Origin of the sequence: Sphingomonas sp. (genome assembly GCF_050725575.1) — a bacterium.
Taxonomy (GTDB): domain Bacteria; phylum Pseudomonadota; class Alphaproteobacteria; order Sphingomonadales; family Sphingomonadaceae; genus Sphingomonas.
In genome coordinates this window covers 57,672-115,342 of the sequence record NZ_JBOHHW010000015.1, presented here as the reverse complement: position 1 = coordinate 115,342, position 57,671 = coordinate 57,672, and the positions used below count along the sequence as shown (strand labels likewise).

Below are 57,671 nucleotides of genomic sequence, written 5' to 3'. Positions count from 1 at the left end.
CGCTTGCCCTGGCAATCGCGCTACGGGTCGATGCCGCGCCCGCCGGGCCGGTGACGCTCGAGCTGCGTTGCGGGGCCGGCTGCACCGGCAAGCTCGATGCGACCAAATCGCTGACCGCGCTTGCCGGGCGCGGGTGGCAAAGCCTGACAATACCGCTCGGCTGCCTGGTCGGCGCCGATCTGTCCAAAGTGAGTGCGCCGTTCGCCCTCACCACCGCCAACACGATGCGGCTGACTTTGTCGTCAGTCGCGATCGTCGAGATAAAGGGAAAAGCCGTATGTCCATGATATTTCTCGCGCCGATCGCCCTTGTCGCGGCCGCCGCGACTCCGGCCGAACCCGCCATGCCGCAGCGCACGGCGATCCTCGCCGCCACGCAGCGTGTCGCCGACTGGCAGCTCGCGCATCTCGACACCTTCGATCACATGCCGGCGGCATCGAAGAGCGTGCAGAATCCGCGCGACTGGCAACAGGCGACCTTTTGGGCCGCGCTGACTGAACTTGCCGACCGCAGTCGCAAGCCCGATTATGCCAGGGCGCTGCTCGACCTCGGCCGGAAGGAGCAATGGCGGCTGGGCGACAAGCCCTTCCATGCCGATGATCAGCTGATTGCCCAGGCCTGGCTATGGGCGGCGAAACATGGTGCGGGCGATGGCGCGATCGTCCCGGCGCGCGCCTATTTCGAGAATGTGTTCGCCCATCGCCCGACCGGCGATCTGGCTTTCGTCCTTGGCCCTCCCGGTAGCGGCGATCCGCCCTGCACGCAGCGCTGGTGCTGGTGCGACGCGCTGTTCATGGCGCCGCCGACGCTACTGCGCATGGCGCGCGCGACCGGTGACCAGCGTTACGCGACCTTCGCGCATCAGGAATTCCGCGCCACCACCGACTATCTGTTCGACAAGAGCGAGCACCTCTTCTTCCGCGACAGCCGTTTCTTCGACCGCCGCGATGCGGCCGGGCGCAAGCTGTTCTGGAGCCGCGGCAACGGCTGGGTGATGGCGGGCCTTGTCCGCACCATCCAGATGCTCGACGCGAACGACCCCAAGCGCCCCTATTATGTGTCGCTGTTTCGCGAAATGGCGGCGCGGCTCGTCACGTTGCAAAAGGCCGATGGTTATTGGGCACCTTCGTTGCTCGATAATGGTCCTGACACGCCGCCGGAAACCAGCGGCACCGCCTTCTTCACTTATGCTTTTGCCTGGGGCGTCGACACCGGTGTGCTCGACCGCAAGACCTATCGCCCGGCGGCGATCAAGGGCTGGGCGGCACTGCAGCGCGCAGTGCAACCCGACGGCAAGCTCGGCTGGGTGCAGCAGGTCAGCGACCGACCCGACAAGGTCGCGAAGGAGGATACGCAATATTACGGCACCGGCGCTTTCCTGCTTGCCGGCACGGCAATGGCGGATCTCGCGCGCCATGGCGGTGGCCGGTGATGCGCCACGCGATGCTGGGTGCGCTTGCCCTGCCGATGCTCGTCGCGGCTGCCCCTGCGCCGGGAGCGGACCGCTGGGCCGATCGGCCGCATGGCCCGACCTATCTCACAGCGCCGCCGATGCACGACACAGTCGACAAGCGCCTGATGCCGCAGCTCGAAGCATTGCTTGCACAGTTGCTGAGGGAGAAGCGCGCCATGACCTTGGGCGGGGTCAAGGTCTTCGAAAGCGGCGACAAGTTCCTGCCCGGCAAGATCGCCATCGCCATGTCCTACCGGCTGCTCGACTTGCCCAAGGACGATCCGCGGCTGGCACAACGGTTGGCCGATTTTGCCGATATCGCTGACCTGACGATCGACGACACCAATGATACCTGGGGCATGTATTACTACATGTCCGCGCTGCATCAGCTGAAGGAAGCCGGGCTGCTCGACCGCGCGGTGCGCCCTGCGACGCTCGCCAAATTGCGGTTGAAGCTCGACTGGCATCGTTTCGTGCGGCCCAATTTGACGCTGATCGACCTGCCCAATAATTATTTCGGCGTCGCGTTCAGCGTGGCGCGGCTGCGTTTCCTGCTCGGCTGGGAGGATGCCAGCGGCAGCGACGCGTTGCTCGCCAAGACGCTCGACCATTATCGCCGCTATTCGGGCAAATATGGCTTTGCCGACGAGACCGAGGGCGAGGGACGGTTCGACCGTTACAGTGTGCTGCTGATCGGCGAGATCGCCCAGCGCCTGGTCGAAACCGGCATGACCCCGACGGCGGAGGTCAAGGGCTGGCTCAGGCGCTCGATCGACCTGATGCTGCCGCGTTTCAACCTGGAGGGCGAGGGCTTCGAATATGGTCGCAGCATCGGCCCATATGGCGAAACCGCATTCCTCGAAGTGCTCACCGCGGCCGCCCGGCTGAAAGTGCTGACGCCGCAGGAGGAGCGTATGGCCTATGCTTTCTCCAGCCGCATCGCCGCGCGCTATATGGACTTCTGGGTCGATGCCGGCACCGGATCGGTCGATATGTGGGATCAGGGACGGCGCACCGACGCCTATCGTGGGAAGCACCGCATTTTCGGTGAAAATCTCAGCCTGGCGCGCCAATATATCTACACCGACGCGATCTGGAACGGCCTTGGCTATCGCGGCAAGGCGCCGGCCGGCGCCGATTATGCCCGCTGGCTGAAGACGCTGCCGCGTGTCACCACGACCTGGTTCGCGCGCGGCGATCATGACCGTGCGCTGGTCACGATACGCGACGGGGAGCAGGTCATCGGCCTGCCGATCATCAACGGGTCGGAGGGGCAGCATATGCACAACCCCTATTTTCCGGTGCCGTTCTCGCCGGGCATGCTGCAGGGATCGGCTGACGCGAGCTACCCTCATCTCGTCCCGCGCATCACCCTTGCCGACGGCAGCGTGCTGATGCCGCTCGCTTACTTCAAGGGCGTGACGATCACCCGTCGCGGCGCGGTGACCGAGGTGAGCTGGCGCCAGGATGCGCTCGACCTGATGGGCGGGGCCAATGCCAAGGCCGATGGGCGTGTGACGATCGCGACGCGCTATGTGCTCGCGCCGGGCAAGATCACGCGCAGCGATACGATCACCTCAAAGCCTTCGGTGGGGATCGCGCGGATCGACCTGGAGTTCGCCAGCTTTTCGCGCGATGTGACGCAACAGGGGACATCGGCGATTCGATTCGGCACTGGTGAGGTGTCGGGATTCACGACGCAGGGGGTGGGCGATTGTACCGCGCAACCAATCTCTGCCGAGCCTTATCGGGCGCCGACAGGCCCGTTCAATACGCTCATTCGCTGCGGCAAGAGTCTGGATTCCAAAGATATATCAGCCCCAGACACCGTCAAAATCGCCTGGACATTGTCATACAACTCTCGAAATCGGGATTGACACGGCCCGTGACGCAGCTAGTTTCGCGCAGCAATGACACCGGTGACAATCGGGTCATGAGCGCGAAATGCGCTGACGAAACGGGGAGGATTACATGACCAACACCACCAAGCGCCGCCACATGATCCGGGCCATCCTGCTCACCTCGGCTGCCGGAATCGGCCTGTCGCCGCTCGCCGCGACAGCCGCGGAGCCCGTGCCTGCTCCCGTGGCGACGGCACAGGACCAGGCAATTCCTGCGGTCGACACTGCCGACATCGCCGAGCAGGAGCAGTCGAGCGAGGATATCGTTGTGACGGGCGCCCGCGCCACACAGCGTTCGTCGATCGAACTCAAGCGTGATTCCTCGGTCATCGTCGACGGTCTGGTCAGCGACGAGATAGGTGCGACCCCGGACAATTCGGTCGGCGACACGCTGGAACGTATCACCGGTGTCACCGCCGACCGCTTCAAGGGCAATGCCAATGAATTGTCGGTGCGCGGCTTTGGTCCGACCTTCACCCTGGCAACGTTCAACGGCCGCGAAGTCTCGACCGCCGGGCCCGACCGCTCGGTCGCGTTCCAGCAATTTCCGTCGGAACTGGTCAACGGCGTACTGGTCTACAAGACGCAGCAGGCCGATTTCCTGGAAGGGGGCGTCGGCGGCGTGATCGAACTGCGCTCGATGAAGCCGCTCGATTACGGCAAGCGCCGCATCCAGGCCGAATTCCGCGCGGATTATCAGCCCAAGGACAATGACGTCTATCAGCATGACGGCATCGGGTACCGCGCCAACATCTCCTATACCGATCAGTTCAAGACCGGCATTGGCGATATCGGCATCAGCATCGGTTACCAGCGTCAGGACACCACCACGCCGGAGGATTATTACAACGCCAACGCGACATTCCAGGCCTGCAATACAAGCGCGAACAATGCCGGGCTGGTCATCGCGCCCGCCGCCCAGCTCGTCACGGCGGGTAGCGGCGTTAACTGTGCGCTTGCGACTGGCCCGCGCACCGCGGCGCCGACCACAGGCGCCCCGGCGATTCCCGTCGGTGAGACGCGCGGCCAGACCTATTACGCCAATTCATCGCGCAGCTTCCGCACGCAAAAGACCGCCGAAGTCCGCGATGCGATCATCGGTGCGCTGCAATGGCGCCCCTCGCCCGATTTCGAAATTGCGCTGGACGGGCAATATTCCAAGCGCGACAGCCTGGAGGACCGCAACGTACTGTCGATCGCCGAGGGACTTCGCGGCATCCAGCCGCTGATCATCGGCAATGGCAACAACGGTTATTCGCCCGGTGCATTGATCAGCTATCGCGGCAATTCGAATATCGAGAACCAGCTCGAGACGCGCCAGCGCAACGAGGAATATCTCGGCGGGGGCCTGAGCCTGATCTGGACGCCCGATCGCTGGACGATCAGCGCCGACGGCTCCTATTCGCGCTCGCACCGCACCGAGACGCAAAAGGCGACGCGGATGCGCTCGACCAATCGGGTCGGCTATACGCTGACCTATACTGACGACAATGTCGTGCCTAATGTGGTGTTCGATAATTTCGACGTGACCAACCCCGCCAATTTCCTCGCACTGGGCAATACTGCCGTCTATGCGCGCAACCGTTTCGTCACTGACCGCAAGGACGAGATCTGGGCCGGCCGCTTCGACGTGACGCGCGAACTTGACGGGTTCCTGACCTCGGTCAAGGTCGGTGGCCGCTTCTCGAGCCACAACCGCACCAACGACAATGCGCGCAACACCGATCTCAACACCATTCCCGGCACGTCCGCCCAGGTCGCGGCGATCATCACCACCGCCAATCAGAATTGCCGCGTGCCGTTCACCACCACCTCATACATGGCGGGACAGGGCACCAACCTGACCAACTGGGCGACATTCGACAATGACTGTCTGTACCGTGCCTTTGCCGGCAGCGACGATGCCTTGCCCTATCCGACAGATGGCCGCGACCCGAGCGACATCGACGTTACCGAGCGGATCTACGCCGCCTATGCGATGGCGAATTTCCGTTCGGATCTGGGCAGCGTGCCGTTCAGCGGCAATGTTGGCCTGCGTTATGTCCGCACCGACATCACCTCGATCGGCTATCGACAATCCTATCTGATCAGGGTCGACACCGGGGCCGACAATTATGTCGTCGCGGTCGATCCGGCGGGAACATTGACCTCGAATACCGCCAAGGGCCGCTACAGCTATCTGCTGCCGAGCGCGAACATCGCCTTCGACCTGACCGACAAGTTGAAGTTCCGCCTTGCCGCGTATCGCGCGATCGCCCGGTCGGGCATCGAAAGCTTCGGCGCCGGCATTACGTTGACTCCAGGCACCGGCACCGGCGCCAACAACATCATCCTCAACGCGACCACCGGTAATCCGGATCTGAAGCCTTTCCGCGCGTGGAACGCCGATGCGTCGATTGAGCTCTATGCGTCGAAGGATACGATGCTCGCGGTCGCGGGCTATTACAAATGGGTCAAGGGCGCGGTGATCGGCCGGTCGGAACCGATCCCGACCGACGTCACCATCACCACCATCACCGATAATGGCGCGCCGCAGGTGCGAAACCTGACGATCAATCCGGTCGGCCCGGCCAATGACCTCGACACACGTCATCTCTATGGCGTGGAGGTGACGGCGAGCCACGCCTTCACCTGGCTTCCGTCGCCGCTTGACGGCTTCGGCGTCACCGGCTCGGCCAACCGCGCCTTTGCCGATTTCGAATTCCCCGATACGTCGACGCTCGCGCCGTTTCTCGATCCATCGAATCTGATCGGCCTGTCGAAATTCACCGCCAGCGGTTCGGTCTATTTCGAAAAATGGGGTGCGTCGCTGCGTGCGTCGTATCGCTACCGTTCATCCTATTACAAACCAAATGGCGGCACCAATCGCGAGGTACGCGGGGCGGACTATATCAACCTCTCGGCGCAATATGATCTGACCAAGAACATCCAGCTAAAGGCGCAGGCGCTCAACATCACCAGCACCAAGGATGTGTTCTACAAGGGCGGCTATGACAGCATCGCCGAGGTCAGCAATACCGGGCCGCAATATTTTCTCGGTGTCCGGGTGCGCCTGTGATCTGGACCGGCAAAGCGACTCTTCTCCCCGCTCTTGCCGTTTTCGCCGCTGCCGGAACCCCTTCGGCAGCGGCGAATTTTTCCTTGCGCGCGCCCGCCAAGCTATCGGCATGCCGCGCAGAGGACGGATATGCCGCAGCGTTCGGCGGACGGCGCACTTTCTATCTCAAGCCTGACCAGCTCGAAGCGATCAAGGCAGCGCGCGACAGCGATCCGGCGGTAGCGAAAGCCTATGCCGCATTGATCGAGCGCGCCGACGCGGCGCTCAAACGTAAGCCCGGATCGGTGATGGACAAGACCACCATCCCCTTGTCCGACGATCGCCACGATTATCTCAGCATCGCGCCTTATTGGTGGCCCGATCCGGCCAATCCCTCGGGTCCCTATTTGCGTCGCGATGGCGAGGTGAATCCGAAGCGCGACACAAAATCCTACGACCGCACCGCGATCGGCCGGATGAGCAGCGATGCCGAAATATTGTCGCTCGCCTATTATTACAGCGGCGACCGCAAATATGCTGACAAAGCCGCACAGGTCATCCGTACCTGGTTCCTCGACCCGGCGACGGCGATGAACCCCAATGCGACATTCGCCCAGGCCGTGCCGGGCCGGGAGAATGGCCGGGCCGAGGGTGTACTCGATACCAATGCGTTTCAGCCGGTGGTCGATGCGGTCGGGCTGATCGGTCCGTCGGGTGCGCTGAGCGCTGCGGAGAACAAGGCACTGGAAGCGTGGTTCGGCCGCTATATCGACTGGATGCTGACCAGCCCGACGGGGCGCGAGGAACAGGCGGCGAAGAATAATCACGGCATGTGGTTCGACGCGCAGCTCACCCAATATGCGCTGTTCGCCCGCCGCCCGGACATTGCGCGCAAGACCGTGACGGAATTCCCAAAGCGCCGCATCGCCGTGCAGTTCGATCCGTCGGGCTCGCTCCCTGCCGAACTGACCCGCACGCGCAGCTTCCATTATTCGATCTACGCGCTCGAGCCGGCCTATGACGTGGCCGAGATCGCCGGCTGCCTCGACCTCGATCTGTGGAATTATGCCGACGACAAGGGCCGGGGCCTGCGCAAGGCGACCGATTTCCTGAGCGCCTATCGCGGCGAGCAGGCGAGCTGGCGCTACAAGGAAATGAAGTGGCCGGCGGGCGAACTGGATGCGTTGCTGACCCGTGCCGATTGGGCCTGGGGGCCGGGGCGCTTTCCCCGATCCAGCGAAGGCACACTCGCGCTCTTCTATCGTATCGACGCGCGTTGATGGCGTTGCCCCGCCTCCTCCGATGGGCGTTGACGCTGCCAGCGCTCGGCCTGCTGACTGGCGCGGCGGTGCCCCGTGCGGCTGTTTCGACCTCGTCCTACGGCACGCTCGCCGATGGTCGCGCGGTGCAACGTTACACCCTGACCAATGGAGGCGGCATGACGGTCGAGATCATCGACTATGGCGCGGCGATCGCGCGGATCAGCGTGCCGGATCAGGCGGGCAGGATCGAGAATGTCGTCCTCACGCCCGGCGACCTAGCCGGGTTCGTCGCTGGTCGCCGCCGCTATGGCGCGATTGTCGGGCGCTATGCCGGGCGGTTGCGCGGCGCGGTGCCGGTCGCCGGCAAGACCTATCCGCTCGCGGTCAATGCCACCGGCGTCACGTTGCATGGCGGCGATCCCGGCTTCGACCGCGGGCTATGGCAGGGGCGGACCTTCACAACTCGCCAGACGGTGGGGGTCGAACTGGTTCTGCACAGCAAGGACGGCGAGCAAGGCTTTCCCGGCGCGCTTGTGGTGAAAGCGCGTTACAGTCTGGCGCGCAACGCCAATGTCTTGACCCTCGACATCGCCGCGACGTCGGATCGGCCGACCGTCGCGAACCTGACCAATCACAGCTATTTCAACCTGTCGGGCAATAGCGGCAGCGTGGCGTGCCACAGCCTTGCGGTCGATGCGCGGCGCTGGGTCGCCACCGACGCGCGTCGCCTCCCGACCGGTGCGCTGCTGCCGGTTACCGGCGGTCCGCTCGACTTTTCGAAAGCACGGCAACTCGGCCCCTTGCTGCAGTCGGCCGATCTGCTGATCGCTGACGGGCTCGACCATATGTTGGTGCTCGATCGTGGCGGGACGGCGCGGCTCAGCGATGCGGTATCGGGCCGCACGATGACTGTCGCGACCACCGAGCCCGGCATGCAGGTCTATACCGCCAATGTGCTCGACGGCAGCGACCGGGATGCCGCGGGCCGGCCGCTGGCGCGTCATGGCGGCATTGCGCTGGAGACGCAGCATTTCCCCGACAGCCCATGGATTGCCGCCTTCCCGCGCACGCGCGTGTCGCCGGGTCATCCGCTGCGCTGGCACACGCAATGGGCATTTGCGGCCGGCAAGCCGACCCCCTGTGATCCGGGAGCCGCCACATGATCGCCCGACGCGAATTGCTGATCGGTACGGCCTGTCTGGCGCTGACCGGTCGGGCGATTGCCGCGCCCGCGCCGCTCGACCTGGCGGCGATCGAACGTGCGCGGGTAATGCGGTCCGGATCGACCTTTCTCACGCGCGCGCCGCGCACGATCACCGCCATTTCCGCACCGCGCAGCCCGGGGACGCGTCACGATTATTATTCGGAAGGGGATTATTGGTGGCCCGATCCAGCCAACCCGAATGGCCCCTACATTCGTCGCGACGGCTTTTCCAACCCTGCCAAGTTCGACGGGCACCGTGATGCGCTGATCCGTTTCGGGGTGGAGATGCCGGCGCTGGCCGCCGCCTGGTCACTGTCGAAGGATGCGCGTTACGCACATCACGCGGTGGCGCATCTCATGGCCTGGTTCGTCGATCCGGCGACGCGCATGACGCCCAATCTCGCGCATGCACAGGCGATCATCGGCATCAATACCGGTCGCGCCATCGGCATTATCGATACGCTGCAGATCGTCGAAGTCGCGCGCGCTGCCGAGCTGCTCGGCCGCACCGATGCACCCGGCTATGCAGCGATCCGCGCGGGCGTCGAGGGCTGGTTCCGCGCCTACCTCTCCTGGCTGACCACATCGGCGGCTGGCAGGGAAGAGCGCGACCAGACCAACAATCACGGCACCTGCTGGTTGCTTCAGGCCGCGGCCTTCGCATCGCTGGTCGGCGACAGGGCGGTACTCGACGACGCGCGCGCTCGGCTGACCGGGACGATCATCCCGCACCAGATCGCCCCCGATGGCAGCCAGCCGCTCGAACTCGCCCGGACCAAGCCGTACAGCTATTCGCTGTTCAATCTCGACGTGCTGGCTGGCGCGTGCCGGCTGCTCGCGCGCGACAATGACCTGTGGCATTTCGCCACCGCCGATGGGCGCGGGATCGGCAAGGCGATCGCCTTCATGGCGCCGTTCATCCGCGACAAGCGGACCTGGCCCCATGCAAAAGATGTCGAATATTTCGACGATTTGCCGGTGCGCCAGCCGAGCCTGTTGTTCGGTGGCGAGGCGCTGGACCGTGCCGACTGGCTGACGCTGTGGCGCTCGCTCAATGCAGACCCGACAGTGGCCGAGGTGGTGCGCAACTTCCCGATCCGCCAGCCTTTATTGTGGCCGGTCGCGTGACCATTCTCTCCGCCTGTACAAAGGCCCAGGCCGCATCGTCGGTCGCTTGCCCGGCCTGTGATTCGCTCGCTGCGGCACAGACCGACACATTTGCCGGGCGGCAATTCGACCCCGGCGACAGTATATATCATGGAAGGACGGCATGACTCGCGACACTTTACCAGGCGATACGGCAACGCTTCACGACGGGCTGCAATCGACCGCTGCCCGTTTTGTCGCCGCACGCCGCGATGCGCAGCCGCTGGGCGATTATCCCGGTGTGCTGCCGCAATCGCTCGAGGATGCCTATGAGATCCAGCGCCTGGCCATCGGCCTGCGCGGCGGCACGGTCGGCGGGTGGAAGGTCGGGCGGATCAATCCGCCGGCCTCCGACCGGCTCGGCGCCAACCGTCTTGCCGGGCCGATCTTCGCTGACAGTATCGCGACGGACAATGGCGATACGGTGGCGATGTCCGTGATCGGTGGTGGCTTTGCCGCCGCCGAAGCGGAGTTCATTCTGCGTATCGGCGCCCGACCCGACCCGGCCAAGACCGAGTGGACGCTGGAGGAGGCACGGGCGCTGGTCGACCGCGTTGCGATCGGCATCGAGATCGCCAGCTCGCCGCTCCCGACCATCAACGAGCTTGGGCCGGCAGTGACGGTCTCCGATTTCGGCAATAATAACGGCTTGCTCGTTGGCGCCGAATTACCCGGCTGGCAACACGCCGATCTCGATGCGATCCCGGTCACGCTGTTGATCAACAGCATCGAGGTGGGCAGCGCGACGACCGCGACCATGCTTGACGGGCCATGGGGCGCGGTGCGCTTCATTGCCGGGCTGGCGGCGCGACGCGGTGTGCCGCTCGAACCCGGCCAGTGGATTTCGACCGGCGCGGTAACTGGCGTACACCCGGTCGAAGCGGGCGACCGGGTCGAGGCCCGCTTCGGCACGACATTGTCGATCGACTGTATCATCGCCGCACAGAACGGCGCGAACCATCCGGGAGAGAGCTAATGCCGACACGCGATACAGTCGTGGCCAGTGCCGCTGAACGGATGGGCCGCTATCGCTGGCTGATCTGCTCCCTGTTGTTCGCCGCGACGGCGATCAACTATGTCGACCGGCAGATGATCGGGGTGCTCAAATCGACCATCTCGGGTGATCTCGGCTGGTCGGAGACGACCTTTGCCGATGTGATCTTCTGGTTCCAGGCGGCGTACGCGATCGGCTATCTCAGTTTCGGGTGGATCGTCGACCGGCTCGGTGCGCGGGTCGGCTATTCGATCGCGTTCGTGATCTGGACGGCGGGCCATACGCTGTGCGGCTTCGTGTCCACCGCGGCGCAATTCTCGATTGCGCGCTTCATCCTCGGCGTCGGTGAATCCGGCAATTTCCCGTCGGGCATCAAGGCGGTGTCGGAATGGTTTCCGGCCAAGGAACGCGCCTTTGCCACCGGTGTGTTCAACGCCGGCGCCAATATCGGCGCGGTGCTGACGCCGCTGCTCGTGCCGGTCATCACCATCGCCTATGGCTGGCGCATGGCGTTCATCATCACCGGCGCCGCCAGCCTGATCTGGCTCGTCGCGTGGATCGCGCTGTATCGCCGGCCGCGCGAAAGCACCAAGGTCGGCGCGGCCGAGCTCGCTTATATTGAAAGCGATCCGGTCGATCCGGTCGAGCGCATCAGCTGGTTCAAGCTGTTACGCTATCGCCAGACCTGGGCGTTCGCGCTGGGCAAGTTCATGACTGACCCGATCTGGTGGCTCTTCCTGTTCTGGACGCCCGATTTCCTCGGCAAGGCGTACGGCCTCGATCTGCTGACCTTCGGTCCACCTTTGGTGGTGATCTACCTCATCTCCGATTTCGGCAGCGTCGCCGGTGGCTGGGCGTCGTCGAAGATGATGAAGCGCGGCCTGCCGGCCAATCGCGCGCGCAAGCTGACCATGCTCGCCTGCGCGTTCCTGGTGACGCCGATCTTCTTCGCGCAATATGTCGACCATCTCTGGGCCGCGGTCGCGATCCTCGGTCTCGCCACCGCCGCGCATCAGGCCTGGTCGGCCAATCTCTACACACTGCCGTCGGACATGTTCCCGCGCGCGGCAGTCGGATCGGTGGTCGGCATTGGCGGCACGGCGGGCGCGATCGGCGGCATGCTGATGGCGAAGTTCGTCGGCTATGTGCTGCAAACCACCGGCAGCTACACGCTTATCTTCGCGGTTGCCGGCAGCGTGTATCTGATCGCGCTGGCGCTGATCCATATCCTCGTGCCGCGCATGAAGCCGGTCGAGGTGATCGCGACGACGTGAAGTGCGTTCCCCGGCGGTTTGAGGGAATCGCCGGGGAATGTCACGGATGCCCCAGCGGCCTTCGCCGCGTGCTGTTTCATGCTGTTTATCAGCGGCAATTTTTTCACTGCTGTTAAGTTGGATTTCGGGCCGGATTTTCTGGCGTATTTTCAATACTTTGCTGGCAAATATGCTGTTATTAAATAACAGCATGGAAACAGCAGCATAACAGCACGCACCCGGTGCTGTTCCGCGCGGAACAGCACCGGCGATCACCCTATATTTCCAGTCATGTCAAAGAGCGGCGGCGGCCCGTGGATGGGCTTGTCCTGACACCCGGATGGCATGAACCGCTACAGGTTTGAATCATTCGAGATCCGCGCAGAGGCGATCGAGCCCGGGCAGGAGGCCAGTGCCGTGAAGGGCTGTTCCCCGGCGGGGGGCCTGTCGCCGGGGAACAGCCGGGGCTGCGGGATCCGGGTTTCGGACCCTAATGCGCCGCGCCCATCCCGATGCCGCCCTTTGGCTTGGGCGCGAGCCATACGATCGCCGCTGCGATCAGGAAGATCACGAAGGCGAGGGTGAAGACATGAGTGGCGCCGATCGTCGAGGCTTGCGCATCGACCAGCCGGTCGACCGCGCCGCGCGCCTGTTCGGTCGACATGCCGCGTGACTCCATCGTCGCCATGGTCTCGCTGACACCATTGAGCGAGGGCACCATGTCGGAGCGGCTGACCCGCGACGCACTGTCCCAAGCAGTGGTCGCCATGGCCGTACCGACCGCGCCGCAAAGGGTGCGCACGAAGCTCATGATACCCGCGGCCGACGTGGTCTCGCTCGGCTTCACCGCCGACAGCGCCAGCGCGGTCAGGCCGATGAAGAAGAACGGCATGCCGATCCCCTGCAGCAATTGCGGCATCGACAGCGTCCAGAAATCGGAATCCGTGCTCCATCCCGCCCGCAACAGCGACATCACCGCCAGCCAGGTGATCCCGGCACAGACCGTGATGCGGAGATCGACCTTGCCGATCAGCCGTGCGGCAATCGGCGACATCAGCACCGCGAACACACCGACGAACGCCGTCGCATAGCCGGCTTCGGTCGCAGTATAGCCGACCACCGATTGCAACCACAAAGGCGTCAGCACGACCGAGGCGAAGAAGGCGCCGAAGCCAAGCGCCACCGCGATCGTTCCGACGGTGAAGCCGCGATGCCGGAACACCTTGATGTCGACGATCGGGTTCTTTTCGCCCAGTTCCCAGATCACGAAAGCGGGGAAGCCGATCCCGGCGATGATCGCCATCGCGACGACAAAGGGCGAGGAGAACCAGTCATGCTCGCGCCCGGTGTCGAGCATCAGCTGGAACGCACCGACCCACACCACCAGCAGGACCAGGCCGACAATGTCGATGCCGACCTTGGCCTTCTTGGTTTCGAACGGTGTGATCAGCCGGGTGACGACGAAGATGCACAAAGCGACGACCGGCAGGTTGATGAAGAAGATCCACGGCCAGGACCAATTGTCGCTGATCGTTCCGCCCAGGATCGGGCCGGCGACCGGTGCGCACACCGTGGTCATCGCCCATAGCCCCATGGCCGCGCCCGCCATCTTCTTGGGAAACACGCGCAGCAACAGGCTCTGCGACAAGGGCATCAGCGGCCCGCCCGACAATCCCTGCAGGATGCGGAAGACAACCAGCATTTCCAGGCTGCGCGACAGGCCGCACATCATCGAGAAGAAGCCGAAGCCAAGCAGCGACATGATGAACCAGCGCACTGTGCCGAAGCGCGAAGCGAGCCAGCCAGTCAGCGGCACGCTGATCGCGTCGGCCACCGAATAGGAGGTGATCACCCAGGTCCCCTGGGTCGGTGAGATCGCCAGCCCACCCGCGATGTGCGGGACCGAGACATTGGCGATCGTCACGTCGAGGACGACGACGAAATTGGCGAGTGCGAGCGCGATGCCCGCCAGCAGCAGTTTCCCGCCGCTCAATGGGGTCGGCTCGACCTCACTCCCCGGATTTTCAGTGTCGGCCATCTCACTTGCCGCGCGTGTCGATGACGGCGTCCATCGTCAGGCCGACGCGCAGCGGATGAGCGTTCAGGTCCTTCGGATCGATCGTCACGCGCACCGGCAGGCGTTGCACCACCTTGACCCAGTTGCCGGTCGCGTTCTGCGCCGGGATCAGCGAGAAGGCGGCACCGGTGCCGCCGGCAAAGCCGGTGACCGTGCCGTGGAACACCACGTCGCCGCCATAATAGTCGGAGGTCAGTTCGACCGGCTGGCCGATCTTCACATGGCGCAGCTGGCTCTCCTTGAAATTGGCGTCGACATAAGCACTGGCGATCGGGACCAGAGTCATGATCGGTACGCCGGCAGCAATGCGCTGGCCGACCTGTACCTGGCGGTTGGTAACGATGCCGTCGACCGGCGCGCGGATCACGGTGCGCGCCAGATCGAGCCGCGCCTTGTCGAGCCGGGCGCGTGCGCTCGCCACATCGGGGTTGGTATCGATCGTGGTGCCGCGCACCAGCGCTTCGCTCGCCACGGCGTCGCCGCCGGCCGAATTCTGCGTGGCGATGGCGGAGGTGATCCCGGCCTTGGCCAGCTCGCGTGCGGCACGCGCGCTGTCATAGGCGGCGCGCGCGCTGCTCAGTTCCTCGCCCGATGCCGCCCCGCTGCTGATCAGCTGCTGGCGGCGGGCAAGCTCGATCCGGGTGCGTTCAAGCGTCGCATCGGCGTCGATCAGGCGCGCGCGCGCCTGGGCGATCTCCGCGTCGCGCGACTGGACCCTGGCGCGGGCGGAATCCGCCTGTGCCGCGGATTGCCCGAACCGCTGCTGCGCCAGACGCAGCGCGGCCTCGGCGGTGGCGACGTCGATCTTCGCATCGGCATCATCGAGGACGACCAATATGTCGCCCTTCTTCACGGCCTGAGTCCCGCCGACACGGACTTCGGTCACCGGGCCGGAGACGAGCGCCGTCACCTGCGCCGAATCCGCGCCGACATAGGCATTGTCGGTGTGGACGCGTCCGGCCTCGAAGATGAAATACCACAGGCCCCACAGGACCGCGATCACCACCACGACAATGGCGAGGATGGTCAGCAGCCTGCGGCGCTTGCCGGCGGTCGGCGGAGCGGCGGCGGTTTCGGTTTCGATTGCGACTGGCTGTGGTGTCGGGGCGTCGGCCATTATTTTATCTCCCCCATCATCTTGGGTGTCATGCGGTAGCCACCACCGACCGCGCGGATCAGTGCGATGTCGAGCGCGACACGACGTGCCTCGAGATCGACGACGGCGCGCCGGGTGGTGAGTTCGAAATCATCGGCGGTCAGGACGGGCAGCAGTGTCGACAGCCCGCCTTTGTAGCGCAGCGCCGCGATGCGGCTGGCGTCGGTGGCGGCGGTCAGCGCTTCGCGCTGCTGTGCGAGCCGCTGGCCGAGTGCGTTCTGGCTGGCCACCGCATCGGCGGCTTCGCGCAGCGCGGCGATCAGCACGCCATCATATTGCGCAACCGCGGTATCGTAATTGGCGCGCGCCTCGACATAGCGACCGCGGATGCGCCCGCCGTCGAAGATCGGCAGCGAGACAGCCGGTCCGGCATTGCCATAGCTGGATCCGCCCTTGAACAGCTGGCCGAGTCCAAGCGACTGCAGCCCGACCACCGCCGACAGGTTGATATTGGGATAGAAATCGGCCTTTGCGACCTTGATCCGCTTGGCCGCCGCCTCGGCGCGCAACCGCGCCGCAACGATGTCGGGGCGGCGCCCGATCAGGTCGATCCCGGCATTGTCGGGCAATCCGGCCGAGGTGGGGGAAAGCGTTGGTCGCGCGATCGTGAGCCCGCGATCGGGTCCGGCGCCGATCAGCGCCGCCAGCCGGTTGCGGGTCAGTGCGATCGCTTCGTCAAGTGCGGCGATGTCGGCGCGGGCGGCGGGGACGCGCGATTCCGCCTGGCGCTGGCTGCCCAGCGCATCGACGCCGACCGCAACGCGCTCGGCGGTCAGTTTCGCGGTCGCGCCGCGCACGCGCAGCGCCTCGACCGCGACATCGCGCTCGGCATGATATTGCGCCAGCTCGGCATAAGCAGCGGCAACATTGGTGGCGAGCATCAGCCGCGCCTGATCGGCATCGACTCGCGCCGCTTCGGCTTCGGAAGTCGCAGCGGCCAGCGCGGCGCGGTTCTTCCCCCACAAGTCGAGGTCGAACGAGGCGGTCGCGGTCAACCGGCCGGTATCCTGGATGCCGTCGGGCACGAACTGCGGCGGGATGCCGAGAGTCTTGCTCTGCTTGTTGCCGCCGGCTGTGCCGTCAACGCTCAGGCTGGGCAGCAATGCGGCGCCGGTCTGCCGCGCCAGCGCGTCGGCGGCGTTGATCCGCGCCACTGCGGCGGCCACGTCGGGCGAGGCTTTCAGCGCTTCGTCGATCAGCCCGTTGAGCTGGGGGTCGCCAAACGCCGTCCACCATGCCGCCTCCGGCCAGGCCTGAGTCGTGCTGGTGGTGGTCCGCAACGTTTGCGCCGAGTCGAGCGTCGCGGCACTGCGCGGTTCGGGCTTGGTGCCGAGATCGGGCACGGTCACGCAGCCGCCCAGCGGAGCGGCAAGGAGTGCGGCGGCGAGCGCGACGGGGCACGCCGAAAAGGAAACGGAGAATCGACGCATGGTCAGGCCTGATACTATCTGGTATCATTCGCCCCTGACCTTGTTCGTTTCGGCTGTCAATCAAAATGATACCAGATAGTATTACTGACCCCTCCAGCGTCGCGCTCACGCAATCGAGCGATGAGGATGTGCACGGCTCCGCCTTTGTCGTGGTCAATCCGGCTGTTGCCGCGAAGCAGCCGGATAGCCGCGCATTGCGGCGCCAGGCCTTTGTCGATGCGGCGCGCGACGCCTTCTTCGCCGATGGCTATGGCCAGACTGCCATGTCGACGATCGTCGCGGCGGTGGGTGGATCGAAGACCACGCTCTGGTCCTATTTTCCGTCCAAGCAGGACCTGTTCGCGGCGGTGGTCGACGATATCGCCGGTCAGTACAGCAGTGCGCTGACGGTGGAGCTCGACCCGGCCGGGCCGATCGAGCCGACGCTGCGCCGCTTTGCGACCGCGATGATGGCGACGATCCTGTCCGAGCCGATCGTGGCACTGCACCGCATCGTGATGGGGGAGGCGCAGCGATTCCCCGAGCTCGGCGTGCTGTTCTACGAACGCGGCCCGCAACGCGGCCGGGCGCGGCTCGCCGCCTATATCGGGGTGGCGATGGCGGATGGGCGATTGCGGTCAGGCGAACCGATGGTTGCGGCTCAGCAGTTTGCGTCGATGTGCAAGTCGGGCTGCTTCCAGGAAATGCTGCTCGGGATCGAGGGATTCCGCAACCCGAGGACCGTCGCGCAGGATATCGAGGCAGCGATCGACACCTTCATGCGGGCATGGGGAACGGCGCGATAGAGTGCCGACCGTCCGGCTGTTCATGACGGCCGCTTTGCGCGATATCGGCTCATTCCCGATCCATGACTGGAGTGAGCCTTTTGCCGCCGACACCATCCGATCGCATCGTCTGGCAGGATGTTGAGGGCGAACTGGTACTTTTCGACCTGCGCGACGAGACATATCACGGTCTGAATCCGATCGCCTCGGAGATATGGCGCCGTGTTGCCCGGGGCGAAGGCGTGGATACGATCATCGATACGCTCGCCGCGCGTCATGACGCACCGCGCCATACCGTGGCGACCGACGTCAATGCCTTTGTCGCCGAAGCCCTGGCGGGTGGCCTGCTCGAACCGGGCGATAAACTCTCTTGAGTGGCATCGCCGGTGTCATCCTGACCGACGGCCGAGACGTCACCACGGCGCTGCTCGACCGGATGGCGTCCGCATCGCCGCGCCGCGGGTTCGATGGGACTACGGCCTGGCATGTCGGACCGGCCGGCCTGATCCGCCATCACCACGCCACCACCCCTGAAGCGGTCGGCGAGCGCCAGCCCTTTACCGGGGCCTCGGGCGCGACGATCGCGTTCGACGGACGGCTCGACAATCGCGCGGACCTGCTGGCTCTGCTCGGCGAACGGGGGTGCGTGCTGGCGCAGTCGCCGGATTGTGAGATTGCGCTGGCATTATTCGAGGCACGGGGTGAACGCTTCCTGACGGACCTGGTCGGTGACTGGGCCTTGGCGATCTGGCAGCCCGGCCGGCGCCGCCTGTTCTGCGCGCGCTCACCAATGGGCTGGCGTCCGTTTCTGTGGACCTTCGGAAGCGGTTGTTTCGGCTTCTCGACCGAACCGCGCGCGCTGGTTGTTGGGCTTGGGCTAGAGCGGCGACTCAATGAAGCGGCGATCGGCGAGTTCATCGCCGCGCGCTTCGTAACGCACACCGAAACCTTTTGGAGCGGGGTCCACCGTCTCGAACAGGGCGGCGCACTGGCGCTGGAAAACGGCACGGTGCGGTTGTGGCACTGGCATGCCGCCGCGTTCGAGGATCTCTCCGCTTTATCGGACGACGATCATGTCGACCGCTTCAACGAATTGTTCGACCAGGCGCTGATCGCGGCGATGCGCAGCGTGACGCCGGTCGTGTCGCATCTCTCGGGCGGGCTCGATTCCTCTTCAGTCGTCGCCCGGGCGACGGAGCTGCACCGCGCCGGGCGGATCGATCGTCAGGTCGGCGCGGTCACGGCGCGCTTCCCGGGCGAAGTGCAGGACGAGACGGTGTGGAGCAGCGCGGTCGAGCGGCATCTCGGCATCACTGCGCGGGTGACGGCGGCCGAGCCTTATTCGCTTCCCGATGCCGCGAAATGGTGCGCCGATACATTGCAATTGCCCGTACGCCCCAATGTGTTCGACACCACCACGGCGGCCTTCCGCTTGTTGGAAGGTGAGGGCGGACGCGTGTTGCTGACCGGTGAGGGCGGCGACGATTGGATGGCAGGTGGATATGGGCATTTCCCCGATCTGCTGCGGGCCGGCCGGATCGGCGCCTTGATGCGCGAAGGCATGTCGCAATTCTCCGACCCGTCGGCTTTCGTGCGCCTGCGCCGCGCCGCGTTCCTTGGCCTGGCGCCGCTGGTCAGCCCGCGTCATCGTCGCCAGTTCCTGCTGCCGCATTTGCGCCTCGATAGTGGATTGCCGCCGTGGATCCGTTCCGATTGGGCCGCACGCGTGAGGCTTGATGAGCGTTGGCGCGACAGTGACTATCCGGTCGATCCGCCCCTTTATAGCCAGAAGCAGCGCTATGCGGTGTTCGCGCATGCGCGACGCCATATCGCTCACGACCCTATTCTGGCCTATGCCGAGCAGCATGGGGTCGAGATGCGTCATCCGATGCACGATCTGCGCCTGGCTCATTTCTTCATGGGCGCGTCAGGCCGGATGCTCAGGCGCAATGGTGAGAAAAAGCATATCCTGCGGGAAGCGATGCGCGGCAGCTTGCCCGAGCTGGTCCGTACGCGTCAGGACAAGGCGGTGTTCATCTCCAGCATCGTCGATGTCATTGCCGAGCGGTTGCGCGAGCGCCCGCCGGAAAAGCTGCTTCCGGTGCAACTCGGCTGGGTTGATGGCGCACGCCTTGCACACATGTTCGAGCCGGCGCAGGCATGGCGTGAGGCACGATCGACCGAACCGCTCACCCGCACGACGCTCGGGCCGATCTGGTTTGTCGTCGCCATGGACCTGTGGCTCGAAAACGCCGTCGGTATGTGATCTCCGATCACGGCTGTCAGGATCGATTGCGACGGGGGTCGCGCAGATAGGCGAGGACCAGGCGCTCATTGATCGCGTCGGACTGACGCCTCATCCGGGCCGACGGCACGGCTGCGTCGCTGCCGAGTTGGGTGAGCGTGCCGGTGACCGCGCCCGTATAGTCCGCCACCAATGCCTCATAGCTGAGCGTGCAGGGCGTGACGCCGATTGCCGCGAAGAAATTGCGCCAGTGCCCGTGGCAGAAATCCGCGTAGCGAATATAGCCGTCGATCCGGTCGAAGTCGTAATCGGCTTCACCCTTTGCGGGCTGTACGTCCCGGTCAGCGATCACTCGCCACAAATTCGTCTGGACCGCAGCGAGACCGGACACGGCCTGGCGTATCCGGTCGCGTCGCTCGAGGTGAACATAGCTGGGGTTGGGGAAGGCTTCCGACAGCAGCGCGGCGATTGCGCGGTAGGTTTCAGGCGCAACGGCGCCCGGTGGCGTCTCTTGTAACATGCCGAATCGTTCCGGATCGAGTTCGGCAGCCATATCCTCGATGTCACGCCAGAACAGCTTGACCGACAGGGTGCCGCCCGGATCGGTCCGGAGGCGGTGGACAGTGGCGATATGCTGTCCGATCCCGGCTGTGCCCCAGCGCCCGGCAAGGCCGGGGCGAAAGCCGCGATGGAAATATTCCAGCGGACAGCCGAGCCCGCCCGCGAAATACAGGGCCTCACCGAGCAATGTGCTGCCGGAGCGGGGGTGCGTGCAGATCAATATGGTGCGGAGTGGCGGCCCATCGCGCGCCGGATAATCATGATCCGCGTCAGTCAGGTCATAGGGATTGCGGGCCGCTTCGCTCATGGCTGCACCATGGTTGCCAGTGCCGACGCCACGTCAGGCAATGCGTCATAGCTGGCCGGATAAACCATGCGATAACAGGGCGTTTCGCGTACGATCGCACCGATCCGGGCGAATGTCCCGGTCGTCTCGCACCCCGACGCATCGGCGGGATTGAACCGGATTCGTTGCTGCATCGCCCGGGCAAGGCCTTCGCTACCCGACAATTGTTCGAACCTGGGGTGATCGACGTCGCTCGATCGGGCGAGAAATATAAGTGCCCTGAGTGGCACGGGCACGATGTCCTCCTCGCGTTGCGGCACGAAGCGGACCTTGCCTTCGTATCCAGGCATCGGCTGGCACAAGGAAGCGGGCAGCTTCAATCCCGCTCGGCTGTCGTTCCAGACGCAGACGCCGGTGGTCGCCGGCATCGCCTCGGCTACGGTGTCGTGTCGCAGGATCGCAATATCATCGCTCAGCACGTCCCAGCCCGCTGCCCCGAGCGATGCCGACAAGGTCGACTTGCCGGCACCCGATGCGCCCAGGAGAAGCAGGGAGCCACCATGGCTGGCGACCGCAGCGGCATGGATCGCCGTCGCGCCGCACAGGATCGCGACGCGTGGCAGGACGCGCCGCACAAAGACGTCGAGCCAAGCGGGATCTTTAAATCGCGTCACAAAGCAACGGATCGTCCGCCTGGCGATGTTGATGAGAAAGACTCCGTCAAAGGCGGACGCCATTAGCCAGTCCTCGCCACAGGTGCCGAGGACCAGGCCGTAACGGCCGTGCCAGCGATAGAGAATCTGATCCGGCAGGGGAGGCGCGGCATCCTCGATCGAGATCGACATCACAGAGCCGATAGACGCGAACTCTCCGCGACCATCGGCTCTGAGTTGATGCAATTCTATGCCGCTGGTGAGCCTCAGCCCGCCGAAGCTGTACCGGAATTCCAGGTCGCTATTTCAGCTATTGCTGCTGAGCGCGTCGCCGGGATTGATCGTGTTAGCCTCGGTTGTGGGCACGACGTCGAAGAAAACGATCTCGGGCTTGACCCAGGTATCGCGCGTGTCGCCCGACATCGGCGCTGCGCTGTTTTCGCTATGATTGGCGTCGATACGTTCCATGGTCATCACCCTTTTTGTCGTTGGCTTCGCCCCGAAGCCGTAAGCGCGGGGACGTTAACAAAAGCGCGCGATCAGGGCAACCGGAGGAAATTCCGTCCTGGAGCCTGGCGTCTTCCATGAAAACACCCGACCGTTGCCAGCCGGGTGCTATTCTCAGAACAGGTCTGTAACAGCTTATTTCTTCACGAGATTAGGTAACGAGAACGCCCCATCAGCCGTGGTATTGCCATCGAGTCGATTGTCGCCATAGCTTTTCACGATCGCTGAGTTCAGCAGAGTGATGCCTGTGCCGTTATTGGTGATCGTGGTGTTGCCGACCCGAGCGATTGTTGCGGCACCATTGATGATCAAACCGAAATTCGCATTCTGTGCAATATTCGAATCGACCAGCGTGAAATCCGCCGAGCCCGTGTTGACCGGTGTCTTGACCAGAATGCCGTTGGCATTGTTGACCAGCTGGGTATTGACGATCGATGCAACGATCTTTGACCCAACGACACCCGTGGTGTCGACGCGCACACCGACGTTGAGGTTGTTGACGATTTGCGAATTGTTGATCGTGACCCGCGCAGTCATGCCGGCGGCGGGCGCCACGTTGATACCACCCGTTGCGACATTCGTTGCGCTGCCGCTGTCGGATATCAGTGTATCCTGTACAAACAACTGCGCATTTCCGCTCGGCGCGAAATTGATCCCGTAACTATTGCGGAAGCCGCGGATCTTCATGTTGCGCACGATCAGCGATGCGCCATTGAGGAAAGTGATGCCGTTGACGCCTGCCGTCGTCGAGGTGTTGCCCAGGCCTTCCAGATCGATGCCGGCGAGCACGACGCTGACGTTGGTGCCGTTGATGATGAAGCCGTTGACACCTGGCGAGGTGATGCCGGCCTCCGGGTTGTTCTCGCAGATGATCGAGATCGATTTGGTGATCGTCACCGTGCCGAAGCCGCCCGGATCGAGGCAGTTGATTTCACCGCCCGCTGCGGTCTTGGAGATGGAGCCGGCAAAGGTCTTGCACGGCGCGGTGCGGCTGCAAGGATTGGCGTCATCGCCGACGCCGGACACCCAGGTCCGCGTTGCCTGCGCCGCTGCCGGTGCGGTGTAGATCAAGGAGCTCGCCAATAGCGCGAGCAAAGCGACCATAAGCCGCTTGCCAAATGTAAACATGATTCCCCCCCAAAGCTTGCCGGCAGAACCGGCAATCTTTCATTAATCATAAATCGGCCGCACGGCGACTCGTTTTTTGGGAAGGTGTTCGTCCAGTGTGCCATCCTGCGACTCATGTGCACGCACAATGGTTTAGGCCTGTAACATTTCATAATGCTCGACGCCGGGCGTCATCTCGATCAGGAAATCCGGGTCGAACGGATAATATTTCGCCACGTCGGGATCGCTCCCGGTAAAGCGTGTGATCGCAGTCATGTCGGTCCAGAAGGTGAGCATGGTGAAGTGGGTGAGGTCGCCGTCCTGACGATGGAGGCACCAGGCGCCCGCATTGCCCTCGACCGCGCGATACTCGGGCAGCGACACCGATCGCATCAGGTCGAGATAATCAGCCGCCTTTGCCGTTGGCACCGCGCCTTTCCAGATTCTCGCAATCATCACCCTTGCACTCCACTTGCTGATGATTGCTTGTCTGGCGACCGGCTGAAAAGGGCGAGCGTCCGAAGTGCCAAAGGGACGGCAGATCGCGCCAATTACTCGGCCGCCTGAAGCAATGCTCCATCATGCTGGAAGGCGGCGCGGAACTGGCTCGGCGTGGTGCCGACGACACGGCGGAAATGATGACGGAAGGTATCGGCGGCACCGAAGCCGGCGCGCTCGGCAATGCGCTCGACCGGCAGGTCACCTTCCGCGAGCATCGCCTTGGCCAGCCGGATACGCTCGAGCAGGATCCAGTCATAGGGCGTGTGCCCGGTCGCGGCGCGGAATTTACGGAAGAAGGTGCGCGGGCTCATCGCCGCCATCGCGGCGAGCGTCTCGATCCGGTGCTCGCCTGCGGGATCGCGTCGCAACTGTTCGATCACCGCTGAGAATGCCTTGTGATGCACCTCGGGCACAGGAGCTTCGGCATATTGTGCCTGGCCGCCTTCGCGATGCGGTGGCACGACCATTGCGCGGGCCGCCGCGTTGCAGGCGGCCGATCCGAAGTCGCGGCGCATGAGATGGAGCAGCATATCGATTCCGGCCGACGATCCGGCCGAGGTGAGGATGCTGCCCTCATCGATATAGAGCGCCATCGCATCGACCGAGACGCGTGGATGGTCGCGCGCGAGTTGTTCGGCATATCGCCAGTGCGTCGTCGCGCGCCGCTCGTCGATCAGTCCCGCCGCCGCCAGCACGAACGCGCCGGTGCAGATCGACACGATCCGTGCGCCGCGCCGATGCGCCATGGCCAGTGCCGCTGCGATCTGATCCGGTACCGGTCCCATACGCCATCCGGGCACGATGATGGTTTGCGCATCGTGAAACACTTGATCCGACGCCTCGACCGTAATCGGTACGCCCCGGTCGGTCTGGATCGACGATCCTTCGAGTGAGAAACTGGCCACTGCGTAAAGCGCCTGGCCATCGGCCGAGCGGCGATTGCTCAACACCTCCAGCGCGGTCGCATATTCGAACAGGCACAGCCCCTGATAGGCAAGGATCGCGACCGAATGGGGCGGACTGGGTTGATCGATATCTGGCATGACTTTTTTATGACGGGATATGATGCCGGCTTCAACGATTGGCGCGATGTTCGTCCTATTGGCGTTCGCGTCGCTTGCTCGTGCCGCGCGCCTCGATAAGGGTGAGCGCCATGCCTGATGTCGCACCAGACTTGTCCTTCGCCGGTGTCGGTCGCGGGTTTCGCGACCTGTTCGCCGCAGCGATCGCGGTTGCCGTATTCGGCATCGGCTTTGGTGCGGCGGCGGTCGGGGCAGGGCTCAGCCCGGCGGCAGCGGCGGCGATGAGCGGCTTCGTCTTTGCCGGGGCGGCGCAATATGCTGTGCTCGATCTGTGGCATTACCCATTGCCCTGGCTCGCGATCCTGATGACCACGCTGGCGATCAATGGCCGTCATGTCGTGCTCGGCGCGACGCTCGGCGATTATCTCGGCGCCGCGCCACCGGTGCGGCGTTATGCCGTGCTTGCGGTGCTCAGCGATGCGAACTGGGCGTCGACTCGCCAGGCAATCGCCCGTGGCGAGCGCGACCTCGGCCATCTGCTGGGCGGGGGCTTGTTCCTCTGGCTGACCTGGGTCGCGGGCACGCTGGTCGGCGCTTTTGCCGGCGAGGCGATCGGCGATCCGCGGCATTTCGGCGTCGATGCCTTGATGCCGGCCTTTTTCGTCTGCGTCTTGATTGGCGCCGCAAAGGGACCGCGCGACGTGCCGCCGTGGATCGTCGCGGGTGGTGCGGCGGCGGGACTCTCGCTTGTCATGCCGACGCATTGGGCGGTCATTTCGGGCGCACTTGGCGGCGCGCTGTTCGGCTATGGCCTCGATGCCCGGCGCTGAGACGACCGCGCTCGCGATCGGCATGATGGCGCTCGCCACCTATGCCACGCGCATCCTCGGTGCCTGGCTGGTCGCGACCAACCGCGTGCCCGATTCCCTGCGCCGGCTGCTCGACCATCTCGCGACCTGCACGCTTGCCGCGTTCGTGGTGCCGGTGATCCTGGCCGGCGATATAGCACTGGCGGCGGGCGTTGCCGGGGCGATGGTCGCGATGCTGATCTGGCGCTCGCCGCTTCTGTCGATGGGGGTGGCGGTGGTGGGCACTGCGTTGATCAGGCTGATCTGACGCGCCTTCAACATCATGACGCCGATGGCTGGACCGGGCAGTCGCCATCGCGCTTGCCGCTGACGCTGCCGATACCGAGGATGATCTTGGCGCGCCGTTCGAAGGTCAGCGCTTGCCACCGTCCGCTATTGCCGATTGCGGTGCGGCTGCGCAGGAAGGTCAGGCTGAGCAACTCATATTGCTCGGCATCGATCACGCCGGCATCGATGCAGCTCCAGCGCTGCACATTCCATTGATGATCGCGGCTCACGCCATCCTGGTCGATCGTCTCGGCCAGCGCCTTGTACCAGGCGATGATCGCGCGCAGCCGCGGCCAGCGTTCCGCCTCCGACATCGCAGCCAATTTCGCACGCAGCCGTGCGACATCCTCGTCGCCGGGCAGGAAACCCTGCTGCACCCGCGTGTCGATCGCCCAGCGCACCTTGCGCAGGGTCATCGGCCCGGCGGGAAAGACGCGTAACAGGTCAAGCCGCACCGCGTCGAGCAGCGCGATATAGGTGTCGGTCTGGATCTGCAGCATCGCATCGCTTTCGAAGATCGCGGTCAGTTCCGCCGCAATCACCGGGTTCAGCTGCCCGCTCGCATCTTCGGCTGCAAGGATCGCGGCGCGGCATTTGTCGCGCACGGGTATCGCGCGGCAGTCCTTTGAAAAGAGCAATTTGCCATAGGTCGGCGCGAGCGCCTTCAGCGTGCGCTTGAACTCTCCGCCAGAACCGAACCCGTCGCGCCAGCGCTGCAGCACGGGTTGCAGGCTGCCGGTGCCGAAATTCCATTGCGCCATACCGACCGAGATCAGCTGGCTGTCGAAGTTGCCCGCCGGCATGGCCCAGCAGCCCATCGTTTCCGGGATCGCGGTCTCCGCCATGCGCGCGAAGATGCCCGCCCGGTCGAGCCCGATCTCGGCCATGCGCGCGGCAGCGGCGGGATCGATGCGGATGAACTGTGGCACACCGATAGCGCTCGGCACATCGCCGACCATGCGGCACGGCGACGGGGCAGGGGAAGGAACCGAGTCCTGCGCCCTTGCATGCGGCGCGGCGAGCAGCAGCACGGCCGCGCCGAGCATGGCGATCACCCGGCCGGGGCGGAATGCGTTGAGGTCCATCGCGCCAGCTTAGCTCGCTGGCGGAGCGGAGCAATCTGCCGCTCAGCGCAAGGCCGAGCGGGGGGCTGGGGCGAGGCGCAGGATTTGCGGTGCGCGTTCCTCGAAATCGTCGACCGCAGGCCCCGCGGCAGCTTGCCAGACCTTGTCCGCATGCAGCGCTGCCATCGCGTTGTCATAAGCGGCAGTATCCGCCACGCGGGTGAACCAGACGAACAGCTTTTCGCTCTGTCGCACCGGCAATTGCGGGAAATTGTTCGGCTCGCGTTCGGGTACATAGGCCGACAGGACAGGGAGCCCGACCGCGGTGAGTGTTGGGCGCATCCGTTCGTTGAAGAAGCTGGTGAAGCCCTCGCCGGCGTCCTTCCACAGATAATGGATCGTCGCGATCACCAGGCCTGCCGGACCATCGGCGATTGCCGGGCGCGCTTGCGGACCAAAGCCGAGCCCGTTGGTGGCGGGATGCAGCAACAGGACATTGTCATTATCGTCGAGCAAGGCATTGGCTTCACTGCGATGCGCCTTCCAGACCGGGCCGAAATAGAAAGCGTTGAGCGCAGTAGCACGCGCCGCCATGCTCTCGAACTCGCGGATCCAGGTGAAGCGGTCGGGATCGTCGAGATCGCGGAACTGCCCGATGAGGCGCATGCCGAGCATCTCCTGACTGTCGACGAACTCGCGCTCGAATAAGGCGATCATCGCGTCGCGGCCGCCCTTAAGGATCTTGTACTGGCGCAGCTCGATCACTTTCTGAGTCGCCGGCGCGTCGACGGCAAGGGCGCCGCTGCTCAGTGCCGCAAATCCGGTCACGGTCATGCCGATCAGTCTCCTGCGCGATAGATGGATAGATGTCGGATTCATGGCCGGCGAAACTCCATGATCCAGTTGACCTCCCAGTTTGCGCCGCTGTCGGCCGAGAAAGCCTGAGTCCATTCCGCGCGCGCCTGGTCGATGGGTTCATAGGTGGTGCGCACCCGGATCGGCTTTCCGGTGAACAGGTCATCGCCGAAGAAAGTCCCTTTGCGCCCCTCGAACCCGCCGATCACCGGTGGATCGATCGCGGTCGTGCGCCGGTCGATCCACCAGATCGACCAGAGGCCGGTCTGTGCATCGAACAGCCGGAGCGAATGCGCGCGATACGCGCCGTTGGGATCGTCGAGCGCGTTGAGGTCGATATTGCCCTGGCCGCTCAGCACCGGATCGACCTGGAGCGTGCCGGGAAAGTCGAACCAGTCCCGCGCGCCCACCAGCCGGGCACTGAGCTTGCGGTGCGTGACTTGCCACGCGCCGTGAAGGAAGTCGAAGCCCTGTGCTGCGTCAGTCATCGTCCAATTCGTTTCACGACTCGCCCTTTTTTTGATTTTGCACTGCCATAACAGACCGGTTGTCCGGTTTTGTCAACGATGCTAATCACGGACGGGATCAGGAGGCATGAATGGCGCGCGCGGAACGGGCGAAGTATCGGAAGAATGACCCGGCAGGGATGCGCAAGCGTGTGATCGATGCCGCGGCCTGTGCGTTCCAGGCACAGGGCTATGGCGCGACCAGCATGCATGATGTGGTGCGTGCGGCGGCGGTGACCGGCGGTGCGCTTTATCACCACTTCCCGACCAAGAAGGATCTCGCGCTGGCAGTGGTCGCCGAGCGCGTGTCGGGCGAGATCGCCGATACCTGGATCGCGGCGGTCGATGGCGCGCCGTCCGGGGCGGAAGGGATCGTCAGCGTGTTCGAGGAAACCGCCGACGCGCTTGACCGGCAAGGTTCGGTCTCAGGTTGTCCGCTCGGCAATCTGGCGCTTGAATTGTCGCTCGCCGATGACGGACTGCGTCGTGCGGTGGAGGGCGAGTATCGCGCCTGGCGGGAGGCGATTGCTGCGCGGCTCGACCGAGACGAGCGTGCGGGACGGGCTGATTTCGTTGCCTTTGATGCGGCAGGGCTGGCCGATACGGTGGTGGCGATGTTCACCGGCGCCATGTCGATCGCCAAGGCGCGGCAGGACGCGACCGCACTGCGCGCTTGCGCCCGCCGCCTGCGCGCGATGATGGGATTGCCGGCGGCGGGCGGGAAACGGCCTAACACGATTTCGAACTGAGCCGATCCGCTCGTCCGCCGCTGTATGCGTTTCTCCATGCCTGCCGTGATAGCGGCGCCGGAATGGCGATTGAATCGCGCCGGGTGACGGTGCCGTGGGGAGATATGTTACACCCATTGTTGCATATCTTTAGCGCACGGCGAGCTGGGCGAAGATAAAATATCTCTTATTATCAAGCGGTTAAGTTGGAACTGGCGTCATCGGAATTCTACAGCGGTTTCGGGCTCGCGGCCAACCGGGAGGTGAGCGCGCGGCCGAACAGCAACACCAGCAGCGCGCCGATTATCGAGATGCCAGCATTGAGCAACCAGAACGTCCCCGGCGTCATTGTCTCGTACAGCGTACCGACCCAGCCCATGATGATGTTGCCGATGAACAGCGACAGATAGGCGCAGCCCATCATTGTCGCATTCACGCTGGATGGTGCGGCGCGCGACATCAGCGCGAGATAGGGCGGCCAGTAATAGAGGAACGCGACCCCGACCAGGGCGAAGGCGGCAAAGGGGATCAGTGCGCTCACCGTGCCAGCACCGGCGAGCATCGCTGCAGTCGCCATGGTGCCGGCCGCGAACGCAGCGAGTACGGCGCCGATGCCGATCTTGGTCAAGTCGCTCGATTCCTGCCCGCGCCGGGCCTCGCGCGCCCAGAGCCAGACCAGAGGCGCCGCCGCGATGACGCTGAAAAAGGCATCGACCGACGTGAACCAGGGCGCGGGAAGATGACCGAGCGGCGTGGCGAGATCGGCATGGCGATCGATCCACACCAAGCCGATATTGAAGAACTGGAAATAGGTGATGGTCTGGAACACCGTGATCCCCATCACGACCACCAGCAGCAGCACTGTGCGCCACTCTGCGCCCGTCAACGGCGCCGCAGCCTCGCGGTCGGGTCGGCGCGGGCGCTGGTCGGGCAGATAGCGCTGCCCCGCCAGATAGGTGATGGTGGCGAGCAGCATCAACATGCCGGCCGTGCCGAACCCGACGTGCCAGCCATAGGCCTGTGCCAGCCCGCCGCACACCAGCGGCCCGAGCACCGCACCGATATTGATCGACATGCTGAAAATGGTGAAGGCGCGGGTCCGTCGCGATTCATCGTCGGCTGGATAGAGATGCCCGATCTGCGCCGAGATATTGCCCTTGAGACATCCGGATCCGAGGATGAGCAGCAGCAAGGCGAGCAGGAAACTCTGGTCGAACACCATGGCGAAATGCCCGGCGCTCATCAGCAGCGCGCCGATCACCACGGTCCGCTTTGCACCGAGCAGCCGGTCGGCGACCCATCCGCCCAGGATCGGCGTGAAATAGACCAGGCCCGAATAGAAGCCGAAGGTCTGCGACGCGAGCGCCTGTGGCGACAGCGGGCCGAGTATGGTTTCGAGCGCACCGCGATACGCCGAGAGCCCCGCGACATGCTCGACATGGCCGGGCTGGAACAGTTGCTGCGCCATATAGAGCACGACCAAAGCGGTCATGCCGTAATAGGAAAACCGCTCCCACGCCTCAGTGAAGGCGAGATAGGCTAGCCCTCTCGGGTGGCCGAGGAAGGAGCGGTCCGTTGTGATGGGTGAGGTCGATTCCGGCAGGGGGGCCGCACTCGTCGCCATGATCGTCACATCCCGTCCGAACGCGCAAAGCAGCGCCGCCTTGCCGTGATGCGCTAGGGTTCAAACCTGATCATCGCAATGGCCGGGATCGTCCAAAGCCTTGTCGCCATCGCATCAGAAACGATAGCCGAGCGTGCCGATGACGTTGCGGCGATAGCCCGCGCCGCAGGCCGAGCGGACCGAACAGGAAGCGTAATATTGATTGTCGAACAAATTGGTCGCGTTGATCGCGAGCGACCAGCGGCCACGATCGATCGCGACCAGCGCATCGGCGACAGTGAAGCCGGGTGTCGTCAGCCGCTCGACCGCGCCGGTGGTGACGATGTCGTTGAAGATCACGGCCTCGGTCGATGGTCCGACATAGCGCACGCCCGCGCCGATCCTGGCCAGCATGTCGCCGCCCAGCGCGAAGCTCTTCTCGCCCCAGGCCGATGCCTCGTCGCGCGGGACCGCCGAAATCGGCAGGCCGACCGCGAGCGGATCGGCGCTGCGGCCAAGCTTGGCCGCGACATGGCTGTACGAGGCGGTCACGGTGAAGTTGCGCGCGACGGTACGCGAGGCTTCGATCTCGAACCCGCGCGATTTCACTTCGCCCTGCTGGATCTGGTTGTTGCCGTTGAGCGGATCGGTTTCGAGCCGGTTGGTGCCGAGAATGTCGAACGCGGACAGTGCGACGAGCGTGCCGGCATCCGGCTGCCACTTCACCCCGGCCTCATATTGCCGGCCACGCTGCGGTAGGAAGCGCTTGCCGTAATCGTTGAGGCCGATCGTCGGCTGGAAGGATTCCGAATAGCTGACATAGGGTGAGATCGTCTCGCCGAGCTTGACGATCAGCCCGGCGCGGAAGCTGGTTGCTTTGTCGACCTGCCGGCCGTCATCGGCGGACGAGGTCGCGCGGTCATGCCGCACGCCGAGCGCCAGGATGATGCGATCAGCATAGTTGATCTGATCCTGCGCGTAGAAGCCGAGCTGGGTATCGACCGCATAGGGCTGCTGAAGGAAGCTGCCGCCGGGTATATTGCCATAGACCGGGGCATAGATATCGATCGGCGCTGTGTACTGAGGATCCGGCTCCAGACCGCCGGCTTCGACATCGAGAAAGGCGCTTTTCAGCGTCGCGCGCTGGTAATCGATGCCGAACAACAGCTTGTGGGTGAATGCACCGGTGGTGAAGTCCGCGCGCAGGTTATTGTCTGTGGTGAACATCGTCAGCCGCGCCTTCGCGTCGGAGCGAACGCGAGGATAGAACCGGTGGTCGGGATCGAGGAACGGATCGACCGCGCCGGTGTAGAAATCGCCCTGGATATTGGCGTTGTAGGTATCGGAATGATTGTAGCGCACCGCGCTGGTGAAGGTCAGCGCATCGGTGAACCGGTGCGTGCCGAGCAGTGAGATGCTGTATTGTTCGGTGTTGTATGCGTTGAGCCCGGGCTCGCCGAGATAGGTGCCGAAGCGCAATTTGCGGCCCGGCGGTGCGAGCAATGTCGCGCCGAGCGGCAGGAAGGTCGAGATCGAGGCGGCGCGGTCGCGCTGGTACAGCCCCTCCAGCACAATGTCGGTGCGGTCGTCGGGCCGGTAGCGCAGCGAGGGGGCGATGAAGATTCGGTCATCCTTGCCGAAATCATTCTGATTGTCGGCGTCGCGCACCACGCCGACCAGCCGCGCGGCGACCGTGCCGGCGCTGTCGAGCGGGCCGGTCAGGTCGAGTTGGACCTGTTTGCGGTCGAAGCTGCCATATTGCACCGCGATCTCACCACCGGTCTTGAACTGTGGCCGCTTGGTGATGCTGTTGACGATTCCGCCGGCGGCGCCCTGGCCGTACAGCACTGAGGAGGGGCCGCGCAGCACCTCGATCCGGTCGAGATTATAGGCCTCGACCCGCGATGTATAGAAGGTGGTCGGCTGGCGCATCCCGTCGATATAGGATTGCGCGTCGAAGCCGCCGCGCCCGGTGACATAGTCGAAGCGATAATCCGCGCCATTCGGCTCGGTGCGCACGCCGGGCGTATAGCGCAGCGCTTCCTGAACGCCGGTCGCGCCACGCGCGGCGATCTGATCGGCGGTTATGACGCTGATCGCCTGGGGCACGTCGACGATCGCGGTATCGGTCTTGGTCGCGGTGGTCGCGCGCGTGGCGGTAACGAAGATGTCGTCGCTGTCCGCGCTGCTGTCTTCGGCTGGCCGGTCGATCGACTGTGCCGACGACTGCGCCGAAACGGGCATTGCGGCCAGCAACATGGTCACCGCGAACGGGAGTCCGATCAATCTTGTCATGTGTCTTTTCCGCTGAATCCCGAGCCGCCGAGCGGCGCTATCTGATACAATACGATTATCAATAGCAGCTTGCGGCCGGTTGATTCGTGGTTGCGATCAATTCTCATTAGCGATACAGGCCCGCCCGACCAAGGGGATCGCAATGACATTGAATAAGGCTCTGAGGCTGTCCGGCATCGCGCTGGTCGCATTGGCAAGCAGTACGGCATGGGCGGCAGATGGGGCAGCGGACGGAGCGAACGACGCCGACCAGCGCGATGACATCATCGTTACGGGTGAGCGCGCCAAGCTTGAGTCGGGTGCCGGCACCAAGACCGCCACGCCGTTGATCGAGACGCCCCAGCCGATCACCATCCTGACCGAAGAGACGTTTCGGGCACAGGGCGCGATCAACATCAGCGACACGGTGCGCTACGCCGCCGGGATCACGGCGAATCCCTATGGCCGCGATACGCGCGTCGACAGCTTCGTCATTCGCGGCATCGATGCGTTGCAGTTCCGCGATGGCATGCGCGACATTTTCGGCTCCTATGTCAGCACTACGTCCGACCCGTATAATTTCTCGCGGGTCGAGGTGGTGCGTGGCCCGGCCTCGGTGCTGTTCGGCCAAGGGTCGATCGGTGGCATCGTCAACCTTGTGTCGAAGACGCCCGACTTTGTGAATCGGGGTGAGGTCGCGGCGGTTTATGGCAGCGACAATCGCAAGGAACTGCTGGCCGACGTCAATGCGCCGATCGCTGATGGGCTGGCCGCGCGGCTGGTTGCGCGGGTGCGCGACGCCGACACGTTCATCGACCATGTGCGCGACGATCGCGTGATGATCGCGCCGTCGCTGCGCTGGCAGCCGGGCGCCGGCACCGATATCACGCTGCTGGGTCTTTATCAGGACGATCATGGCGGCTCGACGCCGCAGTTCTTGCCGATCATCGGCACCTTGTTCGACAATCCTGGCAATCCGCGCCTGCCGCGCACCCTGTTCGTCGGCAAGCCCGGGCATGACCGCTATGACGGCCGGCTGCTGCAGGGCACGGCGATGGTCAAGCAGCGCATCACCGACCAGATCGAGCTGAACCTGAAAGCGCGCTACATCGACAGCGATGTGAGCTATTTCACGCATTACACCAACAGCTACACCAACCCGACCGACCCCTATATCGCGGGCAGCAATGGCCGGTTGATCCAGCTCTATAGTGACGACAAGCTGGCGACTCTGAATGTCTTCACCACCGACAACAATCTCCAGATCAAGTTCAACACCGGCGCGGGGATCAGCCATTTGCTGCTCGCGGGCGTGGACTATAGCTGGAATCGCTTTACCGAGCGCTACGGCTCCGGCGACCAGATCGTCGATCTCTATAATATCGATCGGGCGGCACTGGCCGTTCCGGTGATCTCCTCCACCGCATCGCGGCAATCGCAGAAGCAGCTTGGCATCTATGTCCAGGACCAGATCCGCTTTGCCGATCGCGTGTCGGTGGTGCTGGGCGCGCGGCGCGATCATGTGACGAGCCCCGGCTCGCCCTCCGCCAACGCCACGACATTCCGCGCCGGTATCATCGGTGAGATCGGTGCGGGCATCTCGCCCTTTTTCAGTTACACCGAAAGCTTCCAGCCGATCGCGGGCTTCAACGCCGATCGTGCGGCGTTCAAGCCGCAAACCGGCACGCAATATGAGATGGGGGCAAAATGGCAGCCGGATGCCGCCACGCTGGTCACCTTCACCGTCTTCCACATTCGCGAACGCAATCGACCGATCGACGATCCCGACAGGCCACTGAGCCAGATCCAGTCGGGCGAACTCACCACCAAGGGGTTCGAGATCGAGGCAACGCGTACCCTGCCGGGCAATTACGAGCTGTCGGTCAATTATGGCTATAACAAGCTCGAGACGCGGGACTCCCCCTATTTCGACTATCAACCGCGTCACAATGCGTCGATCTGGGGCATGAAGACGCTGCCGCTGAGTGAGGACGTGTCACTGCGGCTGGGGGCGGGTGTTCGTTACACCGGCAATCGCAAGTCGGTCGGCCCGGCCTGGACGATCGTGACCGGCGACAACACGCTGGTCGATGCGCTGGCCGAACTCGAGTGGCAGAAATGGCGCCTGTCGGTGAACGCCACGAACCTGTTCAACCAGTCCTATTTCGCGTCCTGCCTGTCGCGCGGCGATTGCTTCATCGGCGCGCCGCGCAACGTGATGGGTACGCTGGCCTATCGCTTCTGACGAGGTGAGCGGCGTGGCTGCCTAGCTGTCGCCGCTCACCAATGTCCTGACCATCTCCGCCGTGGCGTCGTCGGCGGGGAAGAAGGTCTCCAGCGTCAGTTCCGACAGGGTCACATCCTGCGCGGTGCCGAACACGGTGGTGGTGCTGAGGAAACTCAGCACCCGCTCACCAATCAGCAGTTTCATCGGCACCGCGATGCCGCCCAGATCCTGCGGTTTCGCATCGGCCATAGGCGGCGCGGGATAGCTTTCCAGTTCGGTGACCAGATCGTCCAGCTCGGTATCGCTTGCCGCCTGGGCCTGGCGCTTCAGGCGCGAGATCAGGTGATGGCGCCATTCCGAGAGATTGACGATCTGCGCCGCCAGCCCGTCGGGATGCAGCGCGAGCCGCATGATATTGGGCACGCCCGCCAGCAGCGCGGGCGAGACGCTCGCGAGCAGCGGGGCGACGCCGCGGTTCGCAGCGATCAGGTTCCAGCACCGGTCGACCACCAGCGCGGGCCAGGGCTCATGCCCGGCAAGGATCAGATCGACCGCGCGCCGCGCGCCGGCCATTTCCGGATCGTCGAGCGAGCGCTCGCCGAACAGGGGCGCGAATCCGGCGGCGGTGAGCAGCAGGTTGCGCTCGCGCATCGGCATGTCGAGCTGTTCGGACAGGCGCAGCACCATCTCGCGGCTCGGCCGGGCGCGGCCGGTTTCGAGGAAGCTCAGATGGCGCGCCGAAATCTCCGTATCCAATGCGAGGTCGAGCTGGCTCATGCGCCGTTTCTGGCGCCATTCACGCAACTGATCCCCGACATTCCGCGCCGCAACTGCCATGATCATTCTCCTCTGAGCCGACCCTTAGGCGCGGCAACCAATTTCGAGCCATTACCTGTCAGGTAATCGACGCTACTACCTCCGTCAGCGAAAAGGTCGGTGTCAACCACGGAGGACATCATGACCGACACGACCACGACCATCCGCCGCATTCTCGGCCTCGACGCGCTGACCTGCCTGCTGGCCGGCGCCGTGATGAGCCTTGGCGCCGGCCTGCTTGCCGGACCGACCGGCCTTCACCCGACCTTGCTGCTGGTCGCCGGATGCAGCCTGTTCCCGGTGGCCGCATTGTTCGCCTGGATGGCGAAGACCCCGCTGCTCAATGCGCCGCTGGTGCTGCTCGCGGTGATCGGCAACATCGCCTGGGTCGTAGCGAGCATCGCAACGCTGATGCTGACTGAGCCGACCGCGTTCGGCACCGCCTTCGTGCTTGCCCAAGCACTGGTGGTGGGGGCGCTCGCCTGGTTTGAGTTCAAGGTGCGGCCCGGGACGCGCGTAGCCATTGCCGCCTGAGCCATGGCCAATTGCAGAGATGGCGGCTCCGGGTGGGGCCGCCATTTCCTTATTTTGCGTTGGGGATCAGCCAGCCGCGATAATGAATCACCGGGCCGATCAACGGCAGCGCGATCGGGACGTCGAAATGGAAGCGTCCTTCCTCCGCCCATTCCCGCGCGACCGTTCGCGGTGCGAGCTTCAGGGGTAGCGGAATGCGCAGCATCGACCAACCGCGCATCATCATGGTCAGGCCATGCTCGTCCCCGGGCAGATCGAAATGGAAGCGCAGCGGCCCGAAACGTTCGACGATCCGGCCCGCTTCTTCGCCAAGATTGCTGTGAAAGGCTTGCGTCGAAAAGGTCCGCGTCCAGCGTTCCACGCCCTGCTCCTCGTGAAACCCGACATGGAGTTCATGTTCGCCTGCCTGGGGAAATCCCATCAGCGTGCCGATCAATCGGGCGAAGGGATGCGCGCCGCGTTCGACCGTCGCGCGGCCGTGCGCGCCGCCGTCGCGCAGCACCTCATGCATGCGGCGCACCTCATCGGGCAGCCGCGCAAAGGCGTCACCCATGACGCGCCGATAGAGCGGTGCCGGTTGTGCGATCTGCCGCGTCTCATGGCGGATCGCGAGGCCGGCAAAGACCGGCGCGAAATCCTCCAGCGTCAGCATCGGCCCGGCGTCGCGCGCGCCGGGCGCGAGTTCCTTCGCCACGATCCGCTCGGCGAGCAAAGCTGCGGCGAGCGTCGGGATTTCAGGGCCATCGCCGGCGCCGGCGATCAGCGTCCAGCGCCGCTCGACCCGTTTGCCGCCGGCCAGGCCGAACAGCCGCACCACCATCCCCGAGCGATCGGATCCCCAGCCCGCCATGCGCCGCTGCAACGGCAACAGCCACGGCGCCAGTGCCGACAGCGACCCGATCCAGCGCCAGCGTACCAGCCAGCTTGCCAGCCACAGCGTCGCATTCTGCACCGCCAACTCAGTCCCGGCGCGGAAACTGACCGCCGGCTTGCCCGGCAGCCGGTCGGGCAGCAGCTCGAGATCGGGCACATCGGCCAGCGCGACCAGCCGTCGGCCGAGGGTCGTGCCGTCGTCGAGCACGAAGCGTTCATGGCCCATCTCCTGCCAGCCAAAGGCCCGCGCCCGGCGCTTGCCGCGCCACAGCGTCAGCGGCTTGCCGGCATAGCTCAGGATCGCCGCGGCGACCGACGCGCCCGCCGCCGCGCGGTTGGACGCGCTGATCGCCATTTCGACCGACATGATCTGCTCCATGCCTGCCGCGAGAGCGCGCACCACTGCGCCGGACAAGGCGGGCACGCTGGAGGCGCCCGATATGGCGACGATGCCGGCCTGGCGCGCTGCCGCATCGAGCGTCCCGATTCCGGCGACAAAGGCGCGGCCGTCGGCCAGGTCGAGATAATCGATCCCGGCGGCGATGCATGCCTCGACCACATGATAGCCGCTGGTCTGGAACGGGCCGGCGGCATCGATCAGCAGGTCGGGGCGCTGTTCCGCCAGCACCGCGGCGAGATCGCCGTCGCGGTCCGCCACGACCGGGTGGCAGTTGGGCACGCCGTCGCAAAAGGCTGCGGCCTTGTCGCGATGCCGCCCCGCGACAAGGATCCGGTGCCCGCGCGCGGCCAGCCGTCGTGCCAGTCGCGCGCCGAACCCGCCATAGCCGCCGAGGATCAGGATATTGCTCACAGCACGCGGTCCCGGTCGGCGGGAGAGGGCAGCCAGCAGGTCTCGCGCTGGCCGAACCAGCGGTAGCGGTTGCGCGCAACCAGGCGGTAGATCGGGTCGCGGATGAAGTGCGGCACGAGGCGGAGCATGGCGGCGGCGCGCCAGGGCCAGCCGCAGCCCGTCCAGATCGCAATCACCGCATCGGAATTCACCCGCAGCCGGTCGCCATCGACGATGATCAGCGTTTCGGGCTGCGTCGGATCAATGCCATGCGCGCGGTACAGCGCCGCTCCGACCGGCCCCTGCATTGATGCGAGCCGGAAATGGTGCCGGTGGTCATGGCGCAGCACGAACCGGGCGTTGGCCGCGCACAGTACGCACAGCGCATCGAACACGATGATCGGACCGTCCCGGGTGAGTATCGCGAGGTCGGCGGGCTGCATCAGGACGTTAAGCCCGTGCGTGTCGTGGCTGTCCAGCCATGTTGCAGGAACGACCAGCGGGGGGGACGGCGGGAGATATGGGACACCAGTTGTGTCGTATTTCCCAAGTGCGGGCGCGAGGCGGGCGGTTGATTGTACTGAATCTGACGATTATTGTTTATATTCAATGAGTTGCTGATATTTCGCGTGATTTCTGGTATAAGCAAAAATGCGTAAAATCCCGTTCAGCTATAAATGAGATGGATAGCTGGGCGGCCTGACGTACCAAATCCCCTGTTGCCGGCGTGGGATTCCGGCATCGGTGGCGTCAGATCGGGCCTGCCATTGTTCGTCCCGAGGCCTGAGCGAGGCTCATCGCGGCGCCGGATGGGATGGGCAGCGCCCGCTATCATCCCCGCTTTCGCGGGGATGACGGTAGCGGCTCAACCAGATGCTACTTCGCTTTAGGCCAAGGCGTCGCGCCTCGACGCACAGGCCTACCCCTTGGCAAGCTGCTCATAGGCCACGCGCTGCAGCGCCACCGCTTCGCTCGGCGAGATGCCCAGTTCGTCTGCCGCGCGCTCCTTGTCGCCGAGCGTGCGCGGATCGACGCCGGTGATCTTTCCGAACACCATCAGCGCCTCGAGATAATAGCCATAAATGCTGCCGTGATACTGGTCATAGGTCCACAGATCGACCTGGCCGAAGGGCTTGCCGTCATAGGGGTTGGGGTCGGCCACGCCGTCGCCCATCGCGCGGGTCCAGGCCTCGCCGACCGGGATCACGCCGTCGATATCGCGCGACGAGCGTTTCGCCAGGTCCGAGGCCGCACGCAGATCGGCAGTCATCACGGTGACCGGCTTGCCCAGCCACGGGCTCTTTTTCTTGTAGACCATGTCGGCGCGCGCCCAGGTCGCGATCAGCTCGACATCGACCGCCGGATTGGCCGCGGTGAACATCGCGGCGAGCAGCCCGGCATTGGCGACATGCACGCGCGGATCGCCCGGCGCGTCGCGGTCGAGCACGCTATGTCCCTGCAGGATCACCACGTCCCAGGCGCGGTTGAGCAGCGCGCGCTTGGTCTGGTAATGCCGGTCAAGGCCCTGGCCGCCCATCGTTTCCAGGCTGACAGTGTAATTCAGCCCGGCCTGTTCAGTGAAGGTCTTGAACAGCGCCGGCATCCCGCCGACGCGTTCGTTGTTGAGGTCGGTCACCGCATCGCCGCGGTAATAATGCACCGCCGAGTGACCGCCATAGGTGAAGCTGTTGCCGACGAACAGGATCGTGCGCGGCTTTTCCTGCGCGGCGGCGGGCGCGATGCTCGCCCCCAGCAGCGCACATGCCAGACCCGTCTTCAGCAACAGCTTGATCATGTGTCGTCCCTTTAGAATTTCTTGCCGATGGTGACATAAAGCTGGCGGCCATAGGGACTGTAAAGCGATCCGAGATAGCCGTCAGCCGTGATCGGTGGCTGCTTGTCGAACAGGTTGCGTGCGCCAAGCCGGATGCGCGTGCCGTCCAGCGCGCCGCCCTTGAAGCGATATTGCGCATAAAGGTTGAAGGTCGTCTGACCCTCGACGATGTACGGGTTTCCTTCGGTATCGAGGAAATTGGTGTCGTAGACCGAGCTGGTCAGATTGGCGAAGCCGCCGATCTGGATCTGGTCGAGCGTCCAGGTCAGCGACCCGGTCACCCGCCATTTCGGCTTGCCGCGCACCTGGATCAGGTCGCTTGCATCGGTCAGCGGCGTCGCCGCATTGATGTCGCCCGCCGCCCGCGCGTCGAACAGGGCCTGCACCGACGGTGGCGTGTCGCGCGAATATTTGGTCAGCCGCGCGGCGTTGATCGACAGGTCGAAATCGCCGATCCCGGTCTTCTTGACGTTATAGAGCAGTGCGAGATCGATGCCCTGCACCGTCTGCGGTTGCAAATTGACGAACTGATCACGGATCTGCGTCACCGCGCCCGCCGCTGCCAGGCCGGTGCCATTGAAGAAGGCAATGTCGTCGGCGTTCGGCGCTGCGCGGATCACGTTGGGGTTGCTCGATCCCTTCATGCGCAGCAGATAATCGAGCACCAGTGCGTTTTGCGGGCCGAACTGGCCGACGATACCGACCTGGCTGATCGACCAGAAATCGGCGGTCAGCGTCAGCCTGCCGAAACGGCTCGGCCACAGCTTTGGCTGCAGCACGGTTCCCACGCCCCAGTTGGTGCTGTTCTCCGGCTTCAGGTCGGGATTGCCGCTGACGAAGATCGAATAGCTGATACCGCGCGAGCAGGCGCCGAAGTTCGGGATCGGAGTCCGCGGCGGGGGAAGGTGCAGGTCGGCTTCGCAGCGGTAGAAATCGGTGTTCGACCCAAGCCGCGAATATTGCACCGTCTTGGTCTGTTCAAGGTTCGGCGCACGGAAACCCTTGGACCATGAGCCACGCAGCCGGATCCCGTCGATCAGGTCCCAGGCGGCCGCGATCTTCGGCTTCGCGACCGATCCGAAGTCGCTGTAATGCTCGTAACGCCCGGCGAGCTGCACATCGAGGCGGCGGACCAGCGGGATGTTCATGTCCGGGCCGATCACCGGCACGGCCAGCTCGGCAAAGCTGGAGAGCACGGTACGGGCGCCTTGCGTGGTCGGCGTCGGGCTGACCGCGGCGACATTGCTGAGTGAGGTTTCACCGGTCACGGCATCGACGAAGGGGATGTTGCCGTTGAGGTTGGGATCGCGCTCGTCGCGCTGCGTTTCATGCCGCGCCTCGACGCCGAAGGCGAAACCGAGATCGCCGCCGGGCAAGCGGAGCAGATCGGGCCGCGACAGTTTGAAATCGGCCAGGCTGAGCGTGGTGGTCGATTGCCGGCGCAGCTTGAACTTGATCGCGTCGATCGCCGCCTGTGACGAGGGGTTGCAGTCGCCGGTGGTCGGCGTCTTCGAGCAACCGCCGTTGAACGGATTGTACGCGTCGGGCGTGGACAGCGCGAGGCTGCGCTGCAGCGCGGTCATGTCGATCGCGTCCGAGCGGTCGGTCGCCTGCGCCTTGGAATACAGCACGGCTGTGTCGAAATCGAAGCTGCCGATCCGGCCCTTCAGCCCGCCGAGGAAGCGTGCCTGCCAGTTCTTCACATCGACATATTGCGGGCCGGTATCGACGAAGCGATAGGTCGACAGGCGCACCGGCAAGCCGCCGACCGGCACGTTGGTTAGGCCGGGGATGCGGTTCGGATTGGCCGCGCCGTTGGCGAAGGTCACCGGACCGAACGGATTCCAGTAATTGCTCGCCGGGACGACGATCGCGTTAAGGTTGATCGTCGGCGGCTGGATCGCGTGCGTCTCGGCCTGATAATAGCCGATCTCGGTATAGGCGGTGACAGTGTCGCTGATGTCGATATGCGCGCTCAGGAAGCTGTTATAGCGCTGGATGCTTGGCGAGACAGTGGTGCCGATCGCGCCGTCGAACCGCTCGCCGCGCAGCGCCCCGGTGGTCGCACGCGTGCCCGAACCATAACAGGTATCGGCATTGATCGTGACGAGGCAGCCGGGGTTGGTGATCGATTGAGTATGAAAGGCGCCGGCTGCGCTGGTGAGTGCGCGCGTGCCCATGCGGATGACGCCCGGCCCGCCGACGACGGCGAGATTGGCCCAGGGCGACTGCGTCGCGCGCCCGTCCGAGCCGAGATTGGTGGAGAATTTCGGGTCGTCCGCGAAATAGGAGCGCAGGTCGGCGGTCGCGGTATAAGGCTGGTCCTCGGCGAGCTGTGCGGTGCGCTTGGTGTAATCGACGAACAGCGAGATATTGCCGCGCCCCTCGGCGAAATTGGTGCCGCCGAACGCGGTCACCTCATATTCCTTGCGGTGCGTGCCCTCGGCATATTGATAGCGGCCATCGACCGTCAGGCCCTGAAAATCGGTCTTGGTCACGGTGTTGACCACACCGGCAACCGCGTCCGCGCCGTAGATGGCGGCGGCGCCGTCGCGCAGGATTTCGAGCCGCTCGATTCCCGCGACGGGAAGCGAATTGGAATTATAGCCAAGCACGGGGACATTGCCCTCACCGGCCTGGCTCGACGGATGCTGCACCAGGCGGCGACCGTTGAGCAGCACCAATGTGTTGCCGGTGCCGAGGTTGCGCAAATTGATCGAATTGACGTCGCCGCGCGCCGCGTTGCTGGTCTGCGGGTTGTTCGACGGGTTGAAGCTGACTTCGCCCATTTGCGGGATCGAGCGGATCAGATCGTCGCCCGACAGCGCGCCGGTCGCCTCGATCTCTTTCGCGCCGACCACCGTCACCGGCAGCGCCGCGGTCGAGCTGACGCCGCGGATCTGCGTGCCGACGACGACGATGTCGCCCTCCGGCTGCGGCGTTCCCGCATCGTCTGGCGTATCCGATGCGATTCCCGGTACCGCGTTGTCGACCGGCTGTGGCGGCGCTTCCTGTGCGAAAGCCGCGCCCGATATTGCCAGCGCAATCACCCCTGTTCCCGCGCACAGCGCGGCACGAAGCCCCATCGTCATGTCTATCCTCCCTGTTCGATTATTGTTTTGTTGTCGTTGGTGACGAGATCACCCCCCTGGCGATTGGCGAGCACCGCACTCAGCTGGTCGCGGTCGAGCGCGTTTTCCCAGCGCGCGACGACGATCGTCGCGACGGCATTACCCATGAAATTGGTCAGGCTGCGGCATTCCGACATGAAGCGGTCGACGCCGAGGATCAGCGCCATGCCCGCGACCGGCACCGACGGCACGATCGACAGCGTCGCGGCAAGCGTGATGAAGCCGGCGCCGGTGACACCGGCCGCGCCCTTGGATGACAGCATCGCGACACCGAGCAGCGCGAGTTCCTGTCCCAGGGTCAGGTCGACATTGCACGCCTGGGCGATGAACAGGGCGGCGAGCGTCATATAGATGTTGGTGCCGTCGAGGTTGAATGAATAGCCGGTCGGCACGACCAGCCCGACGATCTTGCGGTCGCAGCCGGCGCGCTCGAGCTTTTCCATCAGGCTGGGCAAGGCGGCTTCGGACGAGGAGGTGCCGAGCACGAGCAGCAGCTCGGCCTTGAGATAGGCGATCAGGCGGAAAATCGAGAAGCCATGCAGCCGGGCGACCGCGCCGAGAATGACCAGCACGAAGAACAAGGACGTCAGGTAGAAAGTGGCGACGAGCGCGCCGAGATTGACCAGGCTGCCCGCGCCATATTTGCCGATGGTGAAGGCGATCGCACCGAACGCGCCGATCGGCGCGACGCGCATCAGGATCGCGACCAGCTTGAACACCACGGTGGCGGTGCGCTCGACCAGGTCGAGGATCGGTTCCCCGGGCTTGCCAACCAGCAACAGCGAAATGCCGAACAGGATCGCGACGAACAGGGTTTGCAGGATCGAGCCTTCGGTCAGTGCCGAGACCATGGTGGTCGGCACGATCGCCATCAGGAATCCGACAAAGCTCGTCTCTGCCGCCTGGTGGCTGTAATCATCGACCGCGGCGCTGTGCAGCGTCGAGGGATCGATGTTCATCCCCGCGCCCGGCTGGACGACATTGGCGACGACCAGGCCAACGATCAGCGCCAGGGTCGAGAAGAACAGGAAATAGCCGAACGCCTTGCCGGCGATACGGCCGACGGTCGACAATTCGCGCATGCTCGCGATGCCGCTGACCACGGTCAGGAAGATCACCGGCGCGATGATCATTTTCACCAGCTTGATGAAGAAGTCGCCGAGCGGCTTCAACGCTTCGCCGGTCGCGGGCCAGAAATGGCCAATCACGATTCCCGCCGCGATCGCCACGAGCACCTGGACGTACAGATGCGCGTAGATCGGCTTGCGGCGTTCGCTGCCGGGCAGAATTGTGGTGGGTGCTACTTTCATGGATCCCCTCTTGCGGCGCGGCTGGTGCGCCGGGTCTCTTGTAGCTGGACCCTCGGCGGCTATCCTAATCGGGGAGTCGGGCCATGCCAGTGACCTGACGATGGCACTCAAGAGATTGATAAATATGAATTATATTTACTTTATGAGTCAATCGAGTGCTGAAATCTGTGCGATAATTCGCACAGTATTTTTCGTCATGTGTGATATATCGCCCAAGTGACTCGTTTCCGCGCCCGCCTGATCCTCGCTCTGGTGCTGTTGCTCGCCGGGATCGCCGCGCTGGTGCTGGTCAGCGGGCGCTGGGCGCTGGGCGAGGCGCATCGCACCGCCGATGGCGCGGCGCATCTGGCGGCAAGCGCGCAGGCCGGGCTGCTCGCCAGCGAATTGCAGAAATTCCGCCTGCTGCCGGTGGTGTTGATCGATTATCCCGATGTCGTGGCGGTGCTCGATGGCGGCGATGCGGCGGCGCAGGCGCGGCTGAACGGCACGCTCGAATTGCTTGCCGGGCGCACCGACGCCCAGGCGATCTATGTCATCGATGCGCGCGGCCGCACGCTGGCGGCGAGCAATGCGCGCCTGCCGACCAGCTTTGTCGGACAGAATTACACCTTCCGCCCCTATTTCCGGGATGCGATGCGCACCGGCGGATCGGAACTGTTCGCGCTCGGTACGGTCAGCGGCCGGCCCGGCCTGTATCTCGCGCGCCGTGTCGATCGCGGCGGACGCGCGCTCGGCACGGTGGTGGTGAAGGTCGAGTTCGACCGGCTCGAACAGGCCTGGGCGCGCGCCGGCGGCATCAGCTTCGTCACCGATGCGCACGGCGTGATTCTGATCACCAGTCGTGCCGACTGGCGCTTCCGCACCACGCATCGGCTTGATGCCGCGACGCTTGCCGATGCGCGCCGCACCCTGCAATTCGGTGCGAAGCCGCCGGTCGCGGCGCCGGTGACGCTGGCGGGATCGTCGGCCACCGTGCCGCTTGGCGCCGGTTTCGCCAATTACCGTGTCGCGACTGAACCCGCCGCGCTGACCGGCGCGCATCTCGTCCGCCTTGAACCGCTTGAGCCAGCGCTTGCCGCCGCGACCACGCGCGCCCGGCTCTGGGGTGCGGCGATCCTGTTGCTGCTCGGGCTTGCCGCCGGCTTCTTCATTCGCGCCGCCGATACGCGCCGGCTGCAGAATGAGGCGCGCGCCGCGCTGGAAAAGGAAGTCGCGCACCGCACCGTCGAACTGCGCGACGCCAATGCCCGGTTGACGGTCGAATCGCATGAGCGGATCGAAGCCGATCGCCGTTTCCGCGCTGCGCGCGAGGAGCTTGCCCAGGCCAACCGGCTTGGCTCGCTCGGCCAGATCACCGCCGGGGTCGCGCATGAGATCAACCAGCCGGTCGCCGCGATCCGTACCTTTGCCGAAAATGCCATGCGCTTCCTCGAGCGTGGCGCGCCCGATACCGCGCGCGGCAATCTCGACCAGATCGTCGGCCTGACCGCGCGGATCGGCACGATCACCGCCGAACTCCGCTCCTTCGCGCGCCGCCGCACGCCAGCGACCGGCGCGGTGCCGACCGGGTCGGTGATCGACGGCGCGCTGCTGCTGATCGGCGAGCGGGCGCGCGGCGTGATCCAGGTCGACCTGCCGCCCGCGCTGCGCGACGTCGCGGTGGTCGGCGACCGGGTGCGGCTCGAACAGGTGCTGATCAACCTGCTGCAGAATGCGCTCGACGCGGTCGAGGGCAGGGCAGGCGCCGGGGTGTGGATCCGCGTCACCGGCGACGAGATGATCCAGGTCGCGGTCGCCGATACCGGCGGTGGCGTCGATCCGGCGGTGGCCGATGCGCTGTTCACGCCCTTCACCTCGGGCAAGCCCGAGGGGCTTGGGCTCGGCCTCGCGATCGCGCGCGATATCGCGCGCGAGTTCGGCGGCGATGTCGCGCTCGCGCCGTCGCCGGCCGGCGCCATGTTCCTGTTCACCGTGAGGCGCGCCTGATGTTCGATACCGGCAATTCGGTCATCTTCGTCGAGGATGACGATCAGCTTCGCCAAGCGACCGTACAGGCGCTCGAGCTTGCCGGGTTCGACGTACGGCCTTTCTCGAGCGCGCTTGATGCGCTCGACGCGATCACGGAGGATTTCGCCGGGGTGGTCGTGTCCGACATCCGCATGCCGAAGATGGATGGGCTGCAGCTGCTCGGCCATGTCCGTGCGCTCGATGCCGACATGCCGGTGATCCTGGTCACCGGGCATGGCGATGTGACCATGGCGGTGTCGGCGCTGCATGACGGTGCGTTCGATTTCCTGATCAAGCCGTTCGCCGCCGATCACCTGACCGCCAGCGTCACGCGCGCGCTCGAACGCCGTCAGCTGGTGATCGACAATCGCCGCCTGCGCGCGGCCGCGGCGGACAGTGACGGCGACAGCCCGCTGATCGGCGACAGCGCGCCGATGGTCAGCCTGCGCGCGACGATCCGCCAGCTCGCCCAGGCCGATGTCGATGTGCTGGTCGAGGGCGAGACGGGCACCGGCAAGGAGCTGGTCGCGGTGATGCTCCACCGCCTCGGGCCGCGGCGCGGCCGTCCGTTCGTCGCGGTCGATTGCGCCGCGCTGCCCGAGGCGCTCGCCGAGACCGAATTGTTCGGCCATGCCGCCGACAGCGTCGCGCACACCCGACTGTCACGCACCGGCCGGATCGCCGCGTCGAGCGGCGGCACCTTGCTGCTCGACGAGATCGACAGCATGTCGCTCGCCGTCCAGGCCAAGCTGCTGCGCGTGCTGGAGGAACGCGAGGTGTTGCCACTTGGCGCCGATCGTCCGCAGAGCGTCGACCTGCGCGTGGTGGCGACGAGCAAACGCAGCCTGGCCGAAGCGGTCGCCGACGGCGCCTTTCGCGCCGACCTGTTCTACCGCCTCAACGTGCTGCGGCTGCGCGTGCCGCCCTTACGCGAACGCGCCGGCGATGTGCTCGCGCTGTTCGCGACCTTTGTCGAGGAGTATCGCCAGCGTCTCGATGCCGCGGAAATCGTGCTCGACGATGCGCTGCGGCGCAAATTGCAGGGGCATGACTGGCCCGGCAATGTCCGCGAACTGCGCAATTTCGCGCTTGAAACCGTGCTTGGCCTGAAGGCCGGTGACGAGGCCTTGCCGGCTCAGCCTGGTGCCGATCTGCCGACCCGTGTCACCCAGTTCGAGGCGAAGGCGATCGAGGATGCGCTGCGCGCCAGTAGCGGCAGCGTCGTCCGGGCGCTGACCGTGCTCGGGATTCCGCGCAAGACTTTCTACGACAAGATCACCCGCCATGGGATCGATCTCGGGGCGTTCCGAAAGGGGTAGTCTTCGCGCTCCTCCCCGGCACTGGGAGGAACCGCTTCAGGCCCCCGCGCCCCCATCCATCACTTCGGTGGCGCCGATCCATAACGACCGCGACCCGCGCGCATCGCGCTCGACGTGCAGGCGCAGTCCCCAGCCGCGCACTGTCTCGATCGGATTGCTCGCCCCCAGCGCGACGAACTTGCGCCTGATGCGGTAGACCAGCACCTCGCATGTGTCGGCGCTCCCGCCATGGTCGACCATCACCTGGCGGATGTCCTCCCACCGGGTGCGCTCGCGCTTGATCAGCTGCGCGACGATCACCGCCTCCATCGGCGACAGCGGCACGCGCCGCGCATTCCAGCAAATCTCGATCGGATCAAATGTCGCGGTCAGTGCCCCGCGCTTGATCAACGGGCGGCGTTCTTCGCCGACTGAAGGGGATGACGACATAAACGCCTCCTCACTCGCTGGCTGGAAAATGGCCGAGAGGCGGGTCCGTGACCGCTGATTCCGTATCGTCTGGCCCTCTGGTCATTCGAATCGCTCCCGTACTGACTACGCTTGTAATCACTTCGACTACGCATGTAGTCAACAGGCTGAACGCGTGATGAATGTGACCGCGCCGACGGATTGAGCGCGTCGCTTCTGGCAGATGCGATGCCGTACATGTCAGGGATGATAATCGGGTGCGCAGGCGTCTCATCGACGATGCCGCGAACGGCATCGAGCGGCCTGCGAATGGTATAAAACGTCCCAACGGCACGCCGGGGCCGATCAATGTCCCATCGCCGCGCTTACCCCCTGGCCGACCGCTCGCTACGATGGTGCATGGCTATGACGATCGACACCCTTGCCACCGAAACCGAAAGTGCGCGGCTGGTGCGCCGGACCACGACCTGGTTCATCCTGCTCTTCTGGATTGCCCAGGTCACCATGCTGACCATCCTGCGCCACCTCAATCTGGGTGAAGAGGAGAAGCTTGCCTTCCTGCTGCCCCGGCTGTGCGTGACCCTGATCGGTATCGGCATTTCCTTTGTCATCGCCGATCGGTTGCGCCGGCTGGCGGGGCGGCCGATGCGAGTCAAACTCGGGGTTGCCGCACTGCTCGCGCTGATTGGATGCCTGATCCATGGCGGCGTCAATATCGCGATGTTCAGGCTGCTGATCGAAGGATCCTATACCGACGATTTCGACATCGGCATGTTCCTTGGTGCTCTGCTGCAATGGTTCTGGGCCTATGCCGCGCTGTGCGCCCTGCTGCTCGCGGTTACCTCCAGCCTTGAGCTGAGCGACCGCGAACGCCGCATCGCGCAGCTGCAGCGCGTCGCGCATACCGCGCAGCTGCGCGCGCTGCGCTATCAGCTCAATCCGCATTTCATGTTCAACACGCTCAATTCGATCGCGTCGCTGATCGCCCGGCGCGACGCCGAGACGGCCGAGTTGATGGTCGAAAATCTCGCCGATTTCCTCCGCGCCGGGCTGTCGCTCGATCCGCAGGAGGACATCCCGCTGGCGCGCGAGATCGAACTCCAGTCGCTGTATCTCGCGATCGAGATCCTGCGCTTCCCCGACCGGCTCAAGGTCGAGATCGACGTGCCGCCCGACACGCAAGGCGCGCTGGTCCCCGGCCTTATCACCCAGCCTTTGGTCGAGAATGCCGTACGCCACGCGGTCGCGCTGAGCGTCGAGCCGGTCAGGCTGAGCATCGCGGCGCGGCGCATCGGCAACCGGCTGCGCATCACCGTCCATAACAGCGCGGCACAGGGTGGCGGCGCAGCGGCCCGCAGCGGCACCGGCGTCGGGCTGGCCAATGTCACCGACCGGCTGCGTGCGCAGTTCGACGATGATTATGCTATCAGCAGCGGACGGGATGAGGATGGGGGATTTCTGGTGGTGATCGATATACCCTTTTCGACGGCAGCATGACCGACGCGATCCGCCTGCTGCTGTGCGACGACGAACTGCTGGCGGTCCAGCGGCTGCAGGATTTGCTTGAACGGATCGAGGGCGTGGAAGTGGTCGGCACCGCGGCCAGCGGCACCGCGGCGCTGGCCGATATTGCAGCCCTCGCGCCCGATGCGGTGTTGCTCGACATCGAAATGCCCGCGCTCGACGGGTTCGATGTGGTCGAGGAACTTGCCCGGGCGGGCGAAGCCGCGCCGCTGATCGTGTTCGTCACCGCCTATCCGCATTTCGCCGCCTCGGCCTTTGAAACCGGTGCGACCGATTTCCTGACCAAGCCGATCCGGCTCGGCCGGCTGCAGACCGCGATCGACCGGATCCGCCGTTCGATCGAGGACCGCAGCGCGCGGGGCCGGTTGCAGGATCTTGCCGGGCAACTCGACGCGCTGCGCCGCGAACGGGCAGGGGACGCCGCCGAACATCGCTACATCTGGGTGCAGCGCCGCGGCGAGACGGTGCGGGTCGATCTCGACCGGGTCGACTGGGTCGCGGCGGAGGGCGAATATGTTCGCCTCCATCTCGGCGACGCCAATTACCTGCACCGTGAATCGCTGACCGCGATCCTCGAGCTGCTCGATACGCAGCGCTACACGCGCATCCACCGCTCGTGCATCGTCAATCGCGAGCGTATCGCCTCGGTCCGGCGGCTGCCGACCGGCAGTTATCAGCTCACCACCGATACCGGGAATCGCCTGCCGGTCGGGCGCAGCTATCGCCGTATCGTGCGCGAGATGATCGCCAACGGCAGAATGCCCGAATGCTGATCCGCAGGCCCGCCGCGTCGCCACGGCGGGATCGATCGCCTATCTGTCGGTAAGCAAGGTCAGTCGGTCATATCCTGGCGTGGCCACCGGTTTGCCATCCTTATCCAGCGCAGGACGATAGCGCGCATTTTTGACCACCAATGCGCAGGCGGTCCTGTCGAAATCGGCATTTTTGCTGCTTGAAACGATCACACAATCCTGTGCGCGTCCTTTGGTGTTGATCAGCCAGCGCATGACGGCCTGCCCTTCGCTGTCCGAAGCAGTGCCGATCGACGATACCCAGCTTGCAAAGGGCGTGAGCGGCTCGGCCGGGGTCACGACGCTGGCCAGGGTCGTCAGGTCATAACCCCAGTTTCGCAGCAGATCCTTCTCGCATGTACTCAGCGCGGTCATCGCCGCAGCCATGCGCGTGGGCGCGATGCTGAAGCTGCTGCCCTTGCTGAGCGAGAATGCAATCGATTCTGCCGTTTCAACCGAGGGCAATTGAGCGCGGCGAATTGCGAAGCGCGTAATCTGTTGCTTGCGGTCGCGCGTGACAACAGTATCGAAGCTTGCCGGAATGGTCGCTCCCGACGGACTGAGCGTCATTGTCAGCTTGCCGGAGCGGCTTTTGTCTCCGGGGCCGACCGGCGTCATGAGTACGGCCAACATCGCCCCGGATAGCGGGATCGGTTGAAAGCCCAGGGTGATGCCCTGTTCCGTTCCGCCAAACTTGCGCGATATTGTGCAGAGATTATCTTGATACTCGACCGTCCAATTGCCCGATGGCGGCAATGGCGCATCGACTGTCTGGGCTGCTTGGGCTGCCAACCCCATCATCGCCAGCAATAGCCCCGACTTCATTGCATTCTCCTTCGCCCGCATGCGCCTGGCTTGGCGGCTCCTTGCGTGGCCTGCCCATGGGAGAGAATGCTATCGGTCATGCGGGCGAGGTGAAAGCGTAAATCCATCTGCATCGGCCGATGATGAAAGAAGATATCGTTGGCGCGCCACCTCCTGCGTCAGGCGACGCCCTGCAGTCGCGCGGGGCCGGTATTGTGGATCGTCACGCTGCCCTGATCGAGTTCGATCACCTGCAATGCCTGCTCGATCAGTGCGGGGCGGTGAGCGATGACGATGCGCGTGCGCCGTAACCGCGCGAAACTGTCCGCCAGCGCCGTCTCGTTCGCTTCGTCGAGATTGGCGGTACCCTCGTCGAGGAACACTGCGTCGGGGCTGCGGTACATCGCGCGAGCAAGCAACAGGCGCTGGCGCTGGCCCGCCGACAGCGCGCCGCCCATATCGCCGATGAAGCTGTGATACTGCATCGGCATCTGCATGATCTCGTCATGGATCCGCGCGAAGGACGCGCAGGAGATGATGTCCTCCATATCGGCATGCGGATCGAAAAAGGCGATATTGTCGGCGATCGTGCCCTGCAGCATCGCATCGTCCTGCAACACCGCGCCGACCCGCGACCGCCAGGCGGCGATGGTTGCCGGGCCGAGCGGAACCCCGTCGATCAGGATTTGCCCCGAGGTCGGCGTCAGCAGGCCGAGCAGCAGCCGCAACAACGTGGTCTTGCCCGACCCCGACCGGCCGATGATCGCGAGATAGCTGCCCGCCGGTATGTCGAACGACACATCGTGCAGGATCGGCGGGTCGGTTGGCGAATAGGCGAAGCTCAGCCGCTCGACACGGATCGCCGGCGGCCGCAGCTCGTTCGGGCGGGGCGGCGCCAGCCCGATCTGTTCCTGCTTTTCGGAGACGATATCGGCCAGCCGGTCGAGGTGCAGGCCAATCATGCGCCAGTCCTGCACGCGGTGCACCAGCTGCGACGCGCTGGTCGCAAAGCTGGTGCGATAGGACAGGAAGGCGAACATCAGGCCGATCGTCATCGTGCCGGCGATCACCATGCTGGCGGCAAAGGCGAGGACGAGCAGCAATTGCAGGTTGAACAGCAGATTCTCGGCCAGCGTCAGCTGGATCGCGGTGCGGTCGGCGCGATAGCTTGACGAGACGACATCGGCATAGAGGTTGCGCCAGCCCGCCTCACGCATCGTTTCCATGCCGTGCAGCTTGATCGCGCGCACCGAGCGCATCGTCTCGAGCAGATGCGTCTCCTGCTTGGCGCGGGCGACGATCTCTTCCTCGGATCGCGCGCGCCATTGCGGGAAAAGCAGCAAACTGGTCAGTGCGTAAAGCGCCGAGGTGATCAGTACGACGAGTGCCAGTGTCGGACTGATCAGCAGCATGACGATCAGCGTGGTGAGCGCGAGCAGCGCATCGATCGCCACGTTGACCACGCCCTGGGTGAGCAATTCCTGGATCGGCTTGATCGACTGGATCCGCGACAACAGGTCGCCGACATGGCGCCGTTCGAAGAAAGAGACCGGCAAATGGATCAGATGCCGGACGAGATTGCCGGCGAGCTGGAAGGAGATCGATTCGCCCAAGGTCAATACCACCCAAGACCGTAGCGCCTGGAGCAGCACATTGAGCAGATAGACGAAACCGAATCCGATCGCGATCAGCAGGACGAGGCTATTGTCGCCCTGGCCGATCGCCTCGTCGACGATGATCTGCTGAGCGAAGGGCAGGGCCAGCACGGTGACCTGCAGCAGCAGCGACAGGCCGACCACTTGCGCCATCGCGCCGCGCAGCCGCGTGATCCGGGTCCACAGGTCGCTGATGCGGAGCGCCGAGCGCGCGACGATCGGCGTGAAATCGGGGCTGGGCGTCAGCTCCAGCCCGACACCGGTGAAATGGCGTGAGGTTTCCTCGACCGAGATGGTGCGACGCCCGACCGCGGGGTCGAGGATCGTGACCTTGCTGCCCGACACGCGTTCCAGCAGCACGAAATGGGTCAGGTCCCAGTGCAGGATCGCGGGCAATTGCAGCTCGCCCAGTTCGTCAATCTCCAGCCGCACCGCGCGCGGCGACAGTTCGAGCCCGCCGGCGATGCGCATCAGCTCGGCCAGCGTCATGCCTTGCGACGAGATCGGATAACGGCGGCGCAGCCCGGCCAGATCGACACGGTGGCCGGCATTGGCGGCCGCCATAGCGAGGCAGGCGAGACCGCATTCATTGACCTCGGATTGCAGGATCGGCCGGATGCGGCGCGACCAGGGCCATTCCACGCTGCTCATCGGCGCATCGCCCGCAGGATCGGGTCGAAGAATACTTCCCACAGCTTACGCTGCTCGAGCACGAGATCGGCGTTCAGCGTCATGCCGGGACGCAGCTGGCCGGCATTGGCGGTCGCTTGCGGTCCGTTCACGCGATCGACCCGTACGCGCACGCGGTAGACCGGATCGGTGATCTTCAGCCCGGGATCGACCAATAGCGGATCGGTCGGCGTGGCCGATATCGCCACGACACTGCCGCGGCCGGCGCCGAATTTCTGATAGGGAAAGGCATCGAACAACAGCCGCACCGTTTGCCCGACGCGAACGCGTCCGGCGGCGCGGCTGGTGACATAGAGCCACACCTCCATCTTGCTGCCCGAGGGGATCAGGGTGAGCAGCGAACTGTCGGGGCTGACCCGCTGGCCGATTTCGGCATTGAGGCCGCTGATCTCGCCCGCGACCGGCGCGGTCAGATCGAGCCGGTCGAGCCGCGTCAGCGCGGCACGCCGGCCGGCCAGGTCGGCGCGTTGCGCGGCGAGTTCCGCGCCGCTCCGTGCGGTGCCCAGGCGGCGCTGTGCGATATCGGTGCCGATGCGGCGCAGCGCCTCGCGCTGAGTGATGATCTGCTGGTCGAGCGCCTCGATCTCGGCGCGGCGCGATAGAGCGGCGGCGCGGGCTTCTTCGACCTGACGTTTGGTGCCGGCCTGTTCGCGCAGCAATCGCGCGGCGCGGGCGCTGCCCGATTCCGCCAGTTCGGCCTGGCCGGCGGCGAGGGTGCGCTGGCGCTGGAGTGAGGCGATTTCGGCGGCAATCCCGGCGCGCTGCTGATCGAGGCCGCCCGTCTCCGCCGTGCCGAGTTCGGCGGCGAGCGCGGATTGCCGCGCCAGTTCGCCGTCCTGCCGGTCGATCTCGCGAATCTGCCCGGCGACGCCTTCGCCGCCAGCATCGCGCCCCTGCGTCACCGCCACCGTGACCAGCGGTGTTCCGGCGATCACGCGCTGCCCTTCCGCGACATGGATCGCGCGTACTTCGACCGCGCCGGGTGGATAGACGCGAGCGATGCCGAGATCGGGTGCGACCAGGCCCTTGACGCTTTCGCGCGTGGCGAAACTGCCGAACAGCAGCACCGCGACGAGCAGCAAAAAGGCAATGCCGAGCATAGTGCCATAGACACGCGCGCCGGGCGGGCTTGCGGCGATGACTGTGCCGGTCAGGCGCTCACGGCGCGCCTCGATGACCTCGGTTCGGAACAACGTACTCGTCATATTGTCCTTCGACGCGGTCCCGTCACCGACCGGACCTAAGGCCCAATCCTGAGGATGACGTTAATCACGTTGCTGAGATCGGGGTGCGGGACAGCGAAGGGGCCGGGGCATTGCTACCCCGGCCCCTTGCATAGTGTCTGTCCGATCCGGGATCAGGATCGGGCCGAACTCGGATTGATCAGCAGCGGCGACGCGGCCGAGGATCGCAGCGCTTCGGGCTGCCGAACAGCAGGGCGAGAACACCACCGACCAGACCACCGAGGCCGCCGGAAACTTCGTTCAGCTCTTTTTCGTCGAGAGTACGCATAATCAAGCTCCTGTTACTCGAGTTATGGTCCCGACACCTTGGATGCCGGGCGCGAGCGTCGGTTTCAACACGCCATATCGGCGCAGTTACGATTTTTAAGAAAATCGTAACCCATTGAATTAGTATGGTATTAACCGCATATTTTTACGAATTGGTGTCAATGCGGGACAGAAACCATGATCTTTACGGGATCGAAACGCGGGACGGTTAGCACCGGATTCATGCGATTCCCGCTTCTGATCCTGCTCGGCATCGTCCCGACGGCCTGTATGGGGCCGGCGATCAAGGTTCCTGAGCCCGCGCGCATCACCTCCGAGTCGTGGGGTGAGTCGCTGAACGACTCGCAGCTTGCCCTGGGATCCGGGGCGCCGGCATCCACGGTATCCGCACTCGAGGTACCGGGTGAAGATTTCTGGCAGCGTTTCGGCACGCCCGACATGGCCGAGCTGGTCGCCCGCGCGCGTGCCGCCAATCCGACGATCGAGGCCGCGCGTGCGCGTGTTGCGCAGCTGCGTGGTCAGGCGCGGGTCGCCGGTGCGGCATTGTTGCCGACGGTCGGCCTCAACGCCAGCGCCACCGCGACGCGCACCGACAATTCCAATACCGCCTTGTACAGCTACAGCGTCGGTCAGGCCGGGCTCGACGTGGCCTATGATCTCGACCTGTTCGGTGCTGCGCGCGCCGGCAAGCGCGCGGCGCGCGCGCGTGTCACGGCGGCGGCGTTTGACGGTGATGCGGCGGCTCTGGTGGTCGAAACCGATGCCGCGCGCGCGCTGGTGCAATGGGCGGCACTGGGTGACCGGATCGCGGTGGCGGAGCGCGACAGCGCGAATGCGCGCGAGCTGCTGCGGATCCTGAACGTGCGGCTGCGAGAGGGCGTGGCGACCCGCGTCGATGTGGGTCTGCAATCAGGTGAGCTGGCCCGGCTTGAGGCTCAGCATTCGTCGTTGATCGAGGCACGGGCGCAGATGAGTGCCGGGCTCGCCGCACTGCTCGGCCTGGAATCGCCTCGCTTCAAGCCCCGGCCATTGTCGCTCGATGCGCTCGTCACGCCCGCGATCGGCGTCGGTCAGCCGGGCGAACTGCTGTTCCGTCGTCCCGACATCCGTGCTGCCGAGGCGCGCATCGCGGCGGCGCGCGGCGATGTGCAGCAGGCGCGGGCCGCCTTCAAGCCGTCGCTGCGCCTGTCAGGGTCCGGCCTGGTTCAGGCCGCGGCGATCGGCGGCCCGTTCGGGATTACGCTCTCGGCCGGCGCCAGCCTGTTCGCGCCGATCTTCCAGGGCGGGCGGTTGCGCGGCCAATATGAGACGGCAAGCGCCGTGCAGATCGAGGCGGTTGCCCTGTACCGCGCGGCGCTATTGCGGGCGCTGACCGAAGGCGATCAGGCGCTTGCCGGGATGCGCGAGGCGGGGCGCCGGCGTGCACTCTACGACCGTGCCAGCCGCGATGTGCGCGAGGCGTCGCGCCTGGCGCGAGTCCAGTTTCTCGAAGGCGAGATTCCGCTCGACACGCTGATCGACACAGAACGCAACGAAACCCAGACCAACGATGCCGCGCTGGTCGCGCGGCAGGACGAATTGCTGGCCGTCATCGACCTGTTCAAGGCGCTGGGTGGCGCGCCGAGCGGACGGGGTGTGCCGACGCTGTAGCGTGCATAAATCAGGTATTTTCGAACGGGTTTAACTCATCCCCGTTCGCTTCGAGCGAAGTCGAGAAACAGGCCACAAATGCTGCGTGCGGTTTCTCGACTTCGTTCGAAACGAACGGAGGGGGAGGCTCGCTCCGACCAATATTGCCCTATCGCGGCCTGCCGCCGAAATGCTCGCCGCAGATCGAGCGCAGCGACGCCGCGATGACATCCGCGCGCCTCATCGCCTTGTCGTGCGGCACGGTGATCGCCAGTTCGGCGATCGGCACCAGCGCCAGCAACGTCGCGATCCCGACCATGACCGCGCGCGGCAGGGCACGCAGCCGCCGCCACAATCCGACCATGGCGGCGGCAAGCAGGGCAAGGAGGCCGCAGCACAGCATCGGATCAGGCCGTCTCGGCCATCGCCGGCGCCGCGAGGCGCGTGCGGCCGTCATCCTCATATTGATCGTGGCGCTTGAGCCAGTCGGTCATCAGCCCATCGCGCGCTTCGTTGCGGCCCCGGGGCACAATGTCGAAATAGGCATAGACGGTCAGGAAACTCTCGCCGCCGCGGCCGTATGACGAATAGGTGTGATAAATCGTGCCGTCCTCGGCCCGGTAGAAGACGCTGATCCCGGGAAGCTCATCGATTTCCGGATCGGGCTGGGTCTCGAAATTATAGAAGACGCTGTCGCCACGCTCGCCGTTCGGGAAGGAGACATGATAGTCGGCGTTGAAATCGCTGCCCGCCGAGGAGACCCAGCGAAAGCCCCAGCCCATGCGCGCGCGGTACGCCAGCAGCTTGTCGATCGGCCCGCGCGATACCGCGACATAGCTGACGTCATTATGTTCGAAATGCTGCCGTGCGCCATCGACATGGTCGGCCATCAGCGAGCAGCCGGTGCAGCCCTCGTCCCAGTCGGGACCGAACATGAAATGATAGACGATCAACTGGCTGCGCCCGTCGAACAGCTCGGCCAATGAGACCGGCCCATCCGCACCTTCGAACACATAATCCTTGTCGATCTTCACCCAGGGCAAAGCGCGGCGTTGCGCGGCGACTCGGTCACGTTGCCGCGTCAGTGCCTTTT

50 protein-coding genes (2 of these 50 cut by a window edge) are annotated in these 57,671 nt (G+C 64.8%); 23 read left to right on the top strand and 27 right to left on the bottom strand.

Going from position 1 to position 57,671, the window contains the following annotated elements; translation table 11 throughout:
- The 9 genes from ACRECS_RS12705 to ACRECS_RS12665 all read left to right on the top strand — a co-directional run.
- Window positions 1-287 carry the 3' end of a glycoside hydrolase family 3 protein gene (locus tag ACRECS_RS12705; RefSeq protein WP_431583333.1) on the top strand. Its footprint begins 2,191 nt before the window's first position, so the window shows 287 of its 2,478 coding nt (coding positions 2,192-2,478); the start codon falls outside the window, past its left edge; it ends in the stop codon at window positions 285-287.
- The gene (locus tag ACRECS_RS12700) at window positions 278-1,432 is read left to right on the top strand and encodes a glycoside hydrolase family 88/105 protein (protein ID WP_431583332.1); all 1,155 of its coding nucleotides are present in this window, start codon (window positions 278-280) and stop codon (window positions 1,430-1,432) included. The genes ACRECS_RS12705 and ACRECS_RS12700 overlap by 10 nt, the downstream gene beginning before the upstream one ends.
- The gene (locus ACRECS_RS12695) at window positions 1,429-3,330 is read left to right on the top strand and encodes a hypothetical protein (protein ID WP_431583331.1); all 1,902 of its coding nucleotides are present in this window, start codon (window positions 1,429-1,431) and stop codon (window positions 3,328-3,330) included. Before ACRECS_RS12700 ends, ACRECS_RS12695 begins: the two co-directional genes overlap by 4 nt.
- Before the next feature lie 94 nt (window positions 3,331-3,424).
- Window positions 3,425-6,412, top strand: coding sequence for a TonB-dependent receptor (locus ACRECS_RS12690; RefSeq protein ID WP_431583330.1), 2,988 nt, complete (start codon window positions 3,425-3,427; stop codon window positions 6,410-6,412).
- 83 nt (window positions 6,413-6,495) lie between these two features.
- The gene (locus tag ACRECS_RS12685) at window positions 6,496-7,671 is read left to right on the top strand and encodes an alginate lyase family protein (RefSeq protein ID WP_431583329.1); all 1,176 of its coding nucleotides are present in this window, start codon (window positions 6,496-6,498) and stop codon (window positions 7,669-7,671) included.
- 29 nt (window positions 7,672-7,700) lie between these two features.
- Complete coding sequence (locus ACRECS_RS12680; RefSeq protein ID WP_431583328.1) at window positions 7,701-8,816, top strand: aldose epimerase family protein; 1,116 nt, start codon at window positions 7,701-7,703, stop codon at window positions 8,814-8,816.
- Complete coding sequence (locus ACRECS_RS12675; RefSeq protein WP_431583327.1) at window positions 8,813-9,985, top strand: alginate lyase family protein; 1,173 nt, start codon at window positions 8,813-8,815, stop codon at window positions 9,983-9,985. Before ACRECS_RS12680 ends, ACRECS_RS12675 begins: the two co-directional genes overlap by 4 nt.
- Window positions 9,986-10,127: 142 nt before the next feature.
- Window positions 10,128-10,979 (top strand): 2-keto-4-pentenoate hydratase, encoded by an 852-nt coding sequence (locus ACRECS_RS12670; protein WP_431583326.1) that lies wholly within the window; start codon window positions 10,128-10,130, stop codon window positions 10,977-10,979.
- Window positions 10,979-12,271: an MFS transporter gene (locus tag ACRECS_RS12665; protein ID WP_431583325.1), complete on the top strand. Its 1,293-nt coding sequence runs from the start codon at window positions 10,979-10,981 to the stop codon at window positions 12,269-12,271. Before ACRECS_RS12670 ends, ACRECS_RS12665 begins: the two co-directional genes overlap by 1 nt.
- 469 nt (window positions 12,272-12,740) lie before the next feature.
- Here the strand turns inward: ACRECS_RS12665 and ACRECS_RS12660 are convergent, their stop codons facing one another.
- Genes ACRECS_RS12660 through ACRECS_RS12650 form a run of 3 tightly spaced genes read right to left on the bottom strand, consistent with a single transcriptional unit; the run spans window position 12,741 to window position 16,913 of the window.
- Window positions 12,741-14,288, bottom strand: coding sequence for a DHA2 family efflux MFS transporter permease subunit (locus tag ACRECS_RS12660; RefSeq protein ID WP_431583324.1), 1,548 nt, complete (start codon window positions 14,286-14,288; stop codon window positions 12,741-12,743).
- 1 nt (window position 14,289) lies between these two features.
- Entirely contained in the window at window positions 14,290-15,444 is a 1,155-nt protein-coding gene (locus ACRECS_RS12655) for an HlyD family efflux transporter periplasmic adaptor subunit (protein WP_431583323.1), read from the bottom strand.
- The gene (locus ACRECS_RS12650) at window positions 15,444-16,913 is read right to left on the bottom strand and encodes an efflux transporter outer membrane subunit (protein WP_431583322.1); all 1,470 of its coding nucleotides are present in this window, start codon (window positions 16,911-16,913) and stop codon (window positions 15,444-15,446) included. Before ACRECS_RS12650 ends, ACRECS_RS12655 begins: the two co-directional genes overlap by 1 nt.
- 65 nt (window positions 16,914-16,978) lie before the next feature.
- Here ACRECS_RS12650 and ACRECS_RS12645 point away from each other — a divergent pair, with 65 nt between their 5' ends.
- The 3 genes from ACRECS_RS12645 to ACRECS_RS12635 all read left to right on the top strand — a co-directional run bounded on the left by ACRECS_RS12645 (window position 16,979) and on the right by ACRECS_RS12635 (window position 19,943).
- Window positions 16,979-17,698, top strand: a complete 720-nt coding sequence (locus tag ACRECS_RS12645; protein WP_431583321.1) for a TetR/AcrR family transcriptional regulator — start codon at window positions 16,979-16,981, stop codon at window positions 17,696-17,698.
- Window positions 17,699-17,778: 80 nt separating this feature from the next.
- Window positions 17,779-18,051, top strand: a complete 273-nt coding sequence (locus ACRECS_RS12640; protein ID WP_431583320.1) for a PqqD family protein — start codon at window positions 17,779-17,781, stop codon at window positions 18,049-18,051.
- Window positions 18,048-19,943, top strand: a complete 1,896-nt coding sequence (locus ACRECS_RS12635) for an asparagine synthetase B family protein (RefSeq protein ID WP_431583319.1) — start codon at window positions 18,048-18,050, stop codon at window positions 19,941-19,943. Before ACRECS_RS12640 ends, ACRECS_RS12635 begins: the two co-directional genes overlap by 4 nt.
- 16 nt (window positions 19,944-19,959) lie before the next feature.
- Here ACRECS_RS12635 and ACRECS_RS12630 read toward each other — a convergent pair whose 3' ends face one another.
- The 4 genes from ACRECS_RS12630 to ACRECS_RS12615 form a co-directional block, all read right to left on the bottom strand.
- Entirely contained in the window at window positions 19,960-20,790 is an 831-nt protein-coding gene (locus tag ACRECS_RS12630; RefSeq protein WP_431583318.1) for a Stf0 family sulfotransferase, read from the bottom strand.
- Entirely contained in the window at window positions 20,787-21,614 is an 828-nt protein-coding gene (locus ACRECS_RS12625) for a hypothetical protein (RefSeq protein ID WP_431583317.1), read from the bottom strand. The genes ACRECS_RS12630 and ACRECS_RS12625 overlap by 4 nt, the downstream gene beginning before the upstream one ends.
- 114 nt (window positions 21,615-21,728) lie before the next feature.
- A complete protein-coding gene (locus ACRECS_RS12620) occupies window positions 21,729-21,890 on the bottom strand; it encodes a hypothetical protein (RefSeq protein WP_431583316.1) in 162 nt (53 codons plus the stop codon).
- Between the two features lie 174 nt (window positions 21,891-22,064).
- On the bottom strand, window positions 22,065-22,826 hold the full coding sequence (locus ACRECS_RS12615) for a hypothetical protein (protein WP_431583315.1): 762 nt from the start codon (window positions 22,824-22,826) through the stop codon (window positions 22,065-22,067).
- On the opposite strand from ACRECS_RS12615, the gene ACRECS_RS12610 reads away from it, so the two are divergent.
- The gene (locus ACRECS_RS12610) at window positions 22,798-22,995 is read left to right on the top strand and encodes a hypothetical protein (protein ID WP_431583314.1); all 198 of its coding nucleotides are present in this window, start codon (window positions 22,798-22,800) and stop codon (window positions 22,993-22,995) included. The two genes, ACRECS_RS12615 and ACRECS_RS12610, sit on opposite strands and share 29 nt — an antisense overlap.
- Window positions 22,996-23,189: 194 nt before the next feature.
- Here ACRECS_RS12610 and ACRECS_RS12605 read toward each other — a convergent pair whose 3' ends face one another.
- Together ACRECS_RS12605 and ACRECS_RS12600 are read right to left on the bottom strand one after the other, a co-directional pair.
- The gene (locus tag ACRECS_RS12605) at window positions 23,190-23,495 is read right to left on the bottom strand and encodes an antibiotic biosynthesis monooxygenase family protein (protein WP_431583313.1); all 306 of its coding nucleotides are present in this window, start codon (window positions 23,493-23,495) and stop codon (window positions 23,190-23,192) included.
- Between the two features lie 92 nt (window positions 23,496-23,587).
- Complete coding sequence (locus tag ACRECS_RS12600) at window positions 23,588-24,580, bottom strand: helix-turn-helix domain-containing protein (protein WP_431583312.1); 993 nt, start codon at window positions 24,578-24,580, stop codon at window positions 23,588-23,590.
- A gap of 110 nt (window positions 24,581-24,690) precedes the next feature.
- Between ACRECS_RS12600 and ACRECS_RS12595 the strand changes: the two genes are divergently transcribed.
- Both ACRECS_RS12595 and ACRECS_RS12590 read left to right on the top strand, forming a co-directional pair.
- Complete coding sequence (locus ACRECS_RS12595; protein ID WP_431583311.1) at window positions 24,691-25,389, top strand: AzlC family ABC transporter permease; 699 nt, start codon at window positions 24,691-24,693, stop codon at window positions 25,387-25,389.
- On the top strand, window positions 25,367-25,675 hold the full coding sequence (locus tag ACRECS_RS12590; protein WP_431583310.1) for an AzlD domain-containing protein: 309 nt from the start codon (window positions 25,367-25,369) through the stop codon (window positions 25,673-25,675). The genes ACRECS_RS12595 and ACRECS_RS12590 overlap by 23 nt, the downstream gene beginning before the upstream one ends.
- Before the next feature lie 13 nt (window positions 25,676-25,688).
- Here the strand turns inward: ACRECS_RS12590 and ACRECS_RS12585 are convergent, their stop codons facing one another.
- Genes ACRECS_RS12585 through ACRECS_RS12575 form a run of 3 tightly spaced genes read right to left on the bottom strand, consistent with a single transcriptional unit; the run spans window position 25,689 to window position 28,102 of the window.
- On the bottom strand, window positions 25,689-26,780 hold the full coding sequence (locus ACRECS_RS12585) for a hypothetical protein (RefSeq protein ID WP_431583309.1): 1,092 nt from the start codon (window positions 26,778-26,780) through the stop codon (window positions 25,689-25,691).
- A 42-nt stretch (window positions 26,781-26,822) separates the two neighbouring features.
- A complete protein-coding gene (locus ACRECS_RS12580) occupies window positions 26,823-27,593 on the bottom strand; it encodes an NIPSNAP family protein (RefSeq protein ID WP_431583308.1) in 771 nt (256 codons plus the stop codon).
- A gap of 41 nt (window positions 27,594-27,634) precedes the next feature.
- Entirely contained in the window at window positions 27,635-28,102 is a 468-nt protein-coding gene (locus tag ACRECS_RS12575; protein ID WP_431583307.1) for a DUF1579 domain-containing protein, read from the bottom strand.
- A 110-nt stretch (window positions 28,103-28,212) separates the two neighbouring features.
- Between ACRECS_RS12575 and ACRECS_RS12570 the strand changes: the two genes are divergently transcribed.
- Complete coding sequence (locus ACRECS_RS12570) at window positions 28,213-28,869, top strand: TetR family transcriptional regulator (protein WP_431583306.1); 657 nt, start codon at window positions 28,213-28,215, stop codon at window positions 28,867-28,869.
- Between the two features lie 208 nt (window positions 28,870-29,077).
- Here the strand turns inward: ACRECS_RS12570 and ACRECS_RS12565 are convergent, their stop codons facing one another.
- Window positions 29,078-30,472 (bottom strand): peptide MFS transporter, encoded by a 1,395-nt coding sequence (locus tag ACRECS_RS12565; RefSeq protein WP_431583305.1) that lies wholly within the window; start codon window positions 30,470-30,472, stop codon window positions 29,078-29,080.
- A gap of 114 nt (window positions 30,473-30,586) precedes the next feature.
- The gene (locus ACRECS_RS12560) at window positions 30,587-32,746 is read right to left on the bottom strand and encodes a TonB-dependent siderophore receptor (protein WP_431583304.1); all 2,160 of its coding nucleotides are present in this window, start codon (window positions 32,744-32,746) and stop codon (window positions 30,587-30,589) included.
- Window positions 32,747-32,888: 142 nt separating this feature from the next.
- On the opposite strand from ACRECS_RS12560, the gene ACRECS_RS12555 reads away from it, so the two are divergent.
- Window positions 32,889-34,970, top strand: a complete 2,082-nt coding sequence (locus tag ACRECS_RS12555) for a TonB-dependent siderophore receptor (RefSeq protein ID WP_431583303.1) — start codon at window positions 32,889-32,891, stop codon at window positions 34,968-34,970.
- Window positions 34,971-34,991: 21 nt separating this feature from the next.
- Here ACRECS_RS12555 and ACRECS_RS12550 read toward each other — a convergent pair whose 3' ends face one another.
- Entirely contained in the window at window positions 34,992-35,789 is a 798-nt protein-coding gene (locus ACRECS_RS12550; RefSeq protein ID WP_431583302.1) for a helix-turn-helix domain-containing protein, read from the bottom strand.
- A gap of 120 nt (window positions 35,790-35,909) precedes the next feature.
- On the opposite strand from ACRECS_RS12550, the gene ACRECS_RS12545 reads away from it, so the two are divergent.
- On the top strand, window positions 35,910-36,302 hold the full coding sequence (locus ACRECS_RS12545) for a hypothetical protein (protein WP_431583301.1): 393 nt from the start codon (window positions 35,910-35,912) through the stop codon (window positions 36,300-36,302).
- A gap of 49 nt (window positions 36,303-36,351) precedes the next feature.
- On the opposite strand, the gene ACRECS_RS12540 is transcribed toward ACRECS_RS12545, so the two are convergent.
- The 5 genes from ACRECS_RS12540 to ACRECS_RS12520 all read right to left on the bottom strand — a co-directional run bounded on the left by ACRECS_RS12540 (window position 36,352) and on the right by ACRECS_RS12520 (window position 44,240).
- Entirely contained in the window at window positions 36,352-37,986 is a 1,635-nt protein-coding gene (locus ACRECS_RS12540) for a DUF4166 domain-containing protein (protein ID WP_431583300.1), read from the bottom strand.
- Complete coding sequence (locus tag ACRECS_RS12535) at window positions 37,983-38,408, bottom strand: thiol-disulfide oxidoreductase DCC family protein (RefSeq protein WP_431583299.1); 426 nt, start codon at window positions 38,406-38,408, stop codon at window positions 37,983-37,985. Before ACRECS_RS12535 ends, ACRECS_RS12540 begins: the two co-directional genes overlap by 4 nt.
- A 476-nt stretch (window positions 38,409-38,884) precedes the next feature.
- Window positions 38,885-39,760 carry a DUF4886 domain-containing protein gene (locus ACRECS_RS12530; protein ID WP_431583298.1) on the bottom strand — a complete coding sequence of 292 codons (876 nt, stop codon included), beginning with the start codon at window positions 39,758-39,760 and terminating at the stop codon, window positions 38,885-38,887.
- Between the two features lie 11 nt (window positions 39,761-39,771).
- A complete protein-coding gene (locus ACRECS_RS12525; protein WP_431583297.1) occupies window positions 39,772-42,891 on the bottom strand; it encodes a TonB-dependent receptor domain-containing protein in 3,120 nt (1,039 codons plus the stop codon).
- Between the two features lie 2 nt (window positions 42,892-42,893).
- Window positions 42,894-44,240 (bottom strand): dicarboxylate/amino acid:cation symporter, encoded by a 1,347-nt coding sequence (locus ACRECS_RS12520; RefSeq protein WP_431583296.1) that lies wholly within the window; start codon window positions 44,238-44,240, stop codon window positions 42,894-42,896.
- A 216-nt stretch (window positions 44,241-44,456) separates the two neighbouring features.
- Here ACRECS_RS12520 and ACRECS_RS12515 point away from each other — a divergent pair, with 216 nt between their 5' ends.
- Window positions 44,457-46,226 carry a sensor histidine kinase gene (locus ACRECS_RS12515; RefSeq protein ID WP_431583295.1) on the top strand — a complete coding sequence of 590 codons (1,770 nt, stop codon included), beginning with the start codon at window positions 44,457-44,459 and terminating at the stop codon, window positions 46,224-46,226.
- Window positions 46,226-47,566, top strand: coding sequence for a sigma-54-dependent transcriptional regulator (locus ACRECS_RS12510; RefSeq protein WP_431583294.1), 1,341 nt, complete (start codon window positions 46,226-46,228; stop codon window positions 47,564-47,566). Before ACRECS_RS12515 ends, ACRECS_RS12510 begins: the two co-directional genes overlap by 1 nt.
- Before the next feature lie 36 nt (window positions 47,567-47,602).
- Here the strand turns inward: ACRECS_RS12510 and ACRECS_RS12505 are convergent, their stop codons facing one another.
- Complete coding sequence (locus tag ACRECS_RS12505) at window positions 47,603-47,995, bottom strand: hypothetical protein (RefSeq protein ID WP_431583293.1); 393 nt, start codon at window positions 47,993-47,995, stop codon at window positions 47,603-47,605.
- 384 nt (window positions 47,996-48,379) lie between these two features.
- Between ACRECS_RS12505 and ACRECS_RS12500 the strand changes: the two genes are divergently transcribed.
- Both ACRECS_RS12500 and ACRECS_RS12495 read left to right on the top strand, forming a co-directional pair.
- On the top strand, window positions 48,380-49,471 hold the full coding sequence (locus ACRECS_RS12500) for a sensor histidine kinase (RefSeq protein ID WP_431583292.1): 1,092 nt from the start codon (window positions 48,380-48,382) through the stop codon (window positions 49,469-49,471).
- A complete protein-coding gene (locus ACRECS_RS12495) occupies window positions 49,468-50,271 on the top strand; it encodes a LytR/AlgR family response regulator transcription factor (RefSeq protein WP_431583291.1) in 804 nt (267 codons plus the stop codon). The genes ACRECS_RS12500 and ACRECS_RS12495 overlap by 4 nt, the downstream gene beginning before the upstream one ends.
- A 39-nt stretch (window positions 50,272-50,310) precedes the next feature.
- On the opposite strand, the gene ACRECS_RS12490 is transcribed toward ACRECS_RS12495, so the two are convergent.
- The 4 genes from ACRECS_RS12490 to ACRECS_RS12475 form a co-directional block, all read right to left on the bottom strand.
- Window positions 50,311-51,114: an energy transducer TonB gene (locus ACRECS_RS12490; protein WP_431583290.1), complete on the bottom strand. Its 804-nt coding sequence runs from the start codon at window positions 51,112-51,114 to the stop codon at window positions 50,311-50,313.
- Between the two features lie 158 nt (window positions 51,115-51,272).
- Window positions 51,273-53,399, bottom strand: a complete 2,127-nt coding sequence (locus tag ACRECS_RS12485) for a peptidase domain-containing ABC transporter (RefSeq protein WP_431583289.1) — start codon at window positions 53,397-53,399, stop codon at window positions 51,273-51,275.
- Window positions 53,396-54,643, bottom strand: a complete 1,248-nt coding sequence (locus ACRECS_RS12480) for an HlyD family secretion protein (RefSeq protein WP_431583288.1) — start codon at window positions 54,641-54,643, stop codon at window positions 53,396-53,398. Before ACRECS_RS12480 ends, ACRECS_RS12485 begins: the two co-directional genes overlap by 4 nt.
- Before the next feature lie 178 nt (window positions 54,644-54,821).
- Window positions 54,822-54,950 (bottom strand): class IIb bacteriocin, lactobin A/cerein 7B family, encoded by a 129-nt coding sequence (locus ACRECS_RS12475; RefSeq protein WP_431583287.1) that lies wholly within the window; start codon window positions 54,948-54,950, stop codon window positions 54,822-54,824.
- A gap of 221 nt (window positions 54,951-55,171) precedes the next feature.
- Here ACRECS_RS12475 and ACRECS_RS12470 point away from each other — a divergent pair, with 221 nt between their 5' ends.
- Window positions 55,172-56,599, top strand: a complete 1,428-nt coding sequence (locus ACRECS_RS12470) for an efflux transporter outer membrane subunit (protein WP_431583286.1) — start codon at window positions 55,172-55,174, stop codon at window positions 56,597-56,599.
- Window positions 56,600-56,747: 148 nt separating this feature from the next.
- On the opposite strand, the gene ACRECS_RS12465 is transcribed toward ACRECS_RS12470, so the two are convergent.
- Window positions 56,748-56,981 (bottom strand): hypothetical protein, encoded by a 234-nt coding sequence (locus ACRECS_RS12465; protein WP_431583285.1) that lies wholly within the window; start codon window positions 56,979-56,981, stop codon window positions 56,748-56,750.
- 4 nt (window positions 56,982-56,985) lie between these two features.
- Window positions 56,986-57,671 carry the 3' portion of a DUF899 domain-containing protein gene (locus ACRECS_RS12460; RefSeq protein ID WP_431583284.1) on the bottom strand. Its footprint extends 67 nt past the window's final position, so the window shows 686 of its 753 coding nt (coding positions 68-753); its start codon lies beyond the right edge, outside the window; the stop codon is at window positions 56,986-56,988.

Coding starts and splice junctions, on each gene's coding strand:
- ACRECS_RS12700 (WP_431583332.1), top strand. CDS start 278: ATGTCCATGATATTTCTCGCGCCGATCGCCCTTGTCGCGGCCGCCGCG.
- ACRECS_RS12690 (WP_431583330.1), top strand. CDS start 3,425: ATGACCAACACCACCAAGCGCCGCCACATGATCCGGGCCATCCTGCTC.
- ACRECS_RS12675 (WP_431583327.1), top strand. CDS start 8,813: ATGATCGCCCGACGCGAATTGCTGATCGGTACGGCCTGTCTGGCGCTG.
- ACRECS_RS12670 (WP_431583326.1), top strand. CDS start 10,128: ATGACTCGCGACACTTTACCAGGCGATACGGCAACGCTTCACGACGGG.
- ACRECS_RS12665 (WP_431583325.1), top strand. CDS start 10,979: ATGCCGACACGCGATACAGTCGTGGCCAGTGCCGCTGAACGGATGGGC.
- ACRECS_RS12660 (WP_431583324.1), bottom strand. CDS start 14,288: ATGGCCGACACTGAAAATCCGGGGAGTGAGGTCGAGCCGACCCCATTG.
- ACRECS_RS12655 (WP_431583323.1), bottom strand. CDS start 15,444: ATGGCCGACGCCCCGACACCACAGCCAGTCGCAATCGAAACCGAAACC.
- ACRECS_RS12650 (WP_431583322.1), bottom strand. CDS start 16,913: ATGCGTCGATTCTCCGTTTCCTTTTCGGCGTGCCCCGTCGCGCTCGCC.
- ACRECS_RS12645 (WP_431583321.1), top strand. CDS start 16,979: ATGATACCAGATAGTATTACTGACCCCTCCAGCGTCGCGCTCACGCAA.
- ACRECS_RS12630 (WP_431583318.1), bottom strand. CDS start 20,790: ATGAGCGAAGCGGCCCGCAATCCCTATGACCTGACTGACGCGGATCAT.
- ACRECS_RS12625 (WP_431583317.1), bottom strand. CDS start 21,614: ATGTCGATCTCGATCGAGGATGCCGCGCCTCCCCTGCCGGATCAGATT.
- ACRECS_RS12620 (WP_431583316.1), bottom strand. CDS start 21,890: ATGGAACGTATCGACGCCAATCATAGCGAAAACAGCGCAGCGCCGATG.
- ACRECS_RS12610 (WP_431583314.1), top strand. CDS start 22,798: ATGATCGAGATCGATTTGGTGATCGTCACCGTGCCGAAGCCGCCCGGA.
- ACRECS_RS12600 (WP_431583312.1), bottom strand. CDS start 24,580: ATGCCAGATATCGATCAACCCAGTCCGCCCCATTCGGTCGCGATCCTT.
- ACRECS_RS12595 (WP_431583311.1), top strand. CDS start 24,691: ATGCCTGATGTCGCACCAGACTTGTCCTTCGCCGGTGTCGGTCGCGGG.
- ACRECS_RS12590 (WP_431583310.1), top strand. CDS start 25,367: ATGGCCTCGATGCCCGGCGCTGAGACGACCGCGCTCGCGATCGGCATG.
- ACRECS_RS12585 (WP_431583309.1), bottom strand. CDS start 26,780: ATGGACCTCAACGCATTCCGCCCCGGCCGGGTGATCGCCATGCTCGGC.
- ACRECS_RS12580 (WP_431583308.1), bottom strand. CDS start 27,593: ATGACCGTGACCGGATTTGCGGCACTGAGCAGCGGCGCCCTTGCCGTC.
- ACRECS_RS12575 (WP_431583307.1), bottom strand. CDS start 28,102: ATGACTGACGCAGCACAGGGCTTCGACTTCCTTCACGGCGCGTGGCAA.
- ACRECS_RS12570 (WP_431583306.1), top strand. CDS start 28,213: ATGGCGCGCGCGGAACGGGCGAAGTATCGGAAGAATGACCCGGCAGGG.
- ACRECS_RS12565 (WP_431583305.1), bottom strand. CDS start 30,472: ATGGCGACGAGTGCGGCCCCCCTGCCGGAATCGACCTCACCCATCACA.
- ACRECS_RS12560 (WP_431583304.1), bottom strand. CDS start 32,746: ATGACAAGATTGATCGGACTCCCGTTCGCGGTGACCATGTTGCTGGCC.
- ACRECS_RS12555 (WP_431583303.1), top strand. CDS start 32,889: ATGACATTGAATAAGGCTCTGAGGCTGTCCGGCATCGCGCTGGTCGCA.
- ACRECS_RS12550 (WP_431583302.1), bottom strand. CDS start 35,789: ATGGCAGTTGCGGCGCGGAATGTCGGGGATCAGTTGCGTGAATGGCGC.
- ACRECS_RS12545 (WP_431583301.1), top strand. CDS start 35,910: ATGACCGACACGACCACGACCATCCGCCGCATTCTCGGCCTCGACGCG.
- ACRECS_RS12535 (WP_431583299.1), bottom strand. CDS start 38,408: ATGCAGCCCGCCGACCTCGCGATACTCACCCGGGACGGTCCGATCATC.
- ACRECS_RS12530 (WP_431583298.1), bottom strand. CDS start 39,760: ATGATCAAGCTGTTGCTGAAGACGGGTCTGGCATGTGCGCTGCTGGGG.
- ACRECS_RS12525 (WP_431583297.1), bottom strand. CDS start 42,891: ATGACGATGGGGCTTCGTGCCGCGCTGTGCGCGGGAACAGGGGTGATT.
- ACRECS_RS12520 (WP_431583296.1), bottom strand. CDS start 44,240: ATGAAAGTAGCACCCACCACAATTCTGCCCGGCAGCGAACGCCGCAAG.
- ACRECS_RS12510 (WP_431583294.1), top strand. CDS start 46,226: ATGTTCGATACCGGCAATTCGGTCATCTTCGTCGAGGATGACGATCAG.
- ACRECS_RS12505 (WP_431583293.1), bottom strand. CDS start 47,995: ATGTCGTCATCCCCTTCAGTCGGCGAAGAACGCCGCCCGTTGATCAAG.
- ACRECS_RS12500 (WP_431583292.1), top strand. CDS start 48,380: ATGACGATCGACACCCTTGCCACCGAAACCGAAAGTGCGCGGCTGGTG.
- ACRECS_RS12495 (WP_431583291.1), top strand. CDS start 49,468: ATGACCGACGCGATCCGCCTGCTGCTGTGCGACGACGAACTGCTGGCG.
- ACRECS_RS12490 (WP_431583290.1), bottom strand. CDS start 51,114: ATGAAGTCGGGGCTATTGCTGGCGATGATGGGGTTGGCAGCCCAAGCA.
- ACRECS_RS12485 (WP_431583289.1), bottom strand. CDS start 53,399: ATGAGCAGCGTGGAATGGCCCTGGTCGCGCCGCATCCGGCCGATCCTG.
- ACRECS_RS12480 (WP_431583288.1), bottom strand. CDS start 54,643: ATGACGAGTACGTTGTTCCGAACCGAGGTCATCGAGGCGCGCCGTGAG.
- ACRECS_RS12475 (WP_431583287.1), bottom strand. CDS start 54,950: ATGCGTACTCTCGACGAAAAAGAGCTGAACGAAGTTTCCGGCGGCCTC.
- ACRECS_RS12470 (WP_431583286.1), top strand. CDS start 55,172: ATGCGATTCCCGCTTCTGATCCTGCTCGGCATCGTCCCGACGGCCTGT.
- ACRECS_RS12465 (WP_431583285.1), bottom strand. CDS start 56,981: ATGCTGTGCTGCGGCCTCCTTGCCCTGCTTGCCGCCGCCATGGTCGGA.